Annotated in this window: 49 protein-coding genes (1 of these 49 running past the window's edge); 27 read left to right on the top strand and 22 right to left on the bottom strand. The window is 70.1% G+C overall.

What is annotated here, in order from left to right:
* From IL992_RS40080 to IL992_RS40070, 3 genes are all read left to right on the top strand, one after another.
* Positions 1–714, top strand: the final stretch of a protein-coding gene (locus tag IL992_RS40080) for a SecDF P1 head subdomain-containing protein (RefSeq protein WP_404804819.1). 921 nt of this gene lie to the left of the window's left edge; 714 of the gene's 1,635 nt are visible here — the last part of the coding sequence; the start codon falls outside the window, past its left edge; it ends in the stop codon at positions 712–714.
* A gap of 267 nt (positions 715–981) precedes the next feature.
* Complete coding sequence (locus IL992_RS40075; RefSeq protein WP_226874667.1) at positions 982–1,512, top strand: hypothetical protein; 531 nt, start codon at positions 982–984, stop codon at positions 1,510–1,512.
* Positions 1,513–1,603: 91 nt separating this feature from the next.
* Positions 1,604–2,329 carry a hypothetical protein gene (locus IL992_RS40070; protein WP_193208518.1) on the top strand — a complete coding sequence of 242 codons (726 nt, stop codon included), beginning with the start codon at positions 1,604–1,606 and terminating at the stop codon, positions 2,327–2,329.
* Positions 2,330–2,339: 10 nt separating this feature from the next.
* On the opposite strand, the gene IL992_RS40065 is transcribed toward IL992_RS40070, so the two are convergent.
* Positions 2,340–4,589, bottom strand: a complete 2,250-nt coding sequence (locus tag IL992_RS40065) for a molybdopterin cofactor-binding domain-containing protein (RefSeq protein ID WP_193208517.1) — start codon at positions 4,587–4,589, stop codon at positions 2,340–2,342.
* Positions 4,590–4,708: 119 nt separating this feature from the next.
* Between IL992_RS40065 and IL992_RS40060 the strand changes: the two genes are divergently transcribed.
* On the top strand, positions 4,709–6,232 hold the full coding sequence (locus IL992_RS40060; protein WP_193208516.1) for a PucR family transcriptional regulator: 1,524 nt from the start codon (positions 4,709–4,711) through the stop codon (positions 6,230–6,232).
* Positions 6,233–6,246: 14 nt separating this feature from the next.
* Here the strand turns inward: IL992_RS40060 and IL992_RS40055 are convergent, their stop codons facing one another.
* The gene (locus IL992_RS40055; protein WP_193208515.1) at positions 6,247–9,129 is read right to left on the bottom strand and encodes an AfsR/SARP family transcriptional regulator; all 2,883 of its coding nucleotides are present in this window, start codon (positions 9,127–9,129) and stop codon (positions 6,247–6,249) included.
* A 32-nt stretch (positions 9,130–9,161) separates the two neighbouring features.
* A complete protein-coding gene (locus IL992_RS40050; protein WP_193208514.1) occupies positions 9,162–12,086 on the bottom strand; it encodes an AfsR/SARP family transcriptional regulator in 2,925 nt (974 codons plus the stop codon).
* A 1,204-nt stretch (positions 12,087–13,290) separates the two neighbouring features.
* On the opposite strand from IL992_RS40050, the gene IL992_RS40045 reads away from it, so the two are divergent.
* The 3 genes from IL992_RS40045 (at position 13,291) to IL992_RS40035 (ending at position 17,407) form a co-directional block, all read left to right on the top strand.
* Entirely contained in the window at positions 13,291–14,583 is a 1,293-nt protein-coding gene (locus tag IL992_RS40045) for a helix-turn-helix domain-containing protein (protein WP_193208513.1), read from the top strand.
* A 260-nt stretch (positions 14,584–14,843) separates the two neighbouring features.
* Entirely contained in the window at positions 14,844–15,416 is a 573-nt protein-coding gene (locus IL992_RS40040; RefSeq protein WP_193208512.1) for a copper resistance CopC family protein, read from the top strand.
* Positions 15,413–17,407: a cytochrome c oxidase assembly protein gene (locus IL992_RS40035; RefSeq protein WP_319019127.1), complete on the top strand. Its 1,995-nt coding sequence runs from the start codon at positions 15,413–15,415 to the stop codon at positions 17,405–17,407. The genes IL992_RS40040 and IL992_RS40035 overlap by 4 nt, the downstream gene beginning before the upstream one ends.
* A 100-nt stretch (positions 17,408–17,507) precedes the next feature.
* Here the strand turns inward: IL992_RS40035 and map are convergent, their stop codons facing one another.
* Positions 17,508–18,356: a type I methionyl aminopeptidase gene (map, locus tag IL992_RS40030; RefSeq protein ID WP_079319327.1), complete on the bottom strand. Its 849-nt coding sequence runs from the start codon at positions 18,354–18,356 to the stop codon at positions 17,508–17,510.
* Between the two features lie 43 nt (positions 18,357–18,399).
* Between map and IL992_RS40025 the strand changes: the two genes are divergently transcribed.
* On the top strand, positions 18,400–18,576 hold the full coding sequence (locus tag IL992_RS40025) for a hypothetical protein (protein WP_260614717.1): 177 nt from the start codon (positions 18,400–18,402) through the stop codon (positions 18,574–18,576).
* A gap of 136 nt (positions 18,577–18,712) precedes the next feature.
* Here IL992_RS40025 and IL992_RS40020 read toward each other — a convergent pair whose 3' ends face one another.
* Positions 18,713–19,003: a CBU_0592 family membrane protein gene (locus IL992_RS40020; protein WP_193208510.1), complete on the bottom strand. Its 291-nt coding sequence runs from the start codon at positions 19,001–19,003 to the stop codon at positions 18,713–18,715.
* A gap of 103 nt (positions 19,004–19,106) precedes the next feature.
* On the opposite strand from IL992_RS40020, the gene IL992_RS40015 reads away from it, so the two are divergent.
* Positions 19,107–20,066 (top strand): LysR family transcriptional regulator, encoded by a 960-nt coding sequence (locus IL992_RS40015; protein WP_193208509.1) that lies wholly within the window; start codon positions 19,107–19,109, stop codon positions 20,064–20,066.
* A 165-nt stretch (positions 20,067–20,231) separates the two neighbouring features.
* Here the strand turns inward: IL992_RS40015 and IL992_RS48755 are convergent, their stop codons facing one another.
* Entirely contained in the window at positions 20,232–21,296 is a 1,065-nt protein-coding gene (locus IL992_RS48755; protein WP_193208508.1) for a helix-turn-helix transcriptional regulator, read from the bottom strand.
* Between the two features lie 116 nt (positions 21,297–21,412).
* Here IL992_RS48755 and IL992_RS40005 point away from each other — a divergent pair, with 116 nt between their 5' ends.
* A complete protein-coding gene (locus tag IL992_RS40005) occupies positions 21,413–22,795 on the top strand; it encodes an FAD-binding oxidoreductase (protein ID WP_193208507.1) in 1,383 nt (460 codons plus the stop codon).
* A 27-nt stretch (positions 22,796–22,822) separates the two neighbouring features.
* Here IL992_RS40005 and IL992_RS40000 read toward each other — a convergent pair whose 3' ends face one another.
* Positions 22,823–23,401, bottom strand: coding sequence for a hypothetical protein (locus IL992_RS40000; protein WP_193208506.1), 579 nt, complete (start codon positions 23,399–23,401; stop codon positions 22,823–22,825).
* Between the two features lie 131 nt (positions 23,402–23,532).
* On the opposite strand from IL992_RS40000, the gene IL992_RS39995 reads away from it, so the two are divergent.
* Positions 23,533–24,681 carry a lipase family protein gene (locus IL992_RS39995; protein WP_226874666.1) on the top strand — a complete coding sequence of 383 codons (1,149 nt, stop codon included), beginning with the start codon at positions 23,533–23,535 and terminating at the stop codon, positions 24,679–24,681.
* Positions 24,682–24,880: 199 nt separating this feature from the next.
* On the opposite strand, the gene IL992_RS39990 is transcribed toward IL992_RS39995, so the two are convergent.
* The 4 genes from IL992_RS39990 to IL992_RS39975 all read right to left on the bottom strand — a co-directional run bounded on the left by IL992_RS39990 (position 24,881) and on the right by IL992_RS39975 (position 27,635).
* Positions 24,881–25,294, bottom strand: coding sequence for a lasso peptide biosynthesis B2 protein (locus IL992_RS39990; RefSeq protein WP_226874665.1), 414 nt, complete (start codon positions 25,292–25,294; stop codon positions 24,881–24,883).
* Positions 25,295–25,299: 5 nt separating this feature from the next.
* On the bottom strand, positions 25,300–25,572 hold the full coding sequence (locus tag IL992_RS39985) for a PqqD family peptide modification chaperone (RefSeq protein WP_193208505.1): 273 nt from the start codon (positions 25,570–25,572) through the stop codon (positions 25,300–25,302).
* 42 nt (positions 25,573–25,614) lie between these two features.
* Positions 25,615–27,405, bottom strand: a complete 1,791-nt coding sequence (locus IL992_RS39980; RefSeq protein WP_193208504.1) for an asparagine synthase-related protein — start codon at positions 27,403–27,405, stop codon at positions 25,615–25,617.
* 104 nt (positions 27,406–27,509) lie between these two features.
* Positions 27,510–27,635 (bottom strand): keywimysin-related RiPP, encoded by a 126-nt coding sequence (locus IL992_RS39975; protein WP_169978877.1) that lies wholly within the window; start codon positions 27,633–27,635, stop codon positions 27,510–27,512.
* Positions 27,636–28,313: 678 nt separating this feature from the next.
* Between IL992_RS39975 and IL992_RS39970 the strand changes: the two genes are divergently transcribed.
* Entirely contained in the window at positions 28,314–30,059 is a 1,746-nt protein-coding gene (locus tag IL992_RS39970) for an ABC transporter ATP-binding protein (protein ID WP_193208503.1), read from the top strand.
* Positions 30,060–30,180: 121 nt separating this feature from the next.
* Here the strand turns inward: IL992_RS39970 and IL992_RS39965 are convergent, their stop codons facing one another.
* Both IL992_RS39965 and IL992_RS39960 read right to left on the bottom strand, forming a co-directional pair.
* Complete coding sequence (locus tag IL992_RS39965; RefSeq protein ID WP_193208502.1) at positions 30,181–30,855, bottom strand: response regulator; 675 nt, start codon at positions 30,853–30,855, stop codon at positions 30,181–30,183.
* Complete coding sequence (locus IL992_RS39960) at positions 30,852–31,637, bottom strand: sensor histidine kinase (protein ID WP_319019125.1); 786 nt, start codon at positions 31,635–31,637, stop codon at positions 30,852–30,854. Before IL992_RS39960 ends, IL992_RS39965 begins: the two co-directional genes overlap by 4 nt.
* A 201-nt stretch (positions 31,638–31,838) precedes the next feature.
* On the opposite strand from IL992_RS39960, the gene IL992_RS39955 reads away from it, so the two are divergent.
* The 4 genes from IL992_RS39955 (at position 31,839) to IL992_RS39940 (ending at position 35,211) form a co-directional block, all read left to right on the top strand.
* The gene (locus tag IL992_RS39955) at positions 31,839–32,543 is read left to right on the top strand and encodes an ABC transporter ATP-binding protein (RefSeq protein WP_193208500.1); all 705 of its coding nucleotides are present in this window, start codon (positions 31,839–31,841) and stop codon (positions 32,541–32,543) included.
* The gene (locus IL992_RS39950; protein ID WP_193208499.1) at positions 32,540–33,304 is read left to right on the top strand and encodes an ABC transporter permease; all 765 of its coding nucleotides are present in this window, start codon (positions 32,540–32,542) and stop codon (positions 33,302–33,304) included. The genes IL992_RS39955 and IL992_RS39950 overlap by 4 nt, the downstream gene beginning before the upstream one ends.
* A complete protein-coding gene (locus IL992_RS39945; protein WP_226874664.1) occupies positions 33,301–34,071 on the top strand; it encodes a hypothetical protein in 771 nt (256 codons plus the stop codon). Before IL992_RS39950 ends, IL992_RS39945 begins: the two co-directional genes overlap by 4 nt.
* Before the next feature lie 474 nt (positions 34,072–34,545).
* Positions 34,546–35,211, top strand: coding sequence for an LmbU family transcriptional regulator (locus tag IL992_RS39940; RefSeq protein WP_226874663.1), 666 nt, complete (start codon positions 34,546–34,548; stop codon positions 35,209–35,211).
* A 181-nt stretch (positions 35,212–35,392) separates the two neighbouring features.
* Here IL992_RS39940 and IL992_RS48750 read toward each other — a convergent pair whose 3' ends face one another.
* Positions 35,393–37,240: an ABC transporter ATP-binding protein gene (locus tag IL992_RS48750; RefSeq protein WP_193208497.1), complete on the bottom strand. Its 1,848-nt coding sequence runs from the start codon at positions 37,238–37,240 to the stop codon at positions 35,393–35,395.
* Between the two features lie 38 nt (positions 37,241–37,278).
* On the bottom strand, positions 37,279–38,055 hold the full coding sequence (locus tag IL992_RS39930) for a hypothetical protein (protein WP_193208496.1): 777 nt from the start codon (positions 38,053–38,055) through the stop codon (positions 37,279–37,281).
* 437 nt (positions 38,056–38,492) lie between these two features.
* On the opposite strand from IL992_RS39930, the gene IL992_RS39925 reads away from it, so the two are divergent.
* The 6 genes from IL992_RS39925 to npdG all read left to right on the top strand — a co-directional run bounded on the left by IL992_RS39925 (position 38,493) and on the right by npdG (position 44,905).
* Positions 38,493–38,705 carry a mersacidin/lichenicidin family type 2 lantibiotic gene (locus tag IL992_RS39925; RefSeq protein WP_193208495.1) on the top strand — a complete coding sequence of 71 codons (213 nt, stop codon included), beginning with the start codon at positions 38,493–38,495 and terminating at the stop codon, positions 38,703–38,705.
* Between the two features lie 6 nt (positions 38,706–38,711).
* Entirely contained in the window at positions 38,712–41,765 is a 3,054-nt protein-coding gene (locus IL992_RS39920; protein WP_319019124.1) for a type 2 lanthipeptide synthetase LanM family protein, read from the top strand.
* A gap of 65 nt (positions 41,766–41,830) precedes the next feature.
* Complete coding sequence (locus IL992_RS39915; protein WP_193208493.1) at positions 41,831–42,586, top strand: ATP-binding cassette domain-containing protein; 756 nt, start codon at positions 41,831–41,833, stop codon at positions 42,584–42,586.
* Complete coding sequence (locus IL992_RS39910) at positions 42,583–43,281, top strand: hypothetical protein (protein ID WP_193208492.1); 699 nt, start codon at positions 42,583–42,585, stop codon at positions 43,279–43,281. The genes IL992_RS39915 and IL992_RS39910 overlap by 4 nt, the downstream gene beginning before the upstream one ends.
* A gap of 46 nt (positions 43,282–43,327) precedes the next feature.
* Positions 43,328–44,116, top strand: coding sequence for a twin-arginine translocation signal domain-containing protein (locus IL992_RS39905; RefSeq protein ID WP_193208491.1), 789 nt, complete (start codon positions 43,328–43,330; stop codon positions 44,114–44,116).
* A gap of 117 nt (positions 44,117–44,233) precedes the next feature.
* Positions 44,234–44,905: an NADPH-dependent F420 reductase gene (npdG, locus tag IL992_RS39900; protein ID WP_193208490.1), complete on the top strand. Its 672-nt coding sequence runs from the start codon at positions 44,234–44,236 to the stop codon at positions 44,903–44,905.
* On the opposite strand, the gene IL992_RS49285 is transcribed toward npdG, so the two are convergent.
* The gene (locus IL992_RS49285; protein WP_226874673.1) at positions 44,892–45,059 is read right to left on the bottom strand and encodes a zinc ribbon domain-containing protein; all 168 of its coding nucleotides are present in this window, start codon (positions 45,057–45,059) and stop codon (positions 44,892–44,894) included. The two genes, npdG and IL992_RS49285, sit on opposite strands and share 14 nt — an antisense overlap.
* 2 nt (positions 45,060–45,061) lie before the next feature.
* Positions 45,062–45,208, bottom strand: a complete 147-nt coding sequence (locus IL992_RS39890; protein WP_319019135.1) for a hypothetical protein — start codon at positions 45,206–45,208, stop codon at positions 45,062–45,064.
* A gap of 367 nt (positions 45,209–45,575) precedes the next feature.
* On the opposite strand from IL992_RS39890, the gene IL992_RS39885 reads away from it, so the two are divergent.
* The gene (locus tag IL992_RS39885; RefSeq protein WP_319019123.1) at positions 45,576–46,871 is read left to right on the top strand and encodes an esterase-like activity of phytase family protein; all 1,296 of its coding nucleotides are present in this window, start codon (positions 45,576–45,578) and stop codon (positions 46,869–46,871) included.
* Between the two features lie 87 nt (positions 46,872–46,958).
* Here IL992_RS39885 and IL992_RS39880 read toward each other — a convergent pair whose 3' ends face one another.
* Positions 46,959–47,639 (bottom strand): alpha/beta hydrolase, encoded by a 681-nt coding sequence (locus IL992_RS39880; RefSeq protein ID WP_193208488.1) that lies wholly within the window; start codon positions 47,637–47,639, stop codon positions 46,959–46,961.
* A 113-nt stretch (positions 47,640–47,752) separates the two neighbouring features.
* Between IL992_RS39880 and IL992_RS39875 the strand changes: the two genes are divergently transcribed.
* Entirely contained in the window at positions 47,753–48,931 is a 1,179-nt protein-coding gene (locus tag IL992_RS39875) for a trans-sulfuration enzyme family protein (protein ID WP_193208487.1), read from the top strand.
* A 64-nt stretch (positions 48,932–48,995) separates the two neighbouring features.
* Here the strand turns inward: IL992_RS39875 and panB are convergent, their stop codons facing one another.
* Complete coding sequence (panB, locus tag IL992_RS39870) at positions 48,996–49,841, bottom strand: 3-methyl-2-oxobutanoate hydroxymethyltransferase (protein WP_193208486.1); 846 nt, start codon at positions 49,839–49,841, stop codon at positions 48,996–48,998.
* Positions 49,842–50,042: 201 nt separating this feature from the next.
* Between panB and IL992_RS39865 the strand changes: the two genes are divergently transcribed.
* From IL992_RS39865 to IL992_RS39855, 3 genes are all read left to right on the top strand, one after another.
* The gene (locus tag IL992_RS39865; RefSeq protein ID WP_193208485.1) at positions 50,043–51,341 is read left to right on the top strand and encodes an MFS transporter; all 1,299 of its coding nucleotides are present in this window, start codon (positions 50,043–50,045) and stop codon (positions 51,339–51,341) included.
* A gap of 408 nt (positions 51,342–51,749) precedes the next feature.
* Positions 51,750–53,264 (top strand): MFS transporter, encoded by a 1,515-nt coding sequence (locus IL992_RS39860; protein WP_193208555.1) that lies wholly within the window; start codon positions 51,750–51,752, stop codon positions 53,262–53,264.
* 7 nt (positions 53,265–53,271) lie between these two features.
* Entirely contained in the window at positions 53,272–53,895 is a 624-nt protein-coding gene (locus IL992_RS39855) for a TetR/AcrR family transcriptional regulator (RefSeq protein WP_142556489.1), read from the top strand.
* A gap of 326 nt (positions 53,896–54,221) precedes the next feature.
* On the opposite strand, the gene IL992_RS39850 is transcribed toward IL992_RS39855, so the two are convergent.
* The 3 genes from IL992_RS39850 to IL992_RS39835 form a co-directional block, all read right to left on the bottom strand.
* Positions 54,222–56,738: a glycosyl hydrolase family 18 protein gene (locus IL992_RS39850; protein WP_226874661.1), complete on the bottom strand. Its 2,517-nt coding sequence runs from the start codon at positions 56,736–56,738 to the stop codon at positions 54,222–54,224.
* 69 nt (positions 56,739–56,807) lie between these two features.
* Positions 56,808–57,116 carry a hypothetical protein gene (locus IL992_RS47165; protein ID WP_264295187.1) on the bottom strand — a complete coding sequence of 103 codons (309 nt, stop codon included), beginning with the start codon at positions 57,114–57,116 and terminating at the stop codon, positions 56,808–56,810.
* Positions 57,117–57,280: 164 nt separating this feature from the next.
* Positions 57,281–57,671, bottom strand: a 391-nt coding sequence (locus tag IL992_RS39835; protein WP_193208483.1) for an integrase core domain-containing protein, incomplete at its 5' end; no start/stop codon positions are given.

Genomic DNA, 57,671 nt, shown 5'->3' with positions numbered 1-57,671 from the left:
ACGCCCATGCACTTCGCTCCGGTCACCGGGGTGGGAGCGGCGCCCTGCAGCGGAACGGACGCGATCCCGGACGACAAGGGCGCCTCCTGCTACCAGCTCGACCCGGGGGTCACGGTCACGACCGTGCAGAAGATCGAGGAGGTGCCGGAGAACGACGGCACCTACTCGATCAGGCTCGTGCTGTCCCCCTCCAGCCAGGAGCAGATCGCCGCGCTCACCCGTGAGACGGTCAAGCAGCAGCTCGCGATCGTGGTGGGGGAGAAGGTGGTGGCCGCCCCGCGGGTGGCCCAGGAGATCACCCAGGACAGCCTCGGCATCGCGGGCTTCGACAAGGCCCAGGCCGATGCGATCATGGCGCTGCTGACCGGATCCGCCCCCGCGGGCCAGCCGAACCCGGCCGCCTCACCCGCCGCCACCGACGCCGGCCAGTCCGGCGGCACACAGCCCGGCGGCACACAGCCCGGCGGAACGCAGCAGGGGGGAACGCAACCGGGCGGCACCCAGACCAGTGGCACGCAGCCGGGCGGAACGGTGTACGAGGGCGGCCAGCCGGGCGGGTCGCAGACGGGCGGCACCCAGCAGGGCGGCACCCAGCAGGGCGGCGGCACCCAGCAAGGTGGGACCCAACAGGGCGGGACTCAGCAGGGTGGGACCCAGCAGGGCGGTGGGACACAGCCGGGAGGCACGCAGCCGACCTTTGAGGGGTTCCAGTGAGCACGCATCACGGCCTGGACCGCCTCTCGCGGACCTGAAGCGGCCGGTCGGCGGCCGGGGCGCGCCCGGCCCGGCCGTCCGGTCGGGCCGGCCCGCCCTGTGTCCGGCCCGGCACGAGCCGGCCGGGTGCGACGTTCCCACGGTGAACGAGGTCCTGGATCACCGTGGGCGAGGCGACGGCGTCCGGTCAGGCGGTGATCGCGATAAGGTCGCGCCATGCAGCGCATGACCGGTTTGTTGATAGGTGCGGTTTTCGGGGCTGTTTTCGTGTTCGCGAACTCGCATCCACCCCTCGGTCATGCTCTCGCTCTCGTCCTCCGGATCGCTGCGGCCGTCGCCCTGGCGGGCGTGGTCGCCATGTGGTTCCTCGCCGTCGGGCGCGCCAGGTCCACCGGCACCGAACTCGGCGTCGGGGGAGGCGGTGAGTCCGGGAAGATGTTCGGCCTCGGCTTCGCGGTGGTCGTCGTGATCGAAGCCGTCGCGCTGTTCGGCGGCATCGCGGTGCTGCGCGCCCTGGACCGCCCCGAGGAAAGCAACGTCGCCTGGATCGCTCTCGTCGTCGGCGTCCATTTCGTCGCCCTCGGACCGATCTGGAGGGACTGGACGATCATGGTGCCCGGTGTGGTCCTCACCGTGCTCGGGGTCGCCGGGCTCGTCATGACCGCCTCCTCCGCCGTGGCGTGGGTGCCCTTGGTCAGCGGGGTGCTGTCCGGTGTGACGCTGTTGGCCGGATGCCTGGCCGCCGTACGACGCGGCCTGTCCGCCCAGGGGTCCCCGATCTCGGGCGGACGCCGGTGACGGCCCCGGCGGGGCCGACCCCGAGGGCGGCCGCGGTAGGTGCAAGCCGGGGTCAATCCGGGTGCAAGTAGATCCCTGTAGCGTACGGCGCGTGTCAGCACGATGGTTGCGAGGCGCGGCCGCCACGGCCGCGACCGCCGCGTTCCTGGTCCCCGCCTCCCTGCTCCCTGCTTCCCTGTTCTCCGCCGGCCCGGCCCTCGCGCACACAGCGCAGGCCACTGGGCAAGCCACTGGGCAAGCCTCTGCGCAGGCCCCCGACCGGGCGTCCGCTCACGGCACGGCCGCACCGGCGGCCGTCGCCAAGAAGCTGTTCAGCGCCTGGCTGCGCGCGGACCGCCACGCGGCCTCCCGGGTCGCCACCGCGGGCGCGGTTTCCACGATCTTCTCCTATCCCTTCCGGGCCCCGGACGAGTTCGCGGGCTGCTCGGGCAACGCCTGCCGGTTCGTCCACACCAGCGTGCGCGTGCCGGGCGGGCTCGGCGGGATCCTGATGATCGTGTCGGGTGGCAAGGTCACGAGGGTGTACGAGGCGCGCCATCTCGTGAAGCCGTCCGCCGCCGCCGGACACCTGTTCGACGCCTGGCGCAAGGGCGACCGCAACCGGGGCCTGGAGATCGCCACGAGCGCGGCGGTCAAGACGCTGTTCCGGGCGAAGTTCGATCCGAAGGGCGTGAAGTACTTCTTCCAGGGCTGCAGCTCCGAGCCCAAGGGCTACAGCTGCGCCTACTCCTACGAGGGCGGCGGCATGTTCATGCACGTGCGGGGCTCGAAGAGCCGCGGCTACGAGGTGACCTCCATCGGCTACATCGCCGACTGATCCGGCGGGCTCAGCCGGTGACGGGCGTGAGCGCGATGTCCTCGGGCCGGATCGGGACGCGGGGGAGACCCAGCCCGGTCGCGGCCCTGACCGCCGCGGCCACCGCGGGGGTCGACGACAGCGTGGGCGGCTCGCCCGCGCCCCGCAGGCCGTACGGCGCGTGGGGGTCGGGGTTCTCCAGGACCGACAACCGCATGGGCGGCATGTCGAGGATGGTGGGGATCAGGTAGTCGGTGAACGAGGGGTTCAGCACCCGGCCGTCCCTGACCTGGATCTCCTCCATCAGCGCCAGGCCCAGGCCCTGCGCGGAGCCGCCGTGGATCTGCCCTTCCAGGGCCAGTGGATTGAGGATCTTCCCGACGTCCTGCACGGCGGCCAGCTCGACGACCCTGACCAGGCCGAGCTCGACGTCCACGTCGACCACGGCCCGGTGCACGCACAACGCGAGCTGCGTGTGGGAGTCGCCCTGGCCGGTGACGGGGTCCAGGGGGAACGTGGGCCGGTGGCGGTACTCCCGCGTCTCCTCGACCGGCCCGAACCGCTCGAGCACCTCCTCCAGGGACAGCTCCGGATGCGCCGCCCGCAGCGCGTCGAGGCGCGCCCGCACCGCCTCGCAGGCGGTCTTGACCGCCCCGCCGGTGACGTACGACTGGCGGGAGGCCGAGGAGGACCCGGCCGAGCCGACCGCGGTGTCCGCCGGGGCGACCGTGACTCTGGCGATCCCGAGCTCCGTACGCGCGATCTGGGCCTGGACGGTGACGAGCCCCTGGCCCACCTCGGCGGCGGCGGTGTGCACGAGCACGTGCGGCTCGTCCCCGGCCAGCTCGACCCGCACCCGGGCCGTCGAGTAGTCGTCGAAGCCCTCGGAGAAGCAGATGTTCTTGATGCCGACGCCGTAGCCCACGCCGCGCCGCACGCCTTCGCCGTGCGTGGTCTGCGCGACGCCGCCCGGCAGGAGGCGCAGGTCGGGCTCGTCCGCCGGTTCCGGCGGCAGCGGCATCGCGGCCAGCTCCGCGAGCATGTCCGCGAGCGGCGCGGGGCTGTCGATGACCTGCCCCGTGGCCAGGCGCGAGCCCTGCGACACCGCGTTGCGGACGCGGATCTCGACCGGCGACAGCCCGCAGGCCGCCGCGAGCCGGTCCATCTGCGACTCGTACGCGTAGCACGCCTGGACCGCCCCGAACCCGCGCATCGCGCCACAGGGCGGGTTGTTCGTGTAGACGCCGTACGCGTCGATCCAGACGTTGCCCACCTCGTACGGGCCGACTCCGAGCGAGGCGGCGTTGCCCACCACGGCGGGGGTGGACGAGCAGTAGGCCCCGCCGTCGAGCAGGATCTCCGCCTTGACGTAGACGAGCCGCCCGTCGGCCGTGGCGCCGTGCTCGTAGCGCATCCGCGCCGGATGCCGGTGGACGTGGCCGAAGAACGACTCCTCGCGGCCGTACACCATCTTCACCGGGCGGCCCGTCCGCAGCGCCAGCATCGAGGCGTGGACCTGCATGGACAGGTCCTCCCTGGCGCCGAACGCGCCGCCGACCCCGGCGAGCGTCAGCCGCACCTTCTCCTTCGGCAGGCCCAGGCACGGCGCCACCTGGTCCTGGTCGACGTGCAGCCACTGGGTCGCGACGAACAGGTCCACCCCGCCGTCCTCGGCGGGCACGGCCAGGCCCGACTCCGGGCCGAGGAACGCCTGGTCCTGCATGCCGACCTCGTACTCGCCCGTGACGACCACCTCGGCCTCGAAGGTCCCGCCCACCCTCACCGGCTGGTGCCGTACGAGGTTCCCCTCGGGGTGGACGGCGGGACAGGACGGGTCGAAGGCGGCCCGGCGGGGGTCGGTCACCGCCTCGCGCTCCTCGTACCGCACGACGATCGCGGCGGCGGCGCGGCGCGCGGTCTCCGGATGGTCGGCGGCCACGATCGCCACGGGCTCGCCCTGGTAGCGGACCTGGTCGACGGCGAGCACCGGCTGGTCGCGGCGCTCCAGCCCGTGGAACTTCTCGCCGGGCACGTCCTCGTGGGTCAGCACGGCGAACACGCCGGGCATCGCGAGCGCGGGACCGACGTCGATGGAGCGGATCCACGCGGACGGGTGCGGGCTGCGCAGCGTGGCGCCCCAGAGCATGCCCTCAAGCCACAGGTCCGAGGAGTACGCGAACTCCCCGGTCACCTTCAGCGTGCCGTCGGGGCGCGGCGCGCTCTCGCCGAGGCCCGAACGCGTCCCGGTCCTCGTCGGCTCGGCCGCCGTCTCAGTCGCCATCCGCCGCTCCATCCTCGTAGTACAGCAACCGGGCGGCGGCGGGGCCTATCGGCGCGGCGATGAAACCCGGAGGCGGACGTAGTCGATGCTTGTAGATATCTCCAAATACGCTGTCTGTCGTGCTATTGCATGATCTGCTCGCCGTCCCGGAACTGCGGCTCACCCTGCTCACGGGCGACGAGCGGCTGGACCGCGAGATCAAGGGCGTGCTCATCACCGACCTGCCCGATCCCCGGCGCTACCTGTCGGGCGGCGAACTGGTGCTGACCGGTCTCATGTGGCGCCAGTCGCCCGCCGACTCCGCCCGGTTCGTGGACGCCCTGGCCGAGGCGGGCGTGGCCGCGCTCGGCGCGGGCGACGCGCGGCTCGGCACGGTCCCCGGCGACCTGGTGGAGGCGTGCCGGGCGCGCGGGCTGCCGCTGCTCGAAGTGCCCGTCGAGGTGTCGTTCGGAGCCGTCACCGAACTCGTCGGCAGGCGCGTCGCCGCCGCCCAGGCGGGCGACCTGCGCGGCGCGCTCGGGCGGCACCGCAGGATCGTCGCGGCGGTGGCCGAAGGGGCCGGCCTCGGCGAGCTGTTCGCCCTGGTCGAGGCCGAGCTCGGCGTCACGGCCGCGGTCGTGTCCGCCTGCGGCGCGGTCGTCGCGGGCGCTCTGCCCGAGGAGCAGGCCGTACGGCTGGCCCGCGACTATCTCGCCGCCGTCCGCCTGCCGGTCGTCGTGGACCGCGGCGGGCCGTTCACGCTGTTCGCGGTGGATCGCTCGCACCGGGCCGCCGGCTGGGCCCTGGTCTGCCGGGGCGAGGTCGACGTGGAGATCGGCTACGAGTTGGCGGCGTGCGTCGCGATGGAGCGGACACGGGCGGAGGAGGGCCGCCGGGTGGAGCGCCGGCTGGCCGAGCAGCTCATCGCCCTGGCCTGCGCGGGCGGCGACCTCGCGGAGCTGTCGGCCCGGCTGCGGACCTGCGGCATCGACCCGGCCGAGCCGTACGCGGTGGTCACCGCCACGGCGAGCAGGCGCGGGGCGACGGAGGGCCCCGATCCCGCCCTGCTGGGCGGTCAGGTGACGGAGGAACTGCTGGACCGCGGGGTGGTGGCCGCCGCGGGCGCCGACGCGTCGGTGGCGCTGGTCCCGTTGCGCGGCGGCACTCCCTGGGGCGACCGCGACGCACTCGCGGCGCTGCTGCGCGCCCGTACGGCGGTGCTCGCCGGCGGGCTGCCCTCGATCACGGTGTCGGCCGGGCTGAGCGGCGCGCTGACCGGGCCGCAGGCCATCCGGGGCGGAGTGGAGGAGGCGGGCCACGCCCGGCGGATGGCCGAGGCGCGCGGCGGGGGAGTGGTCACCAGCGACGAGATCTACACGCACGCGCTGCTGCTGGCGACCGTGCCCGGCGACGTACGGTCCTCGTTCGCCGGACGGCTGCTCGGGCCGCTGTTCGACTACGACCGGCGGCACGGGGCCGAGCTGGTGCGCACGCTCGGCGCGTTCCTCGACTGCACGGGATCGTGGAACGCCTGCGCCGAGCGGCTGCACGTGCACGTCAACACGGTGCGCTACCGGATCAGGCGGGTCGAGGAACTGACCGGCAAGGATCTGTCGTCGATGGCCGACCGCGTCGACCTCTTCCTCGCTCTCCGCGCCGGCTAGCCCCGCCGCGCCGGTCAGCCGTCTCCGTCGGTGCGCACGCCGTCGAGCAGGGCCAGCTCCGCGCGTGCGAAGCCCACCCAGTATCCCGCGCCGTACTTCTCCGCGGCCGCCAGGGTCTCCGACAGGTGCGCGCGCGCCTGCTCGAAGGCGCCTTTGAGCCGCTCGGCGCGCCCCAGAAGGCCCAGGCACTTCAGCTCCACGCCCCGATGGTGCCTCTCCCGGCTCAGGGCGAGGGCCTTCCGGTAGACGATCGCCGCGGACCAGGGGTCGTTCTGCTTCTCGTGCACCTCGGCGATGCCGATCAGTGCCTCTCCCGTGTGCAGGTCGTCCCCCGCCTGCTTCGCGAGCTGCCCGAGTTCGCGCCACGACACCCTGGCCTCCGCGACGCGGCCGAGACCGAGCTGCGCCGTGCCGATGCCCGTGAGGGCATGCCGCTCGCCCACCGCCGCCCCGATCTTCCTCGCGATCCGGAGCTGCTCCCGCGCCGACACCAGGGCTTCTTCGTGCCGATGCAGCGAGTTGAGCAGCACGCAGAGGTTGCCCAGGGCCCTCATGCGTGCGAAGGAGTCCCCGGCCGTGCGGCGAAGGTCCACCTCGGCGCGCTGGTGGACGAGCGCCTCCTCGTAGCCTCCCGCCGGGCTCAGCCCCAGGGCGACGTATCCGTGCGCGAGGGCCGAGATCTCCTGGTCCTTGAGGCGCTCACCCACGTCGAGTGCCTGACGGCTGAGGGTCACGATGTCGTTGTGGTGCCCGATGAACGTGTAGGGCCATTGACAGGAGAAGCCGAGGTGGGCGCCGGAGCGCGCGAGGGAGGGGACCGGTGAGGCCATCGCCTGGGCCGCCAGGGCATTGATGTTCGCACGTTCTCGCTGCAGCCACGCGGACGCGTCCCCGGCCTCCGTCAGCGTGAACGGCTCGCGGTCGGCGAAGTCGTGCGGGGGGTGCACCCGGTGCGGATCGAGCAGCCTCATGACGAGCCGTACGCTCCGGCCGTACAGGCCGAGGACGCGGTCGAGGGCCTCGTCGCGGTCGCGCTCGTTCAGGCGCCGCTGCGCCAGTTCCATGGCGAACAGCCGCACCAGGTCGTGCAGGCGGAACCGGCCGTGGTCGCCGGGCTCGGCCAGATGAGCGCGGACGAGGCGGGCGACCGCTCTGTCCGCCGCGTCCCGCGGCACGTCGAGCAGGGCCGCCACGACCTCGGGCGTGGCGTCCGGCGTGCGCAGGACCCCCAGATGGCACAGGGCCGCGGCCGCCGCCCGGTCGAGTTCGTGCGGGCTGCCCGCCAGATGGTCGAAGCTGAGCTGGAGGCTCGCGCGGACGGCGACGTCCCCCGATTCCAGCTCGTGCAGCACCCGCCCCTCGCCGCGGAGCCGGGCGTTGAGATCACCGAGACGGGCGTGCCGGTTCTCCGCCAGGCGGGCCGCCGCCAGGCGCAGGGCGAGGGGAAGCCCGCCGCACAGGGCCACCAGTTCGGTGGCGGCGGCGGGGTCGGCGGCGACGCGCTCGGCGCCGGCCAGCTTGGCGAGCATGGTCACCGCCTCGGCGTGCGGCATCGTGCCGAGCGGGACCGCGGCGCAGTCGTCCACGACGGCGAACGACTCGCGACTCGTGACGAGCAGGGCGTTCCCGGCGGGCAGCCCCAGCAGAGGACGGATCTGTTCCGGGCCGGCGGCGTCGTCCAGCAGGATGAGCACGCGCCGGCCCGTCAGGCGGTCCCTGAGCATGGTCGCGGCCTCGTCCGGATCGGACGGGACCGCCTCCGGACGCACCCCGAGGCTTCGCAGGAGCCTGCCGAACAGGTCGAGGAGGTTCAGCCGCCCGACTCCCGGCGTCGCACCGAGCAGGTTCACGTACATCTGGCCGTCCGGATAGTGATCGCTCACCGTGTGGGCGGCTCGCACCGCGAGTGTGGACTTCCCCGCGCCCGCCGTGCCGGTGACCGCCACCACCGCCTGAGGGGCGCTTCCGTCCCAGGGGGAGAGCAGCGCGCGCAGGCGCACCAGCGCCCCCACCCGCCCCACGAAGATCTGCGGGTCGCGCGGAAGCTGACGCGGCCGGCGGTCCTCATCGACGGAGACGACCGCCGTGGGGAGCGGTGCCGCGCCGAGAGAGGGATCCGCGCGCAGGATGAGCTCGTGCGTCCGCCGCAGGGACTCGCCGGGATCGACGCCGAGGCGCTCGGTGAGCAGCGACCGGGCGTCGTGGAAGACCTCGAGCGCCTCGGCCTGCCGTCCGCAGCGGTAGAGGGCGAGCATCAGGAGCTCCCTGGCACGCTCCCGCAGCGGGTCCTCCACGATCAGCCCAGTCAACGTCTCCAGGGCCTCCTGCGGCCGGCCCAGCCGCAGCAGCGCGTCGGCGTGGTCCTCCCGTGCCGTCAGACGCAGCCCTTCGAGCCGAGCCCGTTCGGCCTCGCAGAACGGGCCGGGCAGGCCGCCGAGAGCGGGGCCGGCCCACAGCGCCAGCGCGGCCTCCAGTTCGCGCAGCCAACCGGGGAGGTCCTCCTTGGCCTGGTAGCGGCGGGCCTCCGCGAGGCGTTGCTCGAAGTCCTGGGCGTCGGTACGGCACGCGTCCCGTGCCAGGCTGTAGCCCCTCGCCGACTGGGTCAGCAGCGTGAACGGCCCGCGCCGGCCCCGGTCCGGTTCGAGCACCCGCCGCAGGCCGGCGATGTAGGTGTAGACGCTCTGCTCGGCCGTCTTCGGGGCGGCGCCGCCCCACAGATCGCCGATCAGGCGTGCCTTCGGGACGACCCGGCCCGCCCTGGCGGCGAGCACGCACAGGGCGGCTCGCTGCAGCGGCGGCCCCGAGTCCACCTGCCGGTCCTCCATCCAGGCGGTCACCGGCCCGAGGACCCGGAGCCGGAGACCGGCCTGCCGCACGCCGGATCGATCGCTCGCCATCGTCGGGAGTCCCTCCTTCCGTCGTGTGACGTTCAGCGGCTCAAGGCGAGGTGCCCTGCCTGGGGCTGGGCGGATTCCGAGCCGGGGAAGGCCGCGCGGACGGCCCGCAGTTCGGCCTCCGCATCGCCGCGGAGTTCCTCGTCCCTTGAGGATTGCGCGATCGCCAGCGCCCTGTGGGCGCAGGCCAGGGCCTGCTCCGGCTCGCCGAGGAGGCGGTGTGCTCTGGCGAGCAAGGTGAGGGACCGGCACTCATGGAACCGGTAGCCGATCTCGATCGCGCATCGCAGGCCGCGCTCCAGGCTGGACTTCGCGCTGAGCGGGTCACCGCAATCCAGGTACAGCCTGGAGAGTATTTCCAGACCCACGGTCTCGTGGTAGCGATCTTCCGCGGCATGGGCGAGCGCCAGTCCCTCGCTCAGCAGGCTCAACGCCTCGGCCACCTCGCCCAGCCCGTGGCAGGCATCTCCCCCGATCAGCAGGGAGTGACGCTCGCCGACGGCGGAGCCGATCTCCCTGGCGATCCCCCGCTGTGCCTCGGTGCACTCCCGCGCCTCCGCGTACTGATCGAGCCTCAGGTGGGTGACGGCCAGGTTGCCCAGCGCGCGCATCTCGCCGAACCGGTCCCCGAGCACGCGTCTCAGCTCCAGCTCGGCCCGCTGGTGCGGCATGGCCTCCGAGGCCCGGCCGTAGTGGAGCAGGGCGGAGGAGACCTGACCGTGTGCCAGGGACATGATCTCCGGGTCGCCGGTGCGCTCGCCCACGGCCAGCGTCTGCCTGCTCAGCTGGAGGTGCTCGCGGCGGTGCGCGCCTCTCGACAGCTGCCAGTACAGGGAGAATCCGACGTAGACCCCCATGCGCGCGATGTCGTCGTCCTCGCTCACCAGCGCCTGCGACGCCGCGGCGACGACGTTCGCCAGCTCCTCCTCCAGCCAGTTCCTGGCTTCGCCGAGAGAGCCGAGTTCGACGGGGCGCTGCGGCACGGCGGGCCAGGGGAGCTGCACGCGGTTCGGGTCCAGCATGGTGCTGGCCTGCCGTGCGGTCGCGCCGTAGAACCCCAGCGCTCGCAGGAGGGCGTCCTTGCGGGCCTCGGGCGCGAGGCGGGTGTCCGCCAGCTCGATCGTGTACAGCCGTACGAGGTCGTGCATGCGGAACCGGCCGGTGCCCGCGGTCTCCAGCAGATGCGCGCGTACGAGGCGGTCGAGCGCTCGCTCCGCGGCGTCGGCGGGCTCGTCCACGAGCGCGGCCACGACGTGCGCCGTCACATCCGCCACATGGAGAAGGCCGAGATGGCACAGGACCCGGGACGCCAGCCGGTCAAGGTCGGCCTCGCCACGGGCGAGGCTCTCATAGCTGAGTTCGAGGCTGGAACGCACGGCGGTCTGGCCCGCCTCCAGCTCGTGCAGCGTCCGCCGCCGGTCCTCCAGCCGGCCGACCAGCTCTGTGGGCGTCCACTGCGGCCGGTCCACGAGCCGTGCGGCGGCCAGGCGCAGGGCCAGCGGCAGCCCGCCGCACAGGTCGGCCAGGCGGGCCGCCGCCGCCGGGTCCGCCGCGATCCGCTCGGCTCCCACGAGCTTCGCGAGTACGGTGACGGCCTCCGACCGCAACATGCTGCCGAGGACGAGCTGGACGCAGTCGTCGGCCACCGCGAACGACTCCCGGCTCGTGATCAGCACGCTGGTGCCGGCCGGCAGACCCAGGAGAGCGCGGACCTGCTCGGGCCCCGCCGCGTCGTCGAGCAGGATGAGGGTCCTGCGTCCCTCCAGCCGGTCGCGCAGTATCGCGGCGGCCTCGTCCGCATCGGACGGCACGGCCTCGCCCGGCAGTCCCAGGGCGCGCAGGAGCCTGCCGAGCACGTCGATCGGCGTCAGACGCTCCACACCCGGAGTCGCCCCCAGGAGATTCACATAGAGCTGGCCGTCCGGGAACGCGTGGACGGCGGCGTGGGCCGCGTGGACGGCCAGGGCGGACTTGCCCGCTCCCGGGGCGCCGGTGACGGCGACCACCGCCTGCGGGGCGGCGCCGTCCCAGGGGTCGAGCAGCGATCGCAGGCGGACCACCTCCTCGGCCCGGCCGACGAAGCCGCTCACCGCCCGCGGCAACTGGCGAGGAGGTCGTGGGGACGCCGCATCGGTGCCGGCCGCACCGTCGTTCACCCGGCTGAGCGAGGGGTCGGCCCGCAGGATCAGCTCGTACCGCTCCCGCAGCGTCTCGCCGGGGTCCACCCCGAGCCGTTCTGCGAGGAGCCGTTTGACGTCCATGTACACGTTCAGTGCGTCGGCCTGCCTGCCGCAGCGGTAGAGCGCGAGCATGAGCAGGTCACGGGCGCGCTCCCGCAGGGGAGCCTCGCCGACGAGCTCGGCCAGGGCCGTCGCCGCCTCCTGGTGAAGTCCCAGGCGGAGCAGCGCGTCGGCGCGGTCCTCCCGCGCAGCCAGGCGCAACTCCTCGAGGCGGGCCCGCTCCGCCTCGGCGAACGGACCTGGGACGCCGCACAGGGCGGGGCCCGACCAGCTTCCGACGGCGGCGTCCAGCGCGCGGAGGCAGCCGCGCAGGTCGCCGTCGCCGTCCAGCCGGCGTGCCTCGGCCAGGTGGCGCTCGAAGTCGTCGACGTCCACCTGGACCGGTCCGCGGGCCAGGACGTAGCCACCCGACCGGGACAGCAGGACCGAGTAGGAACCCCGCCGGCCTCCTGCCGGCTCCAGGACCCGCCGCAGCCCGGCGACATAGGTGTAGACGCTCTGCTCGGCGGTGTTGGGCGGCCGTTCCCCCCAGAGCCGGCTGATCAGCGCCTCCTTGGTCGCGACCTGTCCCATCTGCGCGGCGAGCACGCACAGGGCCGCGCGCTGCAGAGGGGGTCCGAGGTCGACGCTCCGCCCGTCGCGCCATGCGGCCAGGGGCCCGAGCATCCGCAGGCGGCAGGGCGAGTGGTCGGACGCTATACGCTCATTCGCGCTATCCATACGTCTGAACTCCACCTGGTAACGGCGTAGATGCATTCTGTGGGTCACCGCGATCGGGTGAAAACGCGCTCCCGCGCCGGTGCGCACGATGAGTCGCCACTGCGCTCGTCGCCACTGCACCTCGGCGGTTCCCCCCAAAACTGCGGCTTCGCGATGTCATCCCCGTGTTCGCCGGTCGCCGGGCACGCCGTCGGGCCCGTTCCGGCAGAGCATCAAATATGCCATCTTGCGCCTAGATATCGTCTAGATGCCTCGGATAATGCGCCGGTTCCAGTTGGCCCGGAATCTTCTACTCACCGGTAAGTCCAACTGCCGCCTCCTTTGACCTGCCCGGATGCCCGGAGGGAGCCGCGGGTCGCGATTGCGGGGAGGCCCGGTTCCGCGGCCGGGAGCGATCCCCGGCGAACGCCGTTTCGTTGGGAAACGCACCGCCGGGGCGCGGGCCGCCACCCGCTCTGACCCCGCTGACCTGCGCTGATCCCGAATCGGCCGGTCGTTCGTCGTTCTCACCGGCCTCGGATGGGACTGCCGGCCGTGTAAGGACGCGAGCGCGGGACGGAAGGTTTCCGCGTAAACGGGCCCGTTCGCCCGTTGTATGACGGTCTGGTGCGCTCGCCGCTTTCATCTCGGGATCGCGGACCGGCCAACCGGCCGCCTTCACAGATCAGGCCGGCGGCCGCCTCCGGTGTTCTCGTGAAGGCCGGCGTCAGCGGAATCCCGGGAACCCTCTCGAATTTTGGCGTCGGCCCGCACCGGTAATTTGAGATCGCGGCCGTTCGATGTGCTTGCAAATGGGAAAGGCGTCAACGCCGGCTGCGGGATTCCAATTCCTGGGGAGGCTCCTTGTCGGAAATCGCGACCCGGACTGTGAGCGGCGTCTGTCGACGACACCGGCTCCGTTCCCCGCTGATCAATCGTCTGCCGCCTGGCCCGTATCAGGCGGACGGCCGTCCCCCGGCGGCGGGGTCGTCCGCCGAGGACGGCGACGTCCTGCTCCGACTGGTGGCCACCGGCTCAGCAGCAGCTGGGATCGAAGACGGCGTATTGGCGGTCGGGAGACGCGGCAGCGCCGTTGGCCGTAGCATTGCCACCAACGGTCACAAGGGCCAAAATCAGGGCGGTAAGTAGATACGAGGCTGGGCGGCGCACGGTGGATCTCCCATCAGCTCAGATTGCCGGGCCTACAATATTTCAGGAGTTGCCAATGGCCGCGCAAGATCTGGTCGGACAGCGCATCAAGGCGATACGGCGACAGCGCGGGCTCTCGCAAGCGCAGTTGGCGCATCCTGAACTTTCCGACAGTTACGTATCTCTCATCGAGAGCGGCAAGAGGACGCCGACGCCGGCCGTTCTCGAGCTGCTCGCCCAGAAGCTCGACTGCTCGCTCACCTACCTCGTCAACGGTGTGACGGCCGAGCAGATGGAGGATCTCGAGGTCGGCCTGAGCTTCGCACGGATGGCGCTCGAGAACGGTGAGGTCGCCGAGGCCCGCCGCAGGTACGCCGAACTGCTCGCGGACAACAACCTGCTGGGCCTCACCGCGCTCCGGGTCGAGGCCCGCTACGGGTATGCCCTGGCCCTGGAGGCGTGCGGCGAGCTCGGTGAGGCGATCTCGGTTCTCAACGAGCTCAACGGCTCCGAGACGGAGGCGATGCCGCAGGAGCGCAAGATCGCCGTGGCGCTGGCGCTGTGCCGGTGCCACCGTGAGCGGGGCGACTTCTCCGCCGCCGTGCAGGTGGGTGAGCAGGCGCTCGCCACCTTCGCGCGCAGCGGCTGGAACGACGAGCTGGTCGAGCTCGGCGCCACCCTTCTGACGGCGTACATGGTGCGCGGCGACCTGCTGCGCGCGGGCCACTTCGCGAACGAGCTGCTGGCCGCGGCCGAGACACTCGGCACCCCGAGGGCGACGGTGGCGTCGTGCTGGAACACGGCGCAGGTGGTGGAGAAGACCGGCCACGGCGAGGAGGGCATCGCGCTACTCGAACGGGCGCTCGCCTTCCAGTCCGAGAACGGCGAGCCCCGCAATCTCGCGCGTGTACGTACGGCGTACGCGGCGATGATGCTCCGGGTTCGTCCCGAGGAGGCGGAGAAGGCGCGTGAGCTGCTCCTGCGGGCCCAACGGGAGCTGGAGGCCTCGGCGAGCAGCACCTTCGACCGTGCGCGGTGCTCCAGCGTCCTCGCGTGGGCGGAACTCGTGCTCGACCGTCCGGACAAGGCGGTGGAGCATCTCCGGGACGCGATGACGCACCTCCAGCACACCAAGAGCGGCCTTCTGCCCGCCGCCAACGTCCTGTTGAGCCAGGCGTACTTCCTGCTCCACCAGGACGGGGACGCGGCCGCGGCGCTCGACTTGGTCACCGGCTGGCTGGAGGACGCGCCGCAGACCCTGAAGGCCGCCGAGGACTGGATGAACGTGGCGGAGATGCGGCGGCGGATCGGCGATGACGAGCAGAGCGTCGCCGCGTACCAGCGCGCGCTGGCCTGCGCCGGGCTCTGACCGCGCCCACAGGCGCCGGGCGCACAGGTTTCGCTCTGCCGGGCCGGAGGCCGCTCGCCTCCGGCCCGGCTCGCGTCCGGCTCTCGTGGAGCGCGAGGACGAGTCCGGGAACCGCGGGCGGATCGATCGGCCCAGGGGTGCCGCACCGAGTGGCCGTGTGGAAGCCGGCCGCGGCGTGATCAGGCGTGTTCTCGGGTTATCCCCAGTCTTCCGATGCGAGGTATGGACCGGACCCCCGCGTCGGTAGCCTGGGAGGTGCCATGAAGAGACCCTTCCTCGCCGCCTTCGCCGCGCTCGTGGCGGCTCTCCTGCTGTGTGCCGCGCCGGTCCTGCCCGCCCAGGCGCACACCTCGCTCAAGAGTAGCGACCCGCAGAAGAACGCCCAGGTCAAGACCTTGCAAAAGGTCACGCTCGAGTTCGCGGACTCCGTTCAGTTCCCGGTCGTGGTCGTCCGCGGCGAGGACGGCAAGCGCTACGAGAAGGGCGACCCGGTCGTCGACGGGCCCAAGGTCACCGAGGCGGTGACCGAGCCGGTTCCCCCGGGTCGCTACACGATCGCCTGGCGGGTGGTCTCTCCCGACGGGCACCCGCTCGAGGGGGAGATCCCGTTCACTGTGATCGGCGACCAGTCCGTGGGGACGGCGACGTCCGCGACGGCTCCCGGCGACACGTCCTCCACGTCCGCTCCGGCGGCCGCCGCGCCCGCGACGGCACCTGCGGCGCAGGCCGATGACGGCGGGCAGGGGGGCGTTCCCGGGTGGATCTGGGCGGTGATCTTCGGGATCGCCGGCATCGGCATCGGGATGTTCCTGAGCCTGCGGAAGAAGCCGTGAACAGGGCGGTGCGCCTGACCGCCGCGGCGCTCTGCGCGGCCGTCGGCGCACTCGTCATCGCGATGGTGCTCGGCGGGGCCGCGACGCCGCGGATCATTCCCGGCCTGCCCGACGAGGGCACCCTGACCCGATGGATGCTGCCGCTGTCGAAGCTCGCGATGGACGTCTCCGGCGTCCTGACCGTCGGTCTGCTGGCCGCGGCCGCGGCGTTCCTGCCCAACGACAAGGGCCTGCTCGGCAAACAGGCGCAGAGTTACGTGAAGGGCGCGTCGTGGTCCGCGCTGGCCTGGGCGGTCGCCGCGGCGGTGGCGCTGGTCTTCAGCCTGTCGGAGACCCTCGGCGCGCCGGTGGGGCAGATCCTCGCCGGCAACGAGCTCACCAGCTACGCCAGCCAGGTGCCGCAGGGCATCGCGCTGACCCTGGTCGTGCTGTTCGCCGTCGCCATCGCACTGTTCGCCCGGGGGGCGATCACGGCGGGCGCCGCAGGGGGCCTGCTGGTCTTCGCGCTCGTGACGCTGCTGCCGCCCGCGCTCACCGGGCACTCCTCCTCCTCGCCCAACCACGGGCTGGCCACCACCTCGGTCGCCATGCACCTGCTCTTCCTCGCGCTGTGGGTGGGCGGCCTCGGGGTGGTCTGCGTTCACGCGCTGCGCGGGCGGCCGCTCCTGGACGTCGCCGCCGCGCGCTTCTCGCGCATGGCGCTGTGGTGCTTCGTCGGCGTCGGCGTCTCCGGGCTCGCCGCCGCCGCCTCGCGCCTCACCTCGATCGGCGAGCTGTTCACCTCGAACTACGGCCTGCTCCTGCTGGCCAAGATCGTCGCGTTCGCCGTGCTCGGGTTCGTCGGCTGGCGCCACCGCGGCCGTACGCTGCCGAGCCTGTCGGCGGGGGAGCCGCACGCCTTCCTCCGCCTCGCCCTCGGCGAGGTCCTGCTGATGGGGGCGACGATCGGCCTGGCCGTGGCGCTGTCCCGGACCGCCCCGCCGCCCGTCGACACGCCGGTCGACCGGGCCTTCGAGCTGCTCGGCTACCTGGTCCCGCCGCCGCTGACGCTCGCGAACCTGCTGGCGCTGTGGTGGTTCGACCTGTTCTTCGCCGTGCTCGCCGTCGTCATGGCCGGTCTGTACGGCGCGGGCGTCGTGCGGCTGGCCCGCCGGGGCGACCGGTGGCCCGTCGGCCGCACGGTCAGCTGGTACCTCGGCGTCGTCGTCCTCGTCCTCAGCACGCAGAGCGGCGTGGCGCGTTACTCGCCCGTGCTGTTCAGCGTGCACATGACCGAGCACATGATCCTGTCGATGCTGGTCCCGATCTTCCTGGTGCTCGGCGCGCCGGTCACGCTGGCGCTGCGCGCGCTCAAGCCCGCCGCCCGCCGGGGCGACCGGGGACCACGCGAGTGGCTCACGGTGATCCTGCACAGCAGGGTCCTGAAGTTCGTCAGCCACCCCGCCATCGCGACCGCGATCTTCGTGGTGTCGACGTTCGCCCTGTACTTCACCCCGCTGTTCGCCGCGGCGATGGAGGAGCACCTCGGTCACATCGCGATGACCGTGCACTTCCTGCTGAGCGGCTCACTGTTCTTCTGGGTGATCATCGGCGTGGATCCGGCGCCGCACAAGCTGCCCCACGTCGGGCGGCTGCTGCTGCTCATGGTGACCATGCCGTTCCACGCGTTCTTCGGGATTGCCCTGATGAGCATGGGCACCGTGCTCGCGTCCGGTTACTACGACCAGCTCGGGCGCACCTGGGGCGTCTCCTCGCTGGCCGACCAGCAGGCCGGCGGCGGAATCGCCTGGGCCTTCGGTGAGATCCCCACGCTGATCGTGCTGCTCGCGCTCGGCTTCCAGTGGTGGCGCGACGACGAACGCGTCGCGCGCCGGGCCGACCGCCGGGCGGACGCGGTCGCGGCCAAGTCCGGTGGCACCGGAGACGCGGAGCTGGACGCCTACAACGACTACCTGGCGAAGTTGAACAGGCGGGACAGGGCCGCCGAGTAGGCCGCCGGCGCCGGCGGGCCCTGCCGCCGCTGACGGCAGAATCCACGCGGCGCTTCGTCCGAACACCGGCGAAGCGCCGCGGTGCCGCCTGCCGAAGCTGCTACGGCAGGGTGAGGATCTCGTGCCCCGTCTCGGTGACCACGATCGTGTGCTCGAACTGCGCGGTCCGCTTGCGGTCCTTGGTCACCGCGGTCCACTTGTCGGGCCAGATCTCGTAGTCGATCGTGCCGAGCGTGAGCATGGGCTCGATCGTGAACGTCATCCCCGGCACCAGCGTCACCGACAGCGAGGGGTCGTCGTAGTGGGGGACGATGAGTCCGGAGTGGAACGAGGCCCCGATGCCGTGCCCGGTGAAGTCGCGGACGACGCCGTAGCCGAAGCGCTTGGCGTACGCCTCGATCACCCGGCCGACGATGTTGAGCTGGCGCCCCGGCGCGACCGCCTTGATCGCCCGCATCGTCGCTTCACGGGTCCGCTCGACGAGCAGGCGGGACTCCTCGTCCACCTCGCCGACCAGGAAGGTGGCGTCCGTGTCGCCGTGCACGCCGCCGATGTAGGCCGTGATGTCCACGTTGACGATGTCACCGTCACGCAGCACGGTGTCGTCCGGGATGCCGTGGCAGATCACCTCGTTGATCGAGGTGCACAGCGACTTGGGGTAGCCGCGGTAGCCGAGCGTCGAGGGGTAGGCGCCGTGGTCGCAGAGGAACTCGTGCCCGATGCGGTCGAGTTCGTCGGTCGTCACGCCGGGGGCGACGTGCTTGCCGACCTCCTCGAGCGCCTGCGCGGCGATCCGGCCCGCGATCCGCATCTTGTCGATGGTCTCGGGGGTCTGGATGTCGCTGTCGCCCTTCTTGGGCTCGGCCTTCCCCACGTACTCGGGCCGGGGGATGTGGGCGGGAACCTTACGGGTGGGCGAGATTCGCCCGGGGCGGAGCAGCGTGGTCATGCGGCCAAGTCTAGTTGCGCGTCAAGGGGGCACGATTATGAGCGTGAGCGATCAATGGTGGTTCTGCCTGAAGCACATGAGCGTCGAGCCCGAGAAGGGCTGCCCGAACAAGGACCGGCTCGGCCCCTACGACTCCCGCGACGCCGCCGCCCACGCCCTGCAGACGGCGGCCGAGCGCAACGAGCGCTGGAGGGAGCAGGACAAGGACTGGGACGACTGATCCCCTGACCCCTTTCCCGGGCCCGGCCCTCCGGAGTCTCTCCCCGGGCCCGGTTCTCCCGTTCGCGTGCCCGGTCTCACCGTGCCCTGTCTCACCGTGCCCGGTCTCACCGTGCCCGGTCTCACCGTGCCCTGTCTCACTGTCCAGTGGCCGGGGCGGGGTCGGCCGCGTGCCGCCGGGCCGTCGCGCGGCGGGCGACGAGCCGGCCGAGCGTCCACACGCCGATGCCGCTCCACACCAGGTTGAGGATCGCCGAGGGCCAGGCCGAGTGGTACGCGCTGTTGATCATCAAGGTGGCCGCCCCGCCGAAGTTGAGCAGCTGGTAGGGCAGCCCGTCCCCGGACATCCTGCCGGACGACACCATCGCGTACGCCAGCAGGAGGACGACGGCGCCCGCGGTGCCGATGATCGTGATGAAGGTGGACATCAGGACGGCTCGCCGCCCACGCGAATGGTCATGATCCGATGATCTGCCTTTGGAGAGTGAAGAGCAAGTGAAGGATTCTTAATCCGAACGTAAGATCTGCTGTATGGATATCGACCCGCGGCGGCTGCGGATCCTGCACGAGGTGTCGCGCAGAGGCGGCGTCATGAAGGCCGCGCAGGCGCTGCACCTCACGCCCTCGGCCGTCTCCCAGCAGCTCGCCCAGCTCGAACGGGAGGTTGGCCTCGCGCTGTTCGACCGATCGCAGCGCAGGGTCACGCTGACCCCGGCCGGCCGGGTGCTGGCGGCGTACGCCGAGCGCATCGAGGAGCAGCTCGCCGAGGCGAGGCACGAGCTCAACCGCTTCGCCGAGCGGCTGTCCGGGCCGGTCACGATCGCCGCGTACCCCACCGTGATCCGGCACCTGCTCGTCCCCGCCCTGCGCGAGCTGGCCGTACGGCACCCGCGGATCACGCCGGTGATCCACGAGCTGTTCGGGCCGGGCGCGGTACAGGAGCTGCGCCTCGGCGGCGTGGACCTGGTCGTGACGGAACGGGACATGAGCCAGCCGGCCGCGTCGCTGCCGTCGATGTCCCGGCACCGCCTCTACGACGACGAGTACCGCATCGTCGCCCCGCCGTCGTGGGACGTGGTGCCCGCCACCGTCGCCGACCTCGTGGACCTGCCGTGGGTGGCCGGAGTGCCCGACCAGGCGTGCGGGCAAGCGCTCGAACGGCTCGCCCAGCTCCACGGGTTCGTCCCGCGCCGCGTGCACCTGATCGCGGAGTTCCCGCCCGTGCTCGGGCTGGTGTCGGCGGGGCACGGGGTGGCGATCGTGCCGTCGCTGGCGCTGCTCGACGTGCCGCCGGGCGAGGTCGTCGTCACCGGCATCCGCGGCGTGGGCAGCCGCAGGATCGAGGCGCTGACCAGGGTGAGCCGTACGACGTCGGGAGAGCCCGACCCGATGCAGGCCGTGGTGATCGAGGTGCTGCGCGAGGCGGCCGAGGCGGTGGACCGGCGGGTGCGCGAGCTCAGCCGGGCCCCGCTCGGCCCGTCCATGCCCTGACGCACCGCCGACCGCACGCACCGCCGGCCGCACGCACCGCCGACCGCACGCACCGCCGGCCGCACGCACCGCCGGCCGCACGCACCGCCGGCCGCACGCACCGCCGGCCGCACGCACCGCCGGCCGCACGCACCGCCGGCCGCACGCACGGTCGGAGGCGCTCGGTCACTCCGGTGGCGTCGCAGGGTGCCCGTGCAGAAGGGCGGCGAGTTCGGACCGGCTTCGGGCGCCGGTCTTGGTGAAGACGGCCTTGAGGTGGTCCTGCACGGTGAACGCCGACAGGAAGAGGACCGAGCCGATCTCCTTGTTGGTGAGCCCCCGCCCGGCCAGCGCGGCGATCTGCCGTTCCCGGGCGGTGAGCCGGTAGGCGTCGGCGAGCAGCTCCATGATCTCGTGCGGGCGCGTGGTCTCCAGGATGACGGAGACCGAATCCTCCCCGAGACGCTCGGCGTGCGCGGTCAGCCACCGTCCGGTCCGGACGCGGATCCGGACGCGATGCGAGGTGGTGGACGCGGTGCGCCGGTGCGCCGCGTGCACCAGCGACGCCAGCGTGTACGGGAGATCGCCGAGGCGGCCGTCGTCGATCTCGTCGAGCAGCCGCCGGGCGGACGCCGACGTGTGCTCGACCACGACGGCGCCGGCCACCCTGCACAGCAGCAGGCCGGGCCCGCCGTCGTCGGCCGGCGGCCGTTCGGAGAGCATCGTGGCCCGGCGCAGCCCGTCGGCGACGACGTGGCTGATCCCGCGCAGGACGCCGAGCTCCCGCGCCGTGAAGTCGGGGACGTCGGTGCCCCGCATCAGGACCATCGCACCCCACACCCGGCCGTCCTGCGCCCGGAAGGCGACGCGGACCTCGTGCCTGACGCCGGACGGGCTCAGCACGTCGCGGAAGCGGTGGCTGCGCTCGAGGTCGCCGTCCGTCGCCTGCGTCAGGGTGCGTGCGACCACGCCGCTGCGGACCAGCTCGCGCATGGTCAGGACGTCCGGGTCCGTCTCCTGCTGCTCGATCTCGGTCAACCGGCCGAGCAGCCGGAACGGCAGTCCTTCGTCGTGGAAGCCGCCGCTGATGTTGTGCGTGTCCGGGTCGATGGTCAGCGCACACCACAGATCGGCCGGAACCACCCGGGTCACCTGGGCGGCCACCGCTCGCTCGAGTGTCAGCGGGGAGTCAGCCCGGCGAGACAGGTCGGCCACCGCCTCCCGTACGTCCCGCACTGTCGCACTTCTCACGGCGCCAGTATGGGCGTGGATCCGACGTCCGAACCATCCCTTACATGAGGGATGCCGCCCGCGCGCCGCCCTGCTCCAGTCTTGGCGCGGTCACCGCGACAGACAGGAGAACTGACATGACCATCGGCGTCCCCGCTCCCGCCCTCGACGGCTTCGAGGGCGAACTGCTCACCCCGCGCCACACGGACTACGACACGGTGCGGCGCATATGGAACGGCTCGATCGACCGCCGGCCCGCCTTCATCGCCCGGTGCCGCTCGACGGCGGACGTGGCCGCCGCGGTGGTCTTCGCCCGCCGCCACGGCCTCCCTATCGCGGTGCGCGGCGGCGGCCACAGCATCCCGGGCTACTCGGTGGTCGAGGGCGGGCTGATGATCGACCTCAGCCTGATGAAAGGCATCGCGGTCCGCGCGGCGGCTCGCCTCGCGGACGTGGACCCGGGGGTCCTGTGGCGGGAGTTCGACGCGGCGGCGCAGGCGGAGGGACTCGCCACACCCGGTGGTGAGATCTCCGACACCGGAGTGGCGGGCCTCACGCTGGGCGGCGGCATCGGCTGGCTGTCCCGGCTGCACGGCCTCGCCGCGGACAACCTCCTCGGCGTCGAGCTGGTCACCGCGAACGGGGACGTCGTGACGGCCGACGACGACACCGACCCCGAGCTGATGTGGGGGCTGCGCGGCGGCGGCGGCAACTTCGGCATCGTCACCCGGTTCACCTTCCGCCTTCACCCGGTCGCTCCCGCGTGGGCGGGCATGGTGATGTATCCGGGAGAACTCGCCTGCGAGGCCCTCCACACCTTCCACGAGGCCGGCGAGCGGGCGCCGCGCGAGCTGTCCCTGGTCGCGGCGCTGGTGTCCGCTCCTGCGGCGCCCTTCGTGCCCGCCGAGGCCGTCGGCAGGCCCGTGGTCGGCATCGCGGCCGCCTACTTCGGCCCGCACGGCACAGGTCAGGAGCTGACCGCGTCGCTGCGCGGCCTCGGACGGCCGCTCGTCGACACCTTCGGGGTGATTGGGTACGCCGGCCTGCAGCGGATGCTCGACGACGCGAACGTCCCCGGGCGGCAGCAGTACGTGCGTTCCGACTTCCTCCATGGCCTGCCGGACGAGGCCGTCGCCGCGCTCGCCCACCACGGCACCCACCCGTCGTCGCCCCTGAACCAGGTGCTGCTCCGCCGTCTCGGGGGCGCCATCGGCGACAGGGACCCGGAGGCGACGGCCTTCGGTCACCGGTCGGCGGACTACATGACGATGATCGCGGCCACGTGGGAGGACCCGGCCGAGGACCCCGAGCGGCACCGCCACTGGGTGAGCGAGACATGGAACTCCACCCGGCCGTGGGCCCACGGCACCTACGTCAACCACCTGGGCGACGAGGGCGGCGGCCGCATCCGAGAGGCGTATCTGCCCGGCAGCTGGAGCCGTCTGACCCGGCTGAAGGCGCGTATGGATCCGGACAACGTCTTCGCGTCGAACCAGAACATCCCGCCCGCAGGCGGCTGAGGCGCCCTTCCCGGAAACGGCCGGACCTCAGTCGCTCACGTGGGGGCCCGTGATCCGCTCGGCCAGACGGGCGAGGCGTTCCCGCAGGCCGTGCCGCCGCACCTCCCCGGCCGCGCTGCTCACCAGGTGCTGCGCCGCGTCGAAGCTCAAGACGGCCCCCTCGCCCGGTACGGCGATCGCGTCGTGGGCCAGGGCCTCCAGCTCGGGGTCGCCGCCGTCGACGGCGAGGATCGTGGCGCCGGTGCGGCGGGCGTCGTCCACGCGCTCCAGCAGGGGCACGGGCGCCCGTCGCTCGGCGACCACGAAGAGCGTCTCGCCCCTGCCGGCGCTCCGCAGGCGCTCCATCCCGACCCGCAGGTGTGCGGGCGCGCCCGGCGGCGGCGCCCAGCGGACCAGCGTGGGGGAGAGCTGGGCGAGCCCCGACAGCCGGGCCTCGTCGGCGAGATGGGCGGTGACGTGCCACGGCTCCTCCTCGGGGGTGCCGACGACGAGGAGCCCCCCGGGCGACCGGGTGGCCCGCAGGGCCAGGCCGAGCTCCCGGGTGCGTTCGAGCCATCCGGTGGAGGCGAGCACCTCGCGCAGCAGGTTCACCGATGCGGCGTCCATGACCGTCATGGTGCCTGACACGAGCGCGTGAAGTCCCGCCAATTGGGTCCTTGACACACCGTTACCGCCGGGTAACGATCAGGCCGCGGCGCCGATTGTGGAACGTGATCCGACAGCCGGAAGGCGGCTTTATGAACCTTCGCGTTCGTGCCACCCTGTCCATGATCGGGGCTCTTCTCCTGCTGCCCGCACTGGGCGGCACCGCACGCGCGACCTCCGCCGGGGACGTCGTCGAAGCCGGCCGTACGACGGTCTACCTCGCGCCCGGCAAGCTGCTGGAAGTGCCGGTGAAGGCCTGGCACCTCCGCTACAGGTCCACCTCCGCGACCGGAGAGCCCAACGTCGTCTCGGGCACCCTGCTCGTCCCCGACTCCCCGTATCCCCTCGGCAAGCGGCCCATCGCCGGGTACGCCGTCGGCACCCACGGCATGGGCGACCAGTGCGCCCCGTCGGCCGCCATGGCGAACGGCACCGAGGCCGAGCTCGCCATCATGAGCCTGATGCTGCTCAAGGGCTGGGCCGTCGCGGTGACCGACTACGAGGGGCTCGGCACGCCGGGCGACCACACGTACATGGCGGGCCTGTCGCAGGGGCACGCCGTGCTCGACTCGATCAGGGCGGCGACGCGGGTGCCGGACGCGAACCTGTCCGCCGGCGCTCCCGTCGTGGTCATGGGCTACTCGCAGGGCGGGTCGTCGGCGGCCTGGGCCGCCCAGCTCCAGCCGTCGTACGCGCCCGAGCTGCGGCTCAAGGGCGTCGCGGCGGGCGGGGTGCCGGCCGACCTGCGGGCCGTGGCCGAGCACCTGGACGGCACCGGCGACTTCGGGCTCGCCGCTGCGGCCGGCATCGGGCTGGACGCCGCCTATCCCGAGCTGCACCTGGACAGCTACCTGACCCCCGAGGGCGCGGCGCTGTTCGGCGACGCCCGCGACGACTGCGTGAGCGACCTCCGGGCCAAATTGGGCGGGCGGCGGCTGGCGGAGTTCACCACCGCCGACGTGCTGAACCTGCCGGACTGGCGGGCCCGTCTCGCGGAGAACCGCCTCGGCGCGTCCGCGCCGCGGGTGCCGCTGTTCCTCTACCACGCCAAGGGCGACGAGATCATCCCGTACGAGGTGGGCAGAACCCTGCGGAAGGAGTACTGCGCGCGGGGCGTGAACGTCCTGTGGACCGGTCTGCCGGCCGGCAGCCACGTGCTCGGCGCGGTCGAAGGCGGCCCGCTGGCGGTGGCCTGGCTCGCCACCCGCGTCGCCGGTCTTCCCGCGATCCCCAACTGCTGACGACGACAGGAAGCGGCGCGAGCAGGCTGAGCGTGGTGCTCGTCGTCTCCGGCGACCAAGCCCTGCGGCCGCCGGGGACGACGGGGATGCTGACGCGCAGCCGGCCGTCGCGGTGCTCGCGCGGCGGTGTCGGCACGGGCAGGAAGGCGTCAGGGAAGTCCCGGAGCCGGAGCGTCGAGGATGTCCTGGACCCTCCGCATCACGACCGGGACCTCGCCTGATGTGGCCGGACACGGGACGCGTGAACGACCGTGTAGGTCGATACCTTCTCAGGCTCACCTACCGGCCGGTCATCTACCTCCACCCAGGCGTGAGCGGTGAACGGGTGCATGGCGAATCCGGCACACCAATCGGGGGCGCTTCCTCGCAGCCGGCACAAGATGACGACGGCCACAGAACGTTGGAGGCATCCCTGTCCCGCGCAGCGCCGGCTCAGCGCGCATACCACGTCCCGCGCATCGCCGGCGTCCGTCGCCGACGCCTGAGCGACACCTCGGCAAAGGCGCGTCAGCACGGCGGCAAGACGGTCGGGAGAGAGCAAGATCAAAACACGTGCGACGGCGATGGCCAGGCGCGCTTGAGCCCGGTACTTGAGCGAATCGACCCTAGCCAACGCGATCAGTCCAAAGAGTCGGAGTGAACGAGGCGGGCCTGGACAAGAGCCGCGATCAACTGGTCGATGTCGGCCTTCACCCGCAGGCGATCGATGTCATGAGTTCGAGCGATCGACTCGACCACTTCGGCGGCTGTATTGCCGTCGAGCAGGCGTTTCAGCATCAAGAGTGCCGTGCCGTTGATGCGCCAGTATGCCGCGTTGCGTCCGGTCCCGACCAGGACCGCTTGCCCATCGACTTCCTGAAGCACAATGCCCTTGTTCAAACGGATAGCCACGAGACTTCCTTATTCCTCGTACGTGAATATGAAGCGGGAGAATCAATCGACTCCACGCAGCCATCGCTCCGCGGTGACCAACTTCTCGAGTTCGAGCAGTCCGATGTCGGAGGCCGCTGGTTCGGCTAGAATCGGCTCAATTTGGTCTCGCTCAACGAGGTCGCGCTCCACTAGACGGCTGTCCTTGAACTCGATGAGGAGTTTGCCCCGGCGTGTCTGGTGCTCGGCGTAGATATCCGAAGTGAAGTCTCCCCGGCCTCTCTTGTCGTAGAAGCCGCTTGGCGCGATTCCATGCATCGTGGCCGCCAGCAGCGGCTTGTCCACAGAGTCGCTGATCCGGGCGGATGCCGGAGCACGGAGTACCGCGCGCACGACGCGACTGTCGGTGAAAGGTGCACACCAGCGAACCTCGTGCCGGCGGTAAACCTCGGAGAACTGCCGAAGTATCTTCCCTTGAAAAGCGATCGACTCCACGGTTTGGTGTGCGAGCGGGTCGCGCCCCAATGGGTCCGGCAACGACGTCGCCGCGTCGAGGAATGCCTGAACGATCAGGCTCCTCGCCTTGGTCGTGATCCAACGGGGGAGGACCACCGGTGGAAACCACGAGTACGCGTCCTCGGGCCGGGAGGGGACAGCGCGCTCGATCGATGCGGCGACACGCAGGAAGTAGCTCCGGTAGCTCTCGCGAGATGATGCGCCCCGGAGAAGCGGAACGAGACGTTGCTTCTGCGCGAGTTGGAATCTGCGCATACGCCGCAAGGCTGCCATGGGATTCTCACGCCACAGAGCCCGGAACAAGCCAGGAACCACATCGAAGAGTTCATCGCCACCGAGGCCCGTGAAGTGGATGTGAGCCCCTGTCCGGCAGACTTCGTTCACCAGGAGGTCGAGGTAGCCGCGGGATGCGGCCCAGACAAGCGGACCTTCTGCGACGGACGCCGGGCTCGGGTCGGGATCCAGGTCGAACGCCGTACTCTGCTCGGCAAGCGGCGGGAACTCGTGCAGGGGCAGCCGGAGGCCTCGGGCAATCTCGCGGGCACGGGTCGTCTCGTCATTCCATGGACTCATGGACGACGTTCTGTAAGTCGTGAAATCGGCACCCAGGTCCGCGAGCAGAAAACACAGGCTTGTCGAGTCCAGGCCGCCGGACATGTCCGCGCTGACGCGCCGGGTGCCGCTGCGGATCGTTTCGCCGACCACTTCACGGAGCGACGCGCCGACAGCGTCAGCCGACGACGCGAAGTCTTCGCCCGAAGCTGGGGGAGCCCACCATCGCATTGGTTGAGCCGATCCCCGGGCGTCGATCCTCAACCACTCGCCGATGCCCAGCGAGAACAGACCGGCCCACGGTGTCCGCCGAGCGAACGGGTGGATGGGCAGTGCCTTCACCAGGGAAAGTGCAAGCCAGGTCTCATCGACCGGGGGCTGAGTCGTCTCTCTCAGCACACGCAGGCTGTTCGAGGCAAGCGTGACGCCGTGAACAACGCCCCAGAACAGCTGCCTCTGTGTGCTCAGGGATCCCTGTAGACGCTGCTGCCCGTTGGCCGAGACAAGGAGGAAACTGGTCAGGGTCAGGCTCTTCGCGATGTCGTCGATGCGCGCGTTCGTTGCCAGGCCGTTTATTTTGGCGGCAACGACAGGGTCGGCGTTCGCTTCGGGAACGGCAATCCTGGTGCCGTCCGATAAATCCCGGACCGCCCAGTCCGACAGGTTGTCTGCGAGGATCCAGGGCCTTCCTGAAGGATGTCGGACGACATCCGGCTCGACGTCCCACCCGAGACGGCCGACAACGTGATGATCGACGTCTCGGTCCGGTAGAGCCAAGAACTTCACGTGACGTCACCTAACCATTGGAGTTCTAGTTTTGTGCCGCCGGCGAGTCGACCGAGCAAATGTGTGGGTGAGGTGAAATGACTCACCTCACCCACACACCGGAATCACGGTGAGATGAACGTGCGCCCACCGAAGATGTCCCGGTAGTCCCACCAGGGGTAGCCGTTCGTCACTTCGCGGAACCCGCCGATCTTCTCCAGGACCGGAGCGACGTAAGCCTGCTTAGCCATGCCTCTCACCTCCTTCCCAATAAAGTGGATACCAGAGGATAGGCGCATCAGCGCCTACTGGCCCCCGCAATAGGCGGCAGTTGTTGTCCTCTGCCCCAAGCCTGCGGGCCGTGAGGTCACGCTAACACGTTGACGGAGAGGCGGCCAGATTCACGTTGAGATGTCCGATGCCGGCCTTGATATCTCTTCGGATTTCTGCAGGCCCTGTCCTCAAGAGAATGAGAAGACGCGCGCGAATACCATGCGATTATCTATCTGTCATCCCCTTGACTTGGAGCGAAGCCCTTATTGGCATGGTGCGACGGCGGTTCTGGTAGCGGTATGTATCTTTCTCGATCCGTCTTGCGATGAGAGATGGGTCACATTGTCTGTGTTCGGCTCCGTGTGATAGTCCGAAATCATTCTGCCAATGGCCCTCCGGTGCCTCATGTCGTGCTCGGTCTTCCGGGAGCGGACAAAAGCCGCCGGGCACCGCCGGCTCCGCGAGCTGGGCGGATCCGAACAGCCGGAAGCTGATAAGCCCGTGAAGGTGCCGCTGAGTTGCCCGATCGACGCAATCGGTCGACGGGTCGAGGTTGTATGCCTCCGAATGTTGCGCGACCGCCCGTGATCTTGTTTTTGCTCGGACATTGAATCGTGATTGGATGGTGTGATATGCGACGTGGCGATGGAGTCCGTTTGTCGCTCCGTGCGCTGCTGGGCCTGCTGAGGGGCAATGGCGGACTTCTCTCGGCGGGGATCGCCGTCAGCCTGCTGGGAGCCGCCGCGTCGTTGTTGCTTCCCATTGTCGTCAACCGCCTGGTGAAGGAGGTGGGCGGCACCGGTGGGAAATCCCTGCTCCCGCATGTTCTGCTGGCATGCGCGCTGCTCCTGACCGTAGGACTGCTCAGCGCGCTACAGCAATATCTCCTCTACCGCATGGGGGAGGGCATTGTATTCAACGCTCGGCGGAAGCTGATCCGTTCATTGCTGCGGCTGCCGATCCGTGAGTTCGACGAGCGCCGAAGCGGCGACCTGGTGTCTCGCGTCTCCAACGACACGACAGTCATTCGCCTGGCATTGACCCAAGGGGTCCTCGCGAGTGCGGGCGGAATCGTCACCATGGTAGGGGCGCTGGCCGCGCTGCTGCTGCTCGATGCCTTGCTCTTCGGGCTCACGCTGGGCATAGCCGCAGTGTTCGCGATACTCACGACCGGGATGTCGCTGGGCGTCAAGAAGGCGAGCCGCGAACTGCAGGAAAGCGTCGGTCAGCTCACATCGGCGCTGAGCAGGGCGATTATCGGCATCAGGACGATTCGCGCCGGAAATGTGACCGATCCCGAAGAGCGGGCCATCGTCCGCATCGCCGATGACGCGCGCAAGGCAGGGCTGCGGGTCGCACGGATCACAGCGCTCCTGGAACCGATGTCGCTCCTGACCATGCAGGCCGCTGTCCTGATGGTGCTGGGGGTCGGCGGCTTCAGGGTCGCGGCCGGTCAACTCGCCATCGGCGACATGGTGTCGTTCCTCATGTACGTCTTCCTGCTGATCGCCCCGCTCGGACAGATCTTCTCCGCCTTGGGGTCCCTCGGCTCCTCGATGGGTGCGATCGATCGCATCCGGGAGATCACGGAGCTGCCAAGCGAGTCTGAGGGTTACCGGGTCGCTTGCGCGTCCGAGGGGCGTGCCGGAGCGGTGAGCATCACGTTCAGGGACGTCTGCTTTGATTACCGGTCCGCAGCAGTGAACGGCTCCTCGCGGCGGGGCGCGCTTTCGAATGTGTCATTTCATATCGATCCCGGCCAGCGAGTCGCTCTAGTCGGCCCTTCGGGAGCGGGCAAGACCACCGCCCTTAGCTTGATCGTGCGCTTTTATGATGCGACTTCCGGTCAGATCCTCATCGACGGCGTTGACATCGCGAGTCTTCCTCACGAACTCGTGCGAGATCGCGTAGCTTACGTCGAGCAGGATTCGCCGGTATTACCGGGGACGATTCGCGAGAATCTCACGCTCATCGCGCCGGAGGCGACGGACGCCGACTGCTGGGGTGTCCTGGATGCCCTGGAACTCGGGGACAGGGTTCGAGTTTCGACCACAAGACTGGACACTCCGGTCGGGGAGTTCGGTGCAACCCTGTCGGGCGGAGAGCGCCAGCGACTTGCCGTCGGACGCGCGCTTCTCGCACGGCCCCGGCTCCTCCTCCTCGACGAGTCGACGGCGAATCTCGATGGACGAACCGAGATGCTCGTTCGCCGGGCGATCGCGTCGGCGGCGGACGACTGCACTCTCGTGATCGTGGCCCATCGCCTCGCAACCGTCCGAGACGCTGATTCCATCATCGTCTTGGACGAGGGCCGTGTATCGGCACAAGGCAGCCATGATGACCTGATGAAGCAGAGCCCGCTTTACCGGGAGCTTGCTCGCAATCAGCTCCTTGTCGACTGAACGCGTACGTCGGTTCGCGGATCACTTCACGTGTCCGATCGCGCGAGGGCCACGGCGTTGACCGGAATGTCCGCAGGACGAACCGCGTCTCAGCCGTGGCCGTCCTCCAGATGAGACGGGTTCAGCGTGTCGACTGGACGAGGTTGCTTTCGTAGGCCGCGATGACGAGGTGCGCGCGATCTCGCGCCTGGAGCTTGCTCAGCAGGTTGCCGATATGGGTCTTGACGGTTTTGATCGAGATCGTGAGCCTCGCCGCGATTTCGTCGTTGGAGAGCCCGTGGCCGACCAAGGTGAGGACCTCGGTCTCCCGTACGGTGAGAGCGTCCAGGCTCCCCGGCTTCGCGACGGTCGGCTGGGCGATGTAGGCCTCGATAAGGCGTGTCAGGACTTTCGGGGCGAACAGTGATTCGCCCTGATGCGTTCGGCGGATGGCGTCGAGGAGTTTGTCCGGGTGGGAGTCCTTGAGGAGAAAGCCGCTGGCGCCGGCCTGCAGGGCGGCACGGACATACTCGTCAAGCTCGAACATCGTGAGAACGATGACCTTCACCGATTCAGCGCCCGCGCCGGCCATGATGCGGCGGGTGGCCGCGATTCCATCAGTGCCCGGCATCCGGATGTCCATGAGCACGACGTCGGGGTGGAGATCGGCGCTGAGCTTGACCACCTCTTCGCCTGTGCCCGCCTCACCGACCACCGCCATGTCATGATTGGCATTGATGACAGCGGCCAGGCTGTGACGCAGCAACGGCTGGTCATCGGCGATGACGACGCGAATCGGCGTTTCACGGTCACTCATGATGTCCGAGCCTCAGGAATACGGGCGGTGACGCGAAACCCGTTCTCGACGTGCTCGGCTCGAAAGGTCCCGCCGATAGCGGTGATGCGCTCCCTGAGCCCCTCGATCCCCTGCCCGGCTCCCGGGTGAGGGGTCCATCCGTCCACAGGACCTTCGTCCCAGACGCTCGTGACGATCCAGTCGCCATCGCGACGGACGTACACGTACGCGCTCGTGGGTCCGGCATGCCGAGCGGTGTTCGTGAGAGCCTCACGCACGATGGAGCAGACGGCGAGTTGCGCCCCAAGGCTGATGTCATCGACCTCGCCGAGCCTGAGAGTGACGGTCGGGCCTGCCCTCTCGGCATCGTGGATGATGGCCGGCAGGTCGTGAAGAGTCTCTGCTGGCCGCAGAGGCGCGGCCACATCAGTTGAGGCACGCAGCACGTTGAGCATCCGGCGTAGCTCCGTCGTGGTCTGCCGTCCAAGGCGCTCGATGTCCGACAGCGCCGCGGAGCTGTCGTCCTCTACGCCAGGATAGCGGGCCGTGCTTGCCCGAACAGTGATGAGGCCAAGGCCGTGGGAGACGATGTCGTGCAGCTCCCGGGCAATGCGCAGCCGTTCGGCCTGTGCCGCGCGTTCGCCGGCCCACGCCGTCAGGCGCGCTTCGTACGCGATCCGCTGCCGGCGCGCGTGAACCAGCGCCCACACGGTGACCGTCAGCGCCAGCGCGGCGATGACGACCGGGAGGACGACCGCAGCGGTACCTCCGCGGCCGACCGCGAGAAGGGCGAGCAGGAGCACGACGTGAACGGCGATGGCCAGTGGCCAGACTCGCCGACTGCGTTCCGGAAGTGCCTGACCCGGCCCCATTTTTCAAGTCTAAGGACTCGCCCGTGAACGAGGCATCAGTCCTGGGTCCGAGAGGCTCAGGTCTGAGCCGCGGGATCACGTCCAGTCTTCGGCCCGATGACTGGAGGCCATGCTCTGAGTTCACATGTGAACATGGTTACGATCGACAGCCTCGTCAAGCGGCGAGGTTCCAAAGAGATTCTGAGCGGAATCAGCTTCCAGGCCCGCCCTGGAAGAGTGACCGGGTTCATCGGCCCTAACGGGGCGGGGAAAAGCTCCACGCTGCGCATTCTGTTGGGCCTGGATCGGGCGACCTCCGGTACGGCACTCATCGGTTCTGTCCCGTTTGTAAAGCTTCGTGACCCGCTCGCCACCGTCGGAGCCATGCTGGACGGCTCCGGCGCGCATCGGGCGCGGACGGGCCGCGCGCACCTGCGATGGGTGGCTCGCTCCGCGGGACTGCCACGCGCGCGCGTCGACGAGGTGCTTGAGATCGTGGGCCTGACGAACGCCGCGTCGAAGCGGGTGGGCAGCTACTCCCTGGGCATGGGGCGTCGCCTCGGGCTGGCGGCGGCGCTGCTCGGAGACCCGGAGATCCTGATCCTGGACGAGCCGGTGAACGGATTGGACCCGGACGGCATCCGCTGGATCAGGACCTTCCTTCGCGAACACGCCGCGTCCGGCCGAACCGTGCTGCTCTCCAGCCACCTGATGGGAGAGCTCGCGGAAACAGTGGATGACGTCGTGGTCATCAACGAGGGCAAGGTCGTGGCGGATGGCACCCTCGACGAGGTCACCGGCTCATACCGCACCCTCGAGGACGCGTTCTTCGCCCTCACCACGGGTGGTGCGCCATGAGGGCGCTCGCGGCGGAGGCCTCGAAGCTCACCTCATTGCCGACGGTGTGGATCGCGATGGCGGCCGGGGTGCTCGTGCCGAGTGTGATCGCCGGAATCACCGCCTCGTCGACCCTTGGCGCGATCACCCGCGGCGCCGAGACCATCGCCGGGGTCGACACCGGATATCAGGAGCTGGCTTTCGGCGTGGTCGGTGCGATCATCCTCGGCGTCGTCGGTATCAGCAGCGAGTACTTCACCGAGAGCGCGGAATCCGGAGGCGGGCGTCAGATCACCACCAGCCTGACCGCCGTTCCCTCCCGCCTCCGGTTCCTGCTCGCGAAAATATCCGCGGTCGCGATCACCAGCGCGTTGCTCGCGATCGTCGCGGCAGGGACCACCATGGGCGTCATCCGGGTGGTGCTCGGCGAGCACGCCCCGACATTGGGAGCGGACGACGTTCCGCGGCTGGCTGGTGTCGTCTGCTACTGGGTGTACACCGCGCTCCTCGCCTTCGGGATCACCGTGCTCACCCGCCACGGGGTCATTCCGCTCGCGGTGCTCATCGCGAACACCTCGGTCGTCACCGTCACCTATTTGCTGACCAAGATCACGCCGCTGGCGAACTATCTGCCCGACATGGCCGGGGTCCGCATGTTCATCCGGAAGCTCGCCGACAACACCGTCGAGATCAGCCCGCTCGCCGGAGGACTGGTGATGACCGCCTGGGTGGCGGTGCTGCTCGTGATCGCCGCCATCGCGTTCACGCGGAGGGACGCGTGACCGTCCCCACGCCGACGACTCGCACCCGTAGCCGGGAAGCCGCTCAGGCGCTCGCGGCGGAAATGTCGAAACTCGTGTCTCTTCCGGCGACCTGGCTGACGCTAGGAGGCACTCTGGTGGTGAACCTGATACTCGCGATCGCGTTCACGATCGCCGGCCTCCAAGGTTCTACCGGCACCAAGAGCGCTGTTGACATCGGACTGGCTTCGATCAGCTACGCGCAAGCCGGCTTCGTCATCCTCGGCGTCCTGGCCGCCTGCTCCGAGTACACCGGTGGGCAGATCCGCACCACGCTGACCGCGATGCCCCGCCGCGTCCTCCAGTTCACCGCCAAGCACCTCGCGCTGGCGATCGTCGTGTTTCCCGCAGCGGCGATCACGGCTGCGTCCGGAATCGTGCTCACGACTGGTGTGCTCGGCGACACCGCTGCGCCCGTGACCTTGGGCCGTGTCGCGGGGGCGCTGAGTGGTGTGACCGCGTATCTCGCGCTCACGGCGTTGATCAGCGCAGCCGTCGGTGCCCTCGTTCGCCGGACTCTTGCGGCAGTCGTCGTCCTGCTGGGGTACTTCTTCATCGTCGGACCGCTCCTGCGTGATCACACCCCTGCGGCGAAGTACCTCCCGGACAGCGCCGGATTCGCTATGTGGTTCCCGGTAGCCGACGACGCGAGCGCGGTGACACCGGCGCAAGGCGCCCTGCTCCTCACCGCCTGGACTGTCGCCCTGATCGTCGTTGTCGTGCTCGGGTATCGCCGCTGGGATATGTGAAGCACAATCCTCAGAGCCACTGGTCAGGGGGCCGGCGGATGCCATTGACGAGCGTGAACACCATTTTCGGCCTGGAGTCTGAGGCGCTGGGGATGGTCCGGGCGCCGCGGAGTTGGGGGAGGCGTCCCCCGTGCCCCCCATGTCAACAGGCGGTTGACATCGCAAGACAATGGCGGAAATCATGCAGATGTTCCGGCGACTTCCGTTAGCGGAAAGCGTGCTCAGGGGTGCTGCCGCGTGCCCGTGTTCCTCCTTGCCTCGTACAAATCTCTGTCGAGGAGTGATGGGTCGAGGCTGTCGCGACGCACGCAAATGCCCAGCGAGGGACGACACAGGGTAAGGGAGGTACCGCTCTCCCGCACCTTGAGGTTGAAGGGCCGACCGGGGAAAACCGGCCCTCATGGATCAGAAGCGGAGTCGAGGCCGAACCGCTTTGGCTCCCAACGGGGTTTCACAATCAGGGGATGATGCCCAATGGCGATGCCACTTCTCGACCCGGTTCCGAAGAGGGGAGAAGAGCGCGGGACAGCCCGCCGGGGAGTCGGCGACACGAGAAGGCATTCTCCACAGGAAAGGCTGGGGCTCGACGCGTCGGTGCGAGCGGGGAGGCTCGGGCTGCGTCTTCCAGTGGACCTGTCATTCGAGTCCTGGCAGAGAATCGGCAGTCAGTTATGCGTCATTGCGAACTCCTCTACCTGGTGGCTGGGCGACTGGCTTGTCTACGGTGAGGAGTTCTTCAGTGACCGGTACCGGATGGCTATCGCCAAGACGTCCTTGTCGTACAAGACCCTCCGTAACTACGCATGGGTGGCCCGTAAGTTCCCAATGTCCCGTCGACGGGACACCCTGAGCCTGCAGCACCACGCGGAGGTGGCCGCACTTCCCGAAGACGAGCAGGAGTTGTGGCTCACGCGGGCGGAGAAGGAAGGCTGGCCGCAGAGCAGGCTGCGCAAGGAAATACAAGCAAGCCGTAGCCGCGGCCAGGATGCGGATATGGTGACGGTGACCATCTCCGTCGAGGTCTCGTCCGAGCAGGAAGAGCGGTGGAAGGCGGCGGCGCAGGTCGCGTCCGTCCCGTTGCCGGAGTGGATCGCCACGACACTCGACCGAGCCGCTGTCAAGGACGGCGATCCGGAGTAGTTCCCCCCGCCGGCGACAGGTGCGCGGAGGACGTGGCTCCCGATAGCCGTCGCCGGCTGGTCCGGCATGTTCATGCCCATGCGACGCGGCTGACACCGCATCGCCGCGCTGCTTGGAGGGCGATCGCCGACGACCGGCCGCACTCGCAGGCGTCCGATCCTCCGGCGGTCCGCAGCCGCGTTCACCCGAGGCTCTGCGCCGTCGGGCTCGGGGAGCTCGTGTAGGCGGCAGCCTGCAGTGTGTACATCTCGGCGTACAAACCCTTGTCCGCCATGAGGCTGTCGTGTGTCCCACGCTCCAAGATGCGCCCATCCTTGAGCACGAAGATCTGGTCGGCGTGCCGGACGTTGGAGAAACGGTGCGAGATGACGATCGCGGTGCGGCCCCGCAACAGCCTCCGCAGGTTTTCCAGTAGCGCGTGGTCGGCCTGAGCGTCCAACGCCGACGTCGGCTCGTCCAGGATGACCAGGTCCCGGCCGCGGTAGAAGGCACGGGCGATGGCCAGGCGCTGCCGCTCGCCTCCGGACAGCGCGGTGCCGCCGCCGAACTCGGGGCCGAGTGGGGTCTCGTACCCGCCCGGCAATCTGTCGACGATGTCCCGGGCGCCTGCTTCGTCGACGGCCGCACGGACGGCCGTCTGTCCGTCCGGCCTCGTCGTGTCCCCCAGTGCCACGTTCTCCGCGACGGAGAAGTGGTAGGTCATGTGGTCCTGGAGAACCGTCGTCACCTGGTCGCGCAGCCCCTCACGGGAGAGCTCGGAGGTGTCCACACCGTTCCAGAGCAGGGCACCCGACGAGGGCTCGTACAGGAAGGCCAGGATCTTCGCCAGCGTGGTCTTGCCCGAGCCGTTCTGGCCGACGAACGCAACTATCTGGCCGGCTCGGATGGTCAGGTCGACGTTGCGCAGCGCCGGCCGGGCGGCTTCGGGATAGACGAAGGTGAGGTCGCGCACGCACAGCTCACGCAGCGGTGCCGGTTGTGCGCCCTGACGGCTGACCAGGCTCCTTCGCATGAGCTGAGCGTAGAAAGCGTGCTGGTCGTCGAGGAACAGTCCCGCCTCGGACAGCTCCGCCATCGGACCGCCCAGACCGGCCATCGCCGTCGCCAGCCTGCTCAAGCTGAGCACGGTGGTGAGCACCGTCGACGTGTCCATCGCCCCGACGGCGTAGAACCAGGCGAGCACGGTCACGACCACGCACAGGATCAGGCCGAACGCCAGCTGCCCCAGCAACTGCCTGCGCCACTGCCCGCGCAGCGTTTCGCGCAGTTCGGCGTAGCGCCTGCGGGTCAGGAGGTCATATCTCTCTGCGAAGTGCTCCGACAGCTGGAAGGAGCGTACTTCCGCGGCGGCCTGCCGACCGGTGATCAGCATGCCGACGTACCTGCGCATCCGCTCGAGCGGGGTCATCCTGGTGAAGAACGCGAATCGGTCGCCGGCGAGCTTGGAGCTGACGACCGCGATCGGGGCCGCGGCGAGCGCCATCACCGGCAGTAGCCATGGCTCCAGCACGATGAGCAGCACGGTGAAACCGGCGACCTGGAAGGCGGAGGCCAGCAGGCCGTTGACGCCTCTGACCACCTGCCGCGGTTTGCTGTCGGCGGTCTCCTCCGCCCGGCTGATCCGGTCGTGCACGACCGCGTAGTCGAAGTCGGCGAGGTCGAGCTTCGCGATGGCCGCGTGCATGCGGCGGCTGCTGAACTGGCGTACCCGGTCCACGAGCAGTTCGTTCAGCGTGTGACGCAGGTTGCCGAGCATGAGCGTGACCAAAGTGAGCAGGACAGCTCCCGCAAGCCATGGGATGAGCGTCCTGGTCGCCTGCGCGGGCCCGCCAGAGGACCCAAGGAAGACCCCTACGCTGCTGCGGAACAGCAGCAGCAGGCCGACACCGAGCAGTCCCTCGACGGCCGGCAGGAGGATCACCCCTGTCCAGAACAGCGTCGGGTCCGCCTGCCTGCTCAACCTGAGGGCGGCCATGACGGTGGCGGCGGTGCCGGACCGGCTCGTCGCCTCCTTCACGGCCTCGCTCACGGTCTCCCCCCGCTCTCCGGGGCTCGCCGGGGAGCCCTTCATCGGCGTTCGTATTCGAGCAGGTCCAGCAGGTGCCCGTGGCGGCGCTCGAAGGCGCGGACGGCGGCCTCGGAGAACGAGGCCCGCCAGGCGCCCGACCGGCCGTCGCGGAAGGTGAACGACGCCCGGTTGAACAGCGACTTCGCCAGCGTCGCCGGATTCGCCTCGGCGCCGAGGAACGCGACAACCCGCTCGACCGCCGCCTCCTGGAGCTCGGGGGTTCCGCCGCCGTCGGGGCCGACCAACTCCTCGAAGGAGACCCTGCACACCGCCGGATGCACCGCCAGCCAGCGACTGCTCCGCAGTTCCGAGAGTCCGGGGAACCGTTCGTCCTCCACGGCGTAGGCGATCTGTTCGTCGAGGTGCGCCAGGGAACGGAGTATGTCGCTGTAGAGGCCGAAGCGGACTAGCTTGCCGATGCCCTGCGGCCGTGTGTCGGTGAGGAAACGCACCATCGATAGAAGGCTGTCGCGCGGGTCGCGGTGCAAAAACAGGATGCGTGGCTCACCGCCCGTGCGCCATTCGTGGATGAACTTGCCGTGCACCTGCGCGAGGTCCATTTCGTGCACGAACCAGCAGGTGTTCGGAGGGGTGTCGGAGAAGGTACCGGTGGCGGTGCGCCAAAGGGTCTTCTGGACGAGCTCGCTCAGCATCGTCTCGTGCGGATACCGGGAGGCCAGCGGGACGCCCAATCGGTGAAGCCAAGCCCACATCACCGCCGTCTGGGAAACGTCGACCAGCCGAGCGAAGCGCTCGGGATCGTCCGCGACCCGCATCCGGAGCAGCTCCTCGTGGTCGTAGACCTGAGAGACGAGGTTCCACGAGGCGTCCTCGTCAAGAGCCGTTCGTTCGCCCGGTGACGTCTTCACCTCTCCTTGGAGGCCGTACCCGAGAGCGAGCATCAATTCCTTGATGAGATGAGTGCCCGCTTTGGGAGGCGATACCACGACGACTCTTGGAGCACGGGCCATGAATTTCCCTCCTCATATCGCCCTACAGCAATACCACGGTCCGCGCCGGGCTGAAAGGCGCATAGAAATCGATGCGAAAATGCCGGATGATACTTCGGTGGCTTCCCCCGGTCAATCCCGTTATGCCTTAGTGTAGAGATGCACTTTTTCGGAAGGCCGTCGCGGTGAGAGATTGCTCACATTGTCTGGGGTTCCGGTCCGATGTGATATTCCGGAACGACCGCTTCGGAGAGGAGAAAAGAATGCAGACGACAGATCTGGCCAAGGCGTGGAAGGATCCCGCTTTCAGCGCCACCCTCACCGCTGACCAGCTGTCCGCCCTTCCCGCGAACCCGGCCGGCGACCTCGTCGACGTCGCCGACTTCGCCGTCGAGGGCGAGGTCCAGCCGATCATGATGTCCTGGCTTCCGTGCTGGGTCACCTGGAGCAGCGACACGGAGTGCTGCGCCTACTGAGATGGCATGACGAGAGGAGGTCGGGCGTCCGCTGCGCGCGGGCGTCCGCACCTCCGCGTCCCTGCCGATCGGATCGCCGAGTTGTCGAAATACGGGGTGAGAATGGCGCCTGAGCACGCAATCGATTCACTGCTCCAATTCTCGAAGCGCATCGTCGATGCCGCGGCCGCTGATCTCACCGAGAAAGTGAAGGAACGTCTCGGATCGCTCGCGGCCGAGCCGCTTCTCCATCACCTGACGGCGGCGCCGCCCCGCGCCGGGCTCGCCAGGATCGTCCTCAGGATTCTCGTGCTGGAACTCAACGTGCAGCGGGTCGAAGGTCTCTTGCGCGGCGCCACGCCCGCCGAGCGCTTCGACTTCTTTTCAGGGCGGTTGTCGGACACGGATTTCGCGCGGCGAATATGGCGCGACTATCCGCTGATGCGTGCGGAATGCCGCCGGCTGCTCGCTCACTGGGTGAGCGCGCGCTGCGCGTTCGCCGAGCACCTGGCGGCCGACTTCGGGCTGCTGCGCGGGCTCGACGTCCACGCGGACCTACGGGAGATCGACGAGATCTCCTTCGACGCCGGCGACAGCCACGAAAAAGGCCGGTCCGTGGCGATCGTCCATTTCGGTCGCGGACAGAGCGTCGTGTACAAGCCCAGAGCGGTGTCGATGGAGGCGCGGTTCCAGGCGCTGGTGGACTGGGTGAACGCCAAGGGGTTCGAGCCGCGGTTGCGCACCGTGCGCGTCCTCGACCGCGGCGACCACGGATGGCTGGAGCACGTCCGCGGCGGCGAATGCGACACCTCCGCCGCCGTCGAGCGCTTCTACCGACGGCAGGGCGGCTATCTGGCTCTGCTGCACGCGCTCCGGGCGCGGGACCTGCACATGGACAATGTCATCGCGGCCGGTGAGCACCCCTTCCTCGTCGATCTCGAATGCCTGTTCACCGGAGAGCTGAACGCCTCGCAGTCCGACTCCGCCGGAGATGAGGCCCTGATGCGCGGCCTGTTCGATTCGACCGTGCTCGCCGTGGGAATGCTGCCCTTCTCACGGCCGCGGACGGATGCGGCGGGCAGGCAGACGAGCGGCGACGTCAGCGGGCTCAACGGCGGCGGCGACACGCGGTTGAGCACAGACGCGCTGCCCCAATGGGTGGACGCCGGCACGGACACGATGCGGCTGGCACATGGCCGGGCACCCCTTCCCGCGTCGGCGAACCTGCCGCGTCTCGGCGGTGAGGTGCGACGGTTCGACGAGTACCGGGACGTCTTCCTGGCGGGGTTCGAGCGCATGTACGGGCTCATCCTGGCACACGCCGGCGAGCTGCTCGCCGAAGGCGGCCTCCTGGAGACCTTCCGAGGCGCCCGAACCCGGCACATTCTCGGCGCGACCCAGACGTACAACGCCTTCCTCTGGGCGAGCTGCCACCCGCACCTCCTGCGCGATTTGGAGCAACGCGAGAAGTACCTCGACCGTGCGCTGTCCCGCCACAGGGGACTTGCGGCGGGGGCGGAGATCGCGGCCAGCGAACGTGCGCAACTGGCCGCCGGCGACATTCCCCTCTTCACGGCGGACGCGGACGGCACCTGCCTCATCGGCGGAGACGGACGGGTGATTCCCGGCGCGCTGGTTCAGGATGGGCTGAGCGCCGTGCGTGAGCGGATCGCGGGATTCGGCGACGACGACCTTCGGCGCCAGCGATGGATGGTGGAGTGCGCCGCGGCCACGGCCGTCGCTGGGGATCTCGACGGCGCACCGGTCTTCCGGGTGCCCAGGGACGACAGGCCGGTCCGGCGGTGGTCCGGCTCACAGGAGGCGCCCGACGCCGGGACCGTCGTCGGTCACGCCGTCGAGATCGGGGAGGAGTTGATCCGGTCCGCGCTACGCCATGAGGGGGAGATCGGCTGGCTCGGCCTGGCCTCGATGGGTGAGGGAGGGTGGCAGCTCATGCCGACCGGGCTGGACCTCTACTCCGGCAACAGCGGCATCGCCCTGTTCCTCGCCTACCTGGCTCGGGTGTCCGGCCAGGACAGGTTTCACGAGCTGGCAAGGGACATCTCGTACGGCGTCGTGCGCCGACTGGAACGCGCGATCTCGTTCCGCCCTCGCGAGCGCCGGCAGAACGCACTCCTGGCCCTCGGCATGTCGGGCGGTATGACCGGCGCCCTCTACTTTCTGACGCACTGGGCGGCCCTCACCGCGGACACCGTTCCGCTCGCCCGGTTGATCGACGACATCGCGCCGGGGATGGAGGAGATCTGCGACGCCGACGAGATCCTCGATGTCGTCGGTGGCGCCGCCGGACACGTCCTCGCTCTCTGCGCGGCCTGGCGGGTCGTCCCGTCCGACGGGCTCGCGGGGCTCATCGGGAAGGCGAGCACACACCTGGCCGAGCGCGGGGTGCGCACGGGCGACCAGATCAGCTGGCCGGCCGCGCACTTCGACAATCTGGCGCTGGGCGGATTCGCGCACGGCGCGTCCGGCATTGCACTGGCCCTGGCCAGGGCGGCGCGGGTGACCGGCGACGACGCGCACCTCGAGACCGTCAGGGCCGCGCTGCGCTTCGAGAGGTCGCTGCGCGACGAACATGGCGAAGCCTGGCCGGACCTGCGGCCGAACGTTCCCTGGGAGACGATGGTCGCCTGGTGCCACGGCGCGCCGGGAGCCGGTCTCGCCCGGCTGGCGCTGGCGGAAACGCTCGGCGACGATACGTCCCTGGCCGCCGACATCGAGGTCGCGGCACGCGTGACCGCCGACTATTACGAAGCGGCGAAAGAATATTATCCGGTACGCAATCTATCGCTTTGCCACGGCGATCTGGGAAATCTGGATTTCCTCTGGTCGGCGGCCCGCAGGACAGGCGAGGGCGACCTGCTCCACCTGGCGGAAAACGTCACGACGGCCGTGCTGGCCGCACAGCGGGATTATGGCTGGATCTGCGGGGTGCCGCGCGGGCTTCGCACTCCCGGTTTACTGCTCGGACTCGCCGGCATAGGACTCGGCTATCTGCGCATCGCCGATCCCGCCCGGGTGCCCTGCCTTCTCACACTCGACGCTCCGGCCGATAACCCGTGATATGGCTCGCATCGGATACGATCACAGATCCGGCTGGAAAACCATCGCAGAGTGGAGGGCGGCGAATGCGCCTCCGGAACGTCTCCTATCGTTACAGACGCAAAGGCCCTTGGGTTCTTCGTGGTGTCGACGTCGAGGTGGCGCCGGGCCGGATAACCGAGGTAACCGGAGCGAATGGTGCCGGTAAATCGACGCTGCTGCGGCTCGTCGCAGGACTGGCCCGGCCGTCCGCCGGTCACATCGAGCATCGGCCGCGAATCGTGGGATATGCGCCCGAGCGTTTTCCCGCCGCGCTTCCCTTCACGGTGCAGGAATACCTTGAGCACGTATGTCGTATCCGCGGGGTGCGCGTGGCCGGACGGCAGGCCGTGATCGGCCATTGGACGGAGCGGCTGCGGTGCCGCCACCTGGCGGCGACCCGGATCCGCGATCTCTCGAAGGGCAGTGCCCAGAAGGTCGGGCTGATCCAGGCGTTCCTGGCCAAGCCGGAACTTCTCGTGCTCGACGAGCCTTTCGCCGGGCTCGACGTGGCGGCCATGAACGCCGTCTCCGCCGCCGTGGGCGAGGTGGCGGCGCAAGGCGGCAGCGTCGTCGTGAGCGACCACCAGAACTACCTCGGCGACATCGACCTGCGACAGCGGTGGGAAGTCGGCGGGGGCACGGTGTCCGTGCTGCCGGGCTCGCCCAAGCCGCGGGAGGAGAAACAGACCGTGGTCCTGCGGGTGCGGGTGGAGGCCCGGAGCGCCGGCGTCGCCGTCGAGCACCTGCGTGAGCTGGGCTATGACGTGGAGATCGGCGGCCCGGCGGAGGTCCGGAAGTGAACGTCGCGGCCCTGAGCTGGTTCTACGTCAAGGCGTACGCAAACTCCTACCGATTCGTTCAGCCGCTCGTCCCCACGCTGGTGCTGCTGGCCATCCTTTCCGGCGCGCCGCCGAACGCGCCGGGCGCGGCCCAGGCCGCGGTGCTGGAGACCTTGGGGTACCTCAGCGTCTTCATGATTCCGGTGTGGGCGTGGGCGTCTCGCCAGGTCCTCGACACAGAACCGGACACTCATCGGCTCGTGTCGGCCACGATGGCGAACTCCCGCCCCAGGCTGCTGGCCGGGCGTCTGCTGGCCTGCTACGCGGTGAGTCTGGTGCTTTCAGCGATCGCCGTGCTGCCGCCGCTGTGGATGACCGTTCAGTCGGGGGCGGGCGTGCGGGCGCTGCTCTCCGGGGCGGTGCTCCTGGTGGTCGAACCGGCTGTCGCCCTCGTCTTCGGCATTTTGACCAGTCGTGCACTGGTCCCGTCCACCGGCGGATCCACCCTGTTGTTCCTTGGAGGGCTCCTCGTCGCCGCGCTTTTGGACGCCCGCGCCGGATTCTGGCCGGGTCCGCCGATCGTGTCGGGGGTCGGCGCGGCCAACCAAGGGCTGGACGCCCTGCTCGCCGCCCTGCCTGCTGTGGCGTCGCGCGCCCTGGCGTGGACGGTCATCGGAATCAGCGTGTACGCGGTTTTGCGGAGGCGCCGAGAGTGAAAGTCGTCGCCTGTTCCCTGTCCTTCCACTGAAGAATGAGGTGCCCATGCGCCAGCCCAGCCGTCGCAGCGTCTTGAAGGCCTCCGTGATGACGCTCGGAGCGATCGGAGCGGGAATTCCGTTGAGCGGTCCCGCATTCGCCGCCGACTACAACCCCGCCCCGCACGATCCGGAATTCCCGGACGTCGAGGGAATGCGCGGGGACCGGCGGGCGAACGAGCTGTGGTACACCTACGAGAATGTCTTCCAATATCAGGCGACCGCCGAGATAATCGACGCCTACACCGCCATCGGTGCGGTCGCGGGCGGATCGCCCGAGCGACTCTATCCCGTCTACCAGCGGCACCGTCAGGCGGGCACCTACCCCGACGGATTCATCGCCGAGGTGGCCCCGGCCAAGGATGCCTTTGAATATCTCTCCCGCTTACAGCTCGACATCTACGACCGTTTTTACCGGCACGACAAGAATGGACTGACGGCGGCGTTCGTATGGTTCGGCGAGGGAGTCCTCTTCGATCCGCGCATGCCGTACGGATCGCGTACTCACATGATGAACGTCAAGCCCGGCGAGCCGCCGCAGAACTGGCATGCATGGCATCCGATCATCAGGGCCACGGTGTTCCTCGGGATCGATGTCATGCGATGGATCGAGCTCAACCGCCTCGTCGGGATTGGCTGGACGATCCAGTCCATCACCAAGCCGCGTGCCGGGGCCGACAATCCCTACCTGGACAAGAAGAGCGTCCACGATGTGGTGAAGACGTGGCGCCACATGTCCCCGGAGAGGATGGACGACATGTTCGACAACTTCCCGTACCCCTCGGGCATCTCCTGACGCCGGCGCCGAGTGCGGGCCGTCCGAGGGCCGCGTGGGGCCGCGGCCGACCGTTCGCGTCCTCGGCGGGACGCCCCGGGCGGCTCTCGGCGATGACCTGCTGGCATGATCTGACCCATGGTTGAGCACACCACCGCAGATCTGCCCGACGTCTCCGCGCTGACCATCGGCATCCTGGGAGGGACCGGGGACCAGGGCAAGGGACTGGCCCGCCGGTTCTCGCTGGCCGGGCACACCGTGCTGATCGGCTCGCGCAGCGCCGAGCGTGCCCAGGAGGCGGCGCGCGAGATCGGCGTACGCGGAGCCGCGAACGCCGAGGCGGCGGCCGAGGCGGACGTCGTGATCGTCGCGGTGCCCTGGGAGGGGCACAAGGCGCTGCTGGAGTCCCTGCGCGAACCGCTCGACGGAAAGATCGTGGTGGACTGCGTCAACCCGCTCGGCTTCGACAAGCAGGGGGCGTACGCGCTGCCGGTGGAGGAGGGCAGCGCGGCGCAGCAGGCTGCGGCGGTGCTGACCGGCAGCCGGGTGGTCGCGGCCTTCCACCACGTGTCGGCGGTGCTGCTGCTCGACCCCTCGGTGGCGGAGATCGACCTCGACGTGCTCGTGCTCGGCGACGACCGCGAGGCCACCGACGTCGTACGCGCGCTCGCGGGCCGCATTCCCGGCGCGCGCGGCGTCTACGCGGGCCGGCTGCGCAACGCCCACCAGGTCGAGGCGCTCACGGCGAACCTGATCTCGATCAACCGCCGATACAAGGCCCACGCCGGCATCCGGGTCACCGACGTTTGACGCGCTCCCCGGCCAAGGCACCTGCTTCCTCGCACTGCGCCGGCGGCATGGACCCGGCGAGTGCCCCACATTCCGAGCAGAGCTTGGAGGAGACGAACCACCGGTCGATCCGGTGGAAGATGGGCCTGAACAGGCGGGCTTTGTACTCCAGCATGGTCACGAACTGCGCCCAGCCGGCGTCGTGCACGCTCTTGGCCCCAGGTCTTCCACGTAGATCGCTTGGTTCTCGCGAACTAACCGGGTGGATTCCTGGTGGTGGAACTCGCGGCGCGCGTCGGCGACCTTCGCATGCTGGCGGGCGATCTTCTGCCGGGCCTTGGCCCGGTTGTCCGGCCCCCTGGCCTTGCGGCGCGGCTCCCGCGCGCCGGGGTTTGGAAGCGGACGTTGTACCGGAGCGACGCACGTTCCGGCACCGGGTGTTCACCGGCCTGGAACGGATGAAGCAGATCGTGCGGGGCGTGCGCGGCGACTTCGAAACCGAGCCGGCCGAGTTCGACGGCGACAGCGACCAGTGCCCTGCTGCATGGGCGGGTCCGCTTCACCCCCGAACTGAAAGACCGGAGCATTACGGCCGAATCCGATAGCCATCCGCGCTTCACCTGATCGTCACGTCGGAGACGTGGACGTTCACTACCTTCGGGCGCTGTCGTCGCTGTCTGAAAGGTCTCCAGTGCTCCGTCACGTCTGCGCCGGTCTGGCGATCGCCGCCGCGCTCACCCTCACCACCACCGGCACGGCCGCCGCCGACCCGGCCGAGGGCCCCGTCGTCGTCGCCGACGTCACGCTCCCCGCCCCCGCGCTGAAGCAGGTGCAGCCGTCCATCGCCGACGACCGCGGCGTGCGGCTCGGCGGCGTCGGCAGCGGCCTGTTCCCGGCCGGCCGCGCCGGGGAGTTCTGGCTCGTCACCGACCGCGGCCCGAACGGCCAGCCGACCGTGGACGGGGAGAAGCGCCGGACCTTCCCGGTGCCCGAATTCGCCCCGGCGATCGTCCGGGTCGCCCTCACGCACGGCACGGCGAAGATCAAGCAGTACATCTCGATCGTCGGCGCCTCCGGCAAGCCGGTGACCGGCCTGTCGAACCAGGCGGGGCACGACGAGACGCCCTACACCTGGGACGGCCGCACGGTGCTGCCGTACAACCCGAGTGGGCTGGACGTCGAGGACCTCGTGCGCACCCGCGACGGCGACTTCTGGCTGGTCGACGAGTACGGCCCGTCGCTGGTGCGGGTGTCGCCGGACGGCCGGGTGCTGGAGCGTCACGTCCCCGCGGGGCTCGGGCTGACCGGCGCGGACTATCCGGTGAAGGAGACGCTGCCCGCGATCCTGGCGAGCCGTCAGCAGAACCGCGGCTTCGAGGGGCTCGCGATCTCCTCGGACCAGCGCACGCTGTACCTGGCCGTGCAGAGCCCGCTGGCCAACCCCGACAAGAAGGCCGCGAAGAAGTCGCGGATCGGGCGCATCCTCACCTTCGACCTGCGCGGCCGGAAGGTGACCGGGGAGTATCCGTACCAGTTCGAGGACGTCACGACCTTCGACCCGAAGGTGAACGGCGACCAGAGCGAGATGAAGATCTCCGGCCTGGCGTACGCCGGGCGGGACCGCCTGCTCGTGGACGAGCGCACGGACAACGTCGCGCGGGTGTACGCGATCGACCTGACGAAGGCGACGAACCTGCTCGGCGGGCCGTACGACGACCCGAAGACCAGCCCGTCGCTGGAGGAGCCGACCGGCGCGTCCGGCCTCAGGCTGCCCGCCAAGTCGCTCGTGCTGGAGCCGAACGCGCTGGTGCCGTCGCTGCCCGGCAAGATCGAGGGGCTGGCGGTGCTCGACCCGCACACGATCGCGCTGGCCAACGACAACGACTTCGGCCTCGGCGACTTCGGCCCCGACGGGAGGCTGGTGGACAGCGGCGTGCCGAACCGCCTCGTCGTCGTCCGGCTCGCTCGCGCACTCGGCGCCCACTGAGTACGCCCGCCGAGTACGCCCGCTGAGTACGCCCGCTGAGTACGCCCGCTGAGGGCGCAGGCTGAGCGCGCACGCCCAAGCGCGCGGCTATGCGGCGGCGGCGACCAGCCAGTCGGCCACCGCCTCCGGCGCGACGAGCTGGTGCAGGTGCTCGCCGGGGATGCGGGCGACCGGCCAGCCGCGCTCCCCGGCCTCGTCGGCGAGGGCGGCGTACGCCTCCGCGAACCACAGGTAGCCGCTCCTGAGGTGGTCCCAGCGGGCCGGCACCGGGATCTCCTCCTGGTAGTACGCGAGGGGCAGCCGCGCCTGCTCGGCCACGACCACCTGGCGGACCACCGGGTCGGGGAGGAGGGCGGCGACGTCGTCCTCGGGCCACCAGTCGGTCCAGCGGGGCAGGACGCCCGCGTCGTCGGCGAGGGAGTGCAGGAAGCCGAGGTGCTCCGGCTCCGCCGCCCGGCACACGCCCCTGCGCGGCGGCAGGGCGGCGTCGACGAACAGGCACGCGGCGACCTGCCCGGCGAGGGCCTGCGCGATCAGCGGCACGAACAGCCCGGCGTTGCTGTGCGCCACGACGGCCAGCGGCCCGCGCGGCGCGCTCGCCGCCACCTCGCTCACCACTCTCGGCCAGTAGGGCGGCGGACCGGCCGTCACGTCGGTCAGCCGCGGCACCACGGCGGTGTGCCCGCGCGCCCGCAGGATCTCGGCGACGGGGGTCCAGGTCGAGGGGCCGACGGAGGGGCTGTGCACGAGGAGGAAGCTGACGTCCATCCCCTCATCCTCACCGTGGGCGGCGGCGCCGGACGCCTTCTCCGCTCGCCGCGTAACCGGTCGTCGGCCGTCCAACCTGACAAGAGTGCATTTTCTGGGTAATTCTGGACGGCATGAGCTCCCTGCATCCGGAAACGCGCGTCGTCCACCTGCCCCGGCCCACGCCGGAGGCCAGCACGCCGATCTCCATGCCGATCTACCAGACCTCGGGGTTCGTCTTCGACGACCCGGCCGTCTTCGCCGACGGCATGGGGCGGCCCGACGGGGCGTACGTTTACGGCCGGCTCTCCAACCCCACCGTGCGCGCGCTTGAGGAGGCGGTCGCCGGCCTGGAGGGCGGCGTGGCCGCCGTGGCCACCGGCTCAGGCATGGGCGCGATCAACGCGGTGCTGCTCGGCCTGCTGAAGTCGGGCGACCACGTGATCGCCCAGTCGGCGCTGTACGGCGCCACCGCGCAGACGCTGGCCGACCTCGCGGAGCGTTTCGGCGTCGAGGTCACCCGCGTGCCGGAGGACGACCCCGCGGCCGTTCGCGCCGCCGTGCGGCCCACGACGAAGCTGCTGTATCTGGAGACCATCGCCAACCCGATGACGCAGGTGGCCGACGTGCCGGGGATGTGCGCGGCGGCGCGCGAGGCCGGGATCCTCACCGTGGTCGACAACACCTTCGCCTCGCCGGTCCTGTGCCGCCCCATCGAGCACGGCGCGGACGTCGTGGTGCACTCCGTCACCAAGTACCTGTCCGGGCACACCGACGTCGTCGGCGGGATCGCCGTGTTCGCCTCTGAGGAGGTGTACCGCACGGTGTGGTCGTACGCGGTGGAGCTCGGCGCGACGGCCGACCCGTTCGCCGCCTGGCTGACCCTGCGGGGGATGCAGACGCTGCCGCTGCGGATGGAGCGCCACTGCGCCAACGCCCGCGTGCTCGCGACGCGGCTCGCCGGGCATCCGGCCGTGGCCGCGGTCCACTGGCCGGGCCTGCCCTCCCACCCGTCGCACGAACTCGCCACGAAGCTCCTGCCCGACTTCGGCGGCGTGTTCTCCTTCGACCTCGCCGCAGGGCGTCCCGCCGGCGAGGCGTTCATGCGCAATGTGCGGCTCGCGCTGCTCGCGCCCTCGCTCGGCGGCGTGGAGACCCTGATCCTCCACCCGGCCACCACGTCGCACCGATCGGTGAGCGCGGAGGGCCTGGCCGCGGCGGGCATCGGCGAGGGGACGGTCCGGGTGGCCGTGGGCATCGAGCACGCCGAGGACCTGTGGGCCGACTTCGCCCAGGCGCTCGACGCGATCTGAGGCGCCCCCACGGGGACGCCGGTCACGGGCGGCCACCGCGTGTGCGGCGGCCGCCCGCCGGGCGTCAGCGGTAGCTGTGCTCGGGCCTGGGGAAGGCGCCGGAGACGACCTCGTCGGCGTACGCGCGGATCGCCCGGTCCATCTCCCCGGCCAGGTCGAAGTACTTCTTCACGAACTTCGCGGGCTGCGGGGTCAGGCCCATCAGGTCCTGCCAGACGAGGACCTGCGCGTCGGTGTGGGGCCCCGCCCCGATGCCGATCGTGGGGACGCTCAGCGAGGTGGTGACCCGCTGGGCGAGGTCGGCGGGAACGCATTCGAGCACGACGGCGAAGGCGCCCGCGTGCTCCAGCGCCTTGGCGTCGGCCATGATCTCGTCACCCGCCTGGCCGCGGCCCTGCACCCGGTAACCGCCGAAGGCGTTGACCGACTGAGGGGTCAGGCCGAGGTGGGCCATGACCGGAATTCCGGCCGACACGAGCATCTCCACCTGCGGGAGGACCCGGTGGCCGCCCTCCAGCTTGACGGCGTGCGCGCCGGCCTCCTTCACGAAGCGGGCCGCGGTCTCCAGGGCCTGCTGGGGCGAGGCCTGGTAGGAGCCGAACGGCAGGTCGGCCACGACCATCGCCCGCGACGAGCCGCGTACGACCGCGGCGGTGAGCGGGATGAGGTCGTCCACTGTGACGGGAAGCGTCGAGTCGTAGCCGTAGACGACCATGGCGGCCGAGTCGCCCACGAGCATCACCGGGATGCCCGCCTCGTCGAACACCCTCGCGGTCATGGCGTCGTACGCCGTCACCATCGGCCACTTCTCGTGGCGCTCCTTGGCTGCCGCGATGTCGCGGACGGTGACCCTGCGTCCCGCGGCCCCGCCGTAGAGGGCGGGCTTGGACACAACGGAAACAGAGGACATGGCTACCTCCAGGCCTCGTGGCGCCCCTGTGGCGTCCCCGGACAGTCAGATCATTGCATGCCGCCATGGGCTGGAACACCCCCATACGGGCGCCGTAATCCTGGCCTACGACCAGTGGGACCAAAGGGACGAATGAGGCGACCCGGCCGCGCGAATGTCGGAGGCACCCGGCACAATGCCGTGCGGAGGTAAGGAACCACAATGGCTTTTGATCGTTACCGGCGGGTGCTCGCCCTGCCGGGCGTGCGGGCGTTGCTGCTGGTCGGCATGATCGCGAGAATTCCCCTCACCGGCACCGGCATGACGCTGACCCTGCACGTGGTGAACGACCAGAAGCTGGGGTTCTTCCAGGCGGGTCTGGTCGGCACCGCCTCCATGGCGGGCGCCGCGATCGGCTCGCCGCTCGTCGGCCGGTTCGTCGACCGGCGCGGGCTGCGGCCGGTGATGGCCGTGACGACCGTCGTGCAACTGTGCCTGTGGTGCGCCGCGCCGGCGATGCCGTACGCCGTGCTGCTGCCGGGCGCGCTGATCGGCGGGCTGTTCAGCCAGCCGGTGTTCGGGGCCATCCGGCAGTGCGTGGCCGCGATGGTGCCGGTGGAGAACCACCAGACCGGCTTCGCCCTCGACTCGATGGGCGTGGAGCTGTCGTACATGGTCGGCCCCGCCCTCGCCGTAGCGAGCGTGACGGCGTTCGGCAGCACCGCGACGATGTACGGCGTGGCCGCCGGTCTGGCCGGCTCGGGGGTGGCGCTGTACCTGCTCAACCCGCCCACACGGTCGGCCGAGGAGGACGCGGGGCACGAGGGGGCCGTCCCCCGGCGGCAGTGGCTGCGGCCCGGCCTGCTCGCCCTGCTCTGCCTGGTGTCCGGGCTGACCTTCGTGCTCACCACGACCGAGTTGAGCGTCGTGGCGATGCTCAAGGCCGACGGCGCGACCGCCTGGACCGGGCTCGTCCTCGCGCTGTGGTGCGCGTTCTCGCTCGTCGGCGGATTCGTGTACGGCGGGCTCTCCCGGGGGTTGTCGCCCGTGGTGCTCGCGGGCGGCCTGGCGGTGCTGACCGCGCCCGTGGGCCTGGTCGGCGGGGGCTGGGGCTGGCTGTGCCTCGCGCTGGTGCCGGCCGGGCTGCTGTGCGCCCCGGCGCTGTCGTCCACCGTGGACGCCGTCAACCGGCGCGTCCCGGCGGCCGCGCGAGGTGAGGCGATGGGCCTGCACGGCACGTCGCTGACGATCGGAGGGGCCCTTGCCGGACCCCTCGCCGGCGGGCTCCTGGACGCCCACGGCCCCGCCTGGGCCTTCGCCGTGTCCGGAGCGGTCGGCGTCGCGCTGGCCCTGCTCGTCGCCCTGGTCAGGCGGGATGCTCCGGCCGCCGTCCTCACCCCGGCCCGATCGAGCACGGCGGCCGGCCCGGAGGGCGCGAGCGGTTCCGGCGCGGCGGCCGGATCGGACGTGGCGGCCGGGCCGGACGACGCGACGTCCCTGCACGCCCCCGCCCGGGAATAGGACCGGGCCGGACCGGGAATCGATTCCGCCCGGATCGGGAATAGAACCGGCCCCCGCACGGATGTACAGGGGGTGCGGCTGTCCCTCGGGGCCGCCGCACGGAGGGCGTCCGCCGCCTGCTCCGGGTGGCCGTGCGAGACGCCGTGGCGTCCCGGCGCCCCGGGACGAGGGCGCATCGGAGACGAGCGGTGCGTGGGCCGGCGCCTCGGCCGAGCGATTTTTGTCCATCTGACCAGCGGATACGGCGGTACCGCCCCGGATTATGAAACGGTCCCGTTGCGTATCGGAATGAAGCAGCGCTACGCTTGCGTTGCGAAACACAACCGTATCGAAATCATGGGGGAATCCGTGGAAGCACTCACAGAAGCTCATACAGGTCACCCACGCCGATGGCAGGTCCTCGGCGTGATGGTGTTCAGCCTGCTGGCCGTCGTCCTCGACAACACCATCCTCAACGTGGCGATCAAGACGATCGCCGATCCCGTCCACGGCCTGGGCGCGACCCAGAGCGAGCTCGAATGGGCGATGAACTCCTACACGCTGGTGTTCGCCGGCCTGCTGTTCACCTTCGGCGTGCTGGGCGACCGCTACGGGCGTAAGCGGATGCTCATGGTCGGCATGGTCCTGTTCGGCCTGGCCTCCCTGGCCAGCGCGTACGCACAGGACCCGATGCAGCTCATCGCGGCGAGGGCCCTGATGGGCCTCGGCGGCGCCGCCATCATGCCGGCCACGCTGGCGATCATCTCGAACGTCTTCCCGATCCACGAGCGGGGCAAGGCGATCGGCATCTGGGCCGGCGGCGTCGGCATCGCCGTGGCGATCGGCCCGATCACGGGGGGCCTGCTGCTTGAGCACTTCTGGTGGGGCTCGGTCTTCCTCGTCAACGTGCCCATCGTGCTCATCGGCCTCGCGCTGATCGCCACGATCGTGCCCGACTCGAAGGACCCGAACAAGGCCGGTCTCGACCCGGTGGGCGTGCTGCTGTCCATCCTCGGCCTGATCAGCCTCGTCTACGGCATCGTCCGGATCAGCGACCTCGGCACCGTCGCCGACGTCTCGGTCATCGTGCCGTCGCTGCTGGGTCTCGCGATCCTCGCCGCGTTCGTCTGGTACGAGAGCCGGATCGACCACCCCGCGTTCGACGTGCGCAATTTCCGCAACGCCGGCTTCTCCACCGCGATCGCCACCGTCGGCCTCGTGTTCTTCGCGGCCATGGGCGTGATGTTCTTCCTGGCCTTCTACTGGCAGATCGTGCGGAACTACTCGCCGCTGCAGTCGGGGGCGCTCGTGCTGCCGTTCGCGGCCGCTCAGCTGATCTTCGCGCCGCAGAGCGCGCGCATGGTGCAGAAGTACGGCGCCCGGGCCGTCGGCACGGTGGCCATGCTCGTCATCACGCTGGCTCTGACGGCCTACGCCTTCGTGGAGGTGGACACCCCGATCTGGATGCTGCTGGCCCTCGGCTTCGTCCAGGGCGCCGCGATGGCCAACATCATGCCCCCGGCGACCACGGCCATCATGAACGCGCTGCCGCGTGAGAAGGCCGGTGTGGGCTCCTCGATGAGCAACGTCGTCCGGCAGGTCGGCGGCACACTGGGAATCGCCATCCTGGGCGCGGTCCTGTCCGCCAGCTACCGCAGCGACATGGAGGGCAAGGTCGCCGCTCTGCCGGAGCAGCTCCGCCACGTCGTGACCGAGTCCATCTCGGGCGCGGCCGGTGTCGCCGGCCACCTGGGCCCGCAGGGCGCGAGCCTGCTCGACGCCGCGAACGCGGCGTTCGTCACCGGCGTCCACTGGGCGGCCCTCGGCTCGGCCTTCGTCGCCCTCGTCGGCACTCTCGTGGTGGCCCGCTGGATGCCGGGCAAGGGTTCGGTCGACGCCACGGTCATCAAGGCTGAGACCGAAAAGGAAGCGGCGGTAGTGTGAATTCGTCATGAAGACGCAGCAGACGGCTGAGGGGGTGGCCCGCCCGGCGGGCCGCCCGCGCAGCGAGAAGGCGGAACGGTCGATCATCGAGGCCACTCTCGAACTGCTCGGTGAGGGCATCGGGGTGTCGGAGCTGTCCATCGAGTCGATCGCCAGCCGCGCCGGTGTGGGGAAGACCACGATCTACCGCAGGTGGTCCAACAAGGAGGACCTGGTGGTGGACGCTCTGGCGACGCTCAAGCCGCCGATCCCGCTGCCGCAGGGCGGAACCGTGCGGGACGACCTGGTGACCTACCTCCGGGTGATCCAGGAGGAGGCCCTCCACCACCGCACCCGTTGCATCATGAACATCGCCATGAGCGACTCCGAGCGGCATCCCCGGCTGGCGGAGCGGTTCCGCGAGCTGACCGTGGAGCCGCGCAGGGCGGTGGTTGCGGCGGTTCTTCGGCGTGGCATGGAGACCGGGGAACTGCGCGCGGACCTCGACATCGACATGGCGCTGGCGCTCCTCAGCGGGGCGGTCATCTGGCTCACGAAGTGGTCCCACCCCGGCGACTCCCATGCCGGCCTTCCCGAGCGGATCGTCGACGAGGCGCTCAAGGGCTTCCGCCCCCGCCCCTCCGAGCCGTGACCCGTCCCTCCGCCCCCGAGCTGTGACCCGGCTCCCTACCCTGGACCGTCGTGTGGCCCTCCACCTCCGGGCCGTGACCCGTCCCGTGCGGCCGAGCGCCGTACGGGGGCCGTCATCCCGGACCGCGGGGCAGCGTTCGGCCACGATGAGTGGCGGAACGGGTGGCCGCCCGCGATGAGCGGCGCACCGCGTGCGCGCATTTCTCGTGGGAGCCGAGTACCACTGGCGGGAATGGACGCGAGGGCGGGCGGCCGTCTGCCGATGATGCCGCCCCGATGACCCCGTGACCGGTGCCGGACGCCTGCCCGGCACCGGTCACGGCGTTTTCACCTCAGGCCTGCGTCGAGCGCGCCCATCAGTGTGCCGGTGTCGCCGGACATCTCCCAGATCATCGCCCCGAGCAGGCCCTTGCTTCGCAGCCAGGCGGCCTTGCGCCCGATCGACCAGGCGTCGTCGAAGCTCCACCACTGGCCGCCGTTGCCCGTGTAGCAGGAGGTGGCGACCGCCTGCTCGTCATGGCTGACCGTGCAGTTCGGGACGCTCGCCACCAGGTTGGAGTAGCCCCGGGTGCCGGCCTCCTCCTGGAACTGGCCGGGCGCCGCGCCGTTGGCCTGTTGCCACTCGCCGCCCTTCCCGCCGTCGGTCACGCCCTGCCAGCCGCGCCCGTAGAACGCCAGGCCGATCGTGAGCTTGCGCGGGTTCACCCCCGCCTGCAGGTAGGCGTTCACCGCGTTCTCCACGCTGAAGTGGAACGAGTAGGGATCGTCGACGTCGGTGTAGAGGTTGCCCTGATGCCCGGTCCGGTTCGGCTCCCACGAGTTGTCGCTGCCCGAGCCGTGGAAGTCGTAGCCCTGGATGTTGAATACGTCGAGGTACTTGGCCACCTGGGGCAGGTCCCAGCCGGAGGCGATCTTCGCCGGGTCGGCCGGGGTGAACGCGCTGAGCAGGTAGTACTTGCCCGTCGTGGCTCCCAGCGCGTCGAGCTGCCGGCGGAACTCGGCGATCAGCGCGGTGTTGTTCGCCTTGTCGTTCGGGCTGACGTGGTTACCGGGGTGGCCTTCTGCGCCGGGCCACTCCCAGTCGAGGTCGATGCCGTCGAAGATCCCGGCGGCGCTGCCCGGGCCGCCCGCGCTGTTGTAGACGGGCAGGTTGCCCTTGATGTACATGTCGATGCAGGAGCTGACGAACTTCTTGCGCGACGCGTCGGTGGCCGCGACGTCGGAGAAGTACTTCGAGTACGTCCAGCCGCCGATCGAGATGAGCACCTTGAGGTCCGGGTGCTTCGCCTTGAGCTTGCGCAGCTGGTTGTAGTTGCCGCGCAGATTCTCCCAGCCGGTGTCGCCGACGCCGTCGACCGACTGCGCGGCGCTCATCGGCCGCCCGTAGTCGGCGTCCGCGTCACCCGCGCCGTCGCCCTGGCTCGGGTCCTGCGGGTTGGACGTGGTTCCCTTGGTCACGCCGTTGAGGCAGGTCAGGTTGACCGGGTCGATGTTGGCGAAGGCGTAGTTGAGGTGGGTCAGCTTCGCCGCCGCGCCGGTCGTTTCGAGGTTGCGCACGAAATACTGCCTGCCGTAGATGCCCCACTGGACGAAGTAGCCGACCCGGGCGTAGCCGTTCCCGACGATGTCGGCCGTGCTCACCTTCACCGGATCGCTCGCGGCCGAGACGTTGTCGTACAGGTCGCGCGCCCGCACGGTGAACGTGTACTCGGTGGACGGCGACAGTCCCGTGACCTTGGCCGAGGTGCCGGTCACCGTGGTCGCCAGGTCGTTCCCGGTGTACACGTCGTAGGCGGCCACGCCCTTGTTGTCGGTGGAGGCCGTCCAAGCGAGCGAGACGCTGGTGGCGTCCTTGGCGGTGCTGCGCAGACCGGCCGGAACCGTGGGCGGCTGGGTGTCGTCGGCGGGGTCGTTGGTCGTGACCGTGAGGGCGCCGCTCGCCGGGGATGGGTTGCCCTTGCGGTCCTTCGCCTTGACGGTGAACGTGTACGTGGTCTTCGGCGTCAGCCCGGTGATCGTCGCGCTCGTGCCGGTCACCGTGGCCGCGAGTGCCGAGCCGTTGTACACCTCATACGTGGTGACGGGCAGGCTGCCGGGGGTCGCGGCGTCCCAGGCCAGCATCGCCGTCTTGGTGGTCTTGGCGGTGGCGCGCAGGTTCGACGGCGCACCCGGCGGGGTGTCGGCCGAGCCGTCGCACCTGACGTCGTTGACCCGGCAGCTCACCGGCTCGGCCGCCGCGCTCAGCGTGAAGGAGGGGCTGTACGGCTCCGTCGACCCGTGCGCCGCGATGTTGGTGTTGTAGAAGGCCGGGGTGAGGGTGACCTGCCGCCCGCTCTGGTTCAGAGCGCCGTTCTGGGCATTGCTCGCGGTCACCCCGGCCGGCAGCTCGAACACGATCGACCAGCCGTTCAACGCCGCGTCGGAGTTGTTGTTCACCACGAACCTCCCCTGCGTCCCGCTGCCGGTGAAGGTCGCGGTCAGCGGCGCGGGCGGGGGAGGCGGGTCGCCGGTCCCGTCGCAGTTGGCGCCGTTGATCGTGCAGTTGGCCGGCTGGGCGGCGGCGCTGAGCGTGAAGGAGGGGCTGTACGGCTCGGTCGTGCCGCCCGCCCGGATCGTGTTGATGTAGTAGGCGGGGGTGAGCCTGACCTTCGTCCCGCTCTGGCTGATGGTCGCGTTCTGTGGGTTGCCCGCTGTGACGCCGGCCGGAAGGTCGAACTGGATCGACCAGCCGGTGACGGCCGTGGAGCCGGAGTTGGTGACGACGAACTTGCCCTGGGTGCCGGTGAGCGTGAAGACGGCGATGAGGCCGGTGGCGGCCCGAGCCGGTACGGCGAGAGCGGACATCAGCAGGAGTGTCATAAGGAAAACGGCTGTTCGGCGCATCCGGCCTCCATTAATCGTTAGGAAAGTTTCCTAAGAATTAGCCGGAGCGTAGTTCCGCGGCGCGACACGGGCAAGGCCCAATTTCCATCGATCCCGCCGCGGACGGGACGGCCCGGTCAAGCCCGGTGCGGTCAAGCCCGGTGCGGTCAAGCCCGGCCCGGTCAAGTCCGGTGCGGTCAAGCCCGGTGCAGTCAGACCCCGTCCGGGAAGCCCGGTCCCTGCGGTGCCGGACCCGCCGGTGCCGGTCGCGGTGTCGCCGATCGCCCGCAACCGCTCCGCCCCTGCGGCCGGCATGCCCGGCACGGCGACACGGGCCGTCTCCGCCTGCACGGCGACCATGGAGATGTGGTGGGCGACCACGTCGTGCAGCTCCTGGGCGATGCGTGCCCGCTCTCCGCGCGCGGTGTGCTCCAGCAGGGCGCCGGCGATGACCTGCCACGGCGGCGGCCCAGGCGGCCGCCACGCGGCACCTGGTTGCTGCCGCGGACCCGCGACGTGCGGGCCTAGATGTACTCCCCAGAGAGGTTGGTGACGCGGCTGATGGGTGGCTGGCCTTTCAGCGCGGTGTGTCCGCGGTGATGGTTGTACATGTGCAGCCAGGGATCAAGTGCGGCGCGGCGTTCGGCTTTTGAGGCATACGGGCGGGCGTAGGCCCACTCGTCGGCCAGGGTGCGGTGGAAGCGTTCGACCTTGCCGTTGGTCTGCGGCCGGTAGGGGCGGGTGCGCTTGTGGGTGATGCCCAGTCCGGTGCAGGTGGCCGCCCACATGTGGGACTTGTAGCAGGCGCCGTTGTCGGTGAGCACGCGCTGGATGGTCACGTTGCGGGCGGCGAACCAGGCCGCAGCTCGCGCCAGGAAGCCGGCCGCGGTGTCTTTGCGCTCGTCGGGCAGGATT

This window comes from Microbispora sitophila (assembly GCF_014892245.1).
Lineage (GTDB): Bacteria > Actinomycetota > Actinomycetes > Streptosporangiales > Streptosporangiaceae > Microbispora > Microbispora siamensis.
This window is presented reverse-complemented; position numbering and strand designations above follow the sequence as displayed.

Bases quoted from the DNA above. Each gene is read 5' to 3' on its own strand.
- IL992_RS39915 (WP_193208493.1), top strand. From the start codon at position 41,831: ATGCGCCTCCGGAACGTCTCCTATCGTTACAGACGCAAAGGCCCTTGG.
- IL992_RS40020 (WP_193208510.1), bottom strand. From the start codon at position 19,003: ATGTCCACCTTCATCACGATCATCGGCACCGCGGGCGCCGTCGTCCTC.
- IL992_RS39850 (WP_226874661.1), bottom strand. From the start codon at position 56,738: ATGTCCGCTCTCGCCGTACCGGCTCGGGCCGCCACCGGCCTCATCGCC.
- IL992_RS39905 (WP_193208491.1), top strand. From the start codon at position 43,328: ATGCGCCAGCCCAGCCGTCGCAGCGTCTTGAAGGCCTCCGTGATGACG.
- panB (WP_193208486.1), bottom strand. From the start codon at position 49,841: ATGTCCTCTGTTTCCGTTGTGTCCAAGCCCGCCCTCTACGGCGGGGCC.
- IL992_RS39865 (WP_193208485.1), top strand. From the start codon at position 50,043: ATGGCTTTTGATCGTTACCGGCGGGTGCTCGCCCTGCCGGGCGTGCGG.
- npdG (WP_193208490.1), top strand. From the start codon at position 44,234: ATGGTTGAGCACACCACCGCAGATCTGCCCGACGTCTCCGCGCTGACC.
- IL992_RS40005 (WP_193208507.1), top strand. From the start codon at position 21,413: ATGACCATCGGCGTCCCCGCTCCCGCCCTCGACGGCTTCGAGGGCGAA.
- IL992_RS40040 (WP_193208512.1), top strand. From the start codon at position 14,844: ATGAAGAGACCCTTCCTCGCCGCCTTCGCCGCGCTCGTGGCGGCTCTC.
- IL992_RS39975 (WP_169978877.1), bottom strand. From the start codon at position 27,635: ATGGCTAAGCAGGCTTACGTCGCTCCGGTCCTGGAGAAGATCGGCGGG.
- IL992_RS39875 (WP_193208487.1), top strand. From the start codon at position 47,753: ATGAGCTCCCTGCATCCGGAAACGCGCGTCGTCCACCTGCCCCGGCCC.
- map (WP_079319327.1), bottom strand. From the start codon at position 18,356: ATGACCACGCTGCTCCGCCCCGGGCGAATCTCGCCCACCCGTAAGGTT.
- IL992_RS40050 (WP_193208514.1), bottom strand. From the start codon at position 12,086: ATGGATAGCGCGAATGAGCGTATAGCGTCCGACCACTCGCCCTGCCGC.
- IL992_RS40045 (WP_193208513.1), top strand. From the start codon at position 13,291: ATGGCCGCGCAAGATCTGGTCGGACAGCGCATCAAGGCGATACGGCGA.
- IL992_RS39860 (WP_193208555.1), top strand. From the start codon at position 51,750: ATGGTGTTCAGCCTGCTGGCCGTCGTCCTCGACAACACCATCCTCAAC.
- IL992_RS39920 (WP_319019124.1), top strand. From the start codon at position 38,712: ATGACGAGAGGAGGTCGGGCGTCCGCTGCGCGCGGGCGTCCGCACCTC.
- IL992_RS40065 (WP_193208517.1), bottom strand. From the start codon at position 4,589: ATGGCGACTGAGACGGCGGCCGAGCCGACGAGGACCGGGACGCGTTCG.
- IL992_RS40000 (WP_193208506.1), bottom strand. From the start codon at position 23,401: ATGGACGCCGCATCGGTGAACCTGCTGCGCGAGGTGCTCGCCTCCACC.
- IL992_RS39995 (WP_226874666.1), top strand. From the start codon at position 23,533: ATGAACCTTCGCGTTCGTGCCACCCTGTCCATGATCGGGGCTCTTCTC.
- IL992_RS49285 (WP_226874673.1), bottom strand. From the start codon at position 45,059: ATGCTGGAGTACAAAGCCCGCCTGTTCAGGCCCATCTTCCACCGGATC.
- IL992_RS40055 (WP_193208515.1), bottom strand. From the start codon at position 9,129: ATGGCGAGCGATCGATCCGGCGTGCGGCAGGCCGGTCTCCGGCTCCGG.
- IL992_RS47165 (WP_264295187.1), bottom strand. From the start codon at position 57,116: ATGGTCGCCGTGCAGGCGGAGACGGCCCGTGTCGCCGTGCCGGGCATG.
- IL992_RS39925 (WP_193208495.1), top strand. From the start codon at position 38,493: ATGCAGACGACAGATCTGGCCAAGGCGTGGAAGGATCCCGCTTTCAGC.
- IL992_RS40015 (WP_193208509.1), top strand. From the start codon at position 19,107: ATGGATATCGACCCGCGGCGGCTGCGGATCCTGCACGAGGTGTCGCGC.
- IL992_RS39950 (WP_193208499.1), top strand. From the start codon at position 32,540: ATGAGGGCGCTCGCGGCGGAGGCCTCGAAGCTCACCTCATTGCCGACG.
- IL992_RS39965 (WP_193208502.1), bottom strand. From the start codon at position 30,855: ATGAGTGACCGTGAAACGCCGATTCGCGTCGTCATCGCCGATGACCAG.
- IL992_RS39955 (WP_193208500.1), top strand. From the start codon at position 31,839: ATGGTTACGATCGACAGCCTCGTCAAGCGGCGAGGTTCCAAAGAGATT.
- IL992_RS39930 (WP_193208496.1), bottom strand. From the start codon at position 38,055: ATGCGGGTCGCGGACGATCCCGAGCGCTTCGCTCGGCTGGTCGACGTT.
- IL992_RS39940 (WP_226874663.1), top strand. From the start codon at position 34,546: ATGGCGATGCCACTTCTCGACCCGGTTCCGAAGAGGGGAGAAGAGCGC.
- IL992_RS39880 (WP_193208488.1), bottom strand. From the start codon at position 47,639: ATGGACGTCAGCTTCCTCCTCGTGCACAGCCCCTCCGTCGGCCCCTCG.
- IL992_RS39855 (WP_142556489.1), top strand. From the start codon at position 53,272: ATGAAGACGCAGCAGACGGCTGAGGGGGTGGCCCGCCCGGCGGGCCGC.